Here is a 56,548-nt window from a genome sequence, read left to right as displayed (position 1 = left end):
ATCCACCAGCTTTTGAGTGCAGGTACCAGCGGCTGGATTTCATGGGCTTCGCGCACCACGGTGTACCAGAGCAAAAAGCCGACTGCGGCGCTGACCACCAGCATCACGAAGGCGCCGAGCGCGCGGGTGTTGTACTGCGACTCAAAGTAGAGGTAGAACGCCGCCGTCATCCAGCAAAACAGCACGAAAACCTCGTACAAATTGCTGACGGGGATGTGGCCGACGTCGGCGCCAATCAGGTAGCTTTCGTACCAGCGCACCAGCGTGCCGATCAGTGCCATGCCAACGGCGACCCAGGCGATCTTGGACCCCAGCGACTCCAGCGTGTCGCTCTGGGCCTTGGAAAACATGCCCAGCCAGTAAAAAATCGTGCTCATGAAGAAGAGCACGCTCATCCACAAAATGGCCGACTGGCTGGAGAGGAAATACTTGAGCCAGAACACCTGTTCAGCGCGCGCCAGGTTGCCTGCACCGTCGGCCTGGTAAGAAGCAATGGCCAGCAGCGCGAAGGCACTCACCGCCACCATCAACACACGCAGCGGACGCCAGAACCAGCCCATGGCAATGGCCGATGGAATGGCCGCAAGCAGGATGCCTTTTTCGTAGACGTCCATAAAGGCACCGTAACGGAAGAAGGCATACAAAAAGCCTCCCGCCACCAACGCGGCAAAAACCCAGTCCAGCCTGTTGCGCCGTGCGAAGTAACCTTCATTGAGGCTGAGCGTGGTATCGCTGCCGGCCTTCAGCGTGGTGGTGTGGACCGCCGTGGTGTTGATCGTGGAGGTATTCATAAGGGCGCCTGCAGCAGTTTCGTTTTCAACATCTCGAACTCCTTGTCACCGTCCATGGTTTTTCGGTTGGCGGACAAGGCCATGGTGGCCTGGCTATGTTGGCCAGAATTCTCAGCAGATTCTGTCACTGAAAGCCCTTCGGCGGGAGACCCCTCACCCGAGGCATTGCGCGGGGCCACCCAGACCCAGACACGGCGTTCCCGCACGTACAGCATGGCGAACACACCCAGGATCAGGAAAGCGCAGCCCAGGTACACAATGGTCTTGCCGGGAGCGCGTGCCACCTGAAACACGCTGGCCTGCACCTGCGTGAAATCTTTCAATTCAAATGCCATGGGCGCCGGATAAAAATGCGCATCCGACAGGCTCAGCACCATTTGTGACATGAAACCCAGCGTCTTGTCGTCCTGCTCCAGCGGCTTGAGCCCGGCCTGCTGGCGGGTCATCTGGGCCAGCTCGAACAAGGCGCCATTGAGGATACGCACCAGGACTTCACCGGCGCGGCTACGCTCTGCTTCGGGCACGTTGGCTTCCATAAAGTCGGAAATGGCCTGCAGGCCCGCAACGGGTTTTCCATTGCCTCCCGGCGCCGCCTCGGCACCGCCACCAGCGAACAAAGCCAGCGCCCGCGATGCCGAGGCGGCGAGTTGCTGCGCCAGCTCCGGCCGGTCGCGCCCGATGGCCAGATCGGCATAACGCTTGACCGCCATTTCACGCTGCGCCGGATTGGCCAGCGCGGCGCGCAGACGCAAGAACGTTTCCATGCCACCCTCCGGATCCACCGGAATACGCAGGTACTGGAAGGGCGCGGCCGGTGTTTCACGCACGCCCAGCAGGTAGACGGCCGGGCTGTTCTCACCAGGGTCGGTTTTGACGGGGAGCATGTAGTTATGGAATTCGCGGGCCTGCCCGGCGGCATCGCGCAGTTTGTAGCTCACGCTGGGCCCGACATTGCGCAATTCTTTTTGCGTCACCGTCTTGTTCGCCGCCCCCAGCCGCGTATCGATGGCCTGGTGCAGGTCGACCTTGCGCACGTCAGCACCGGAGCCCATGCTGCCGCCCGAGGCGAAGTTCTCGACATTGATGACACGCAGCGCGGTGTATTCGAGCGTCAACTTTTCGGCGCCCTCACCCCGCCCATTGGTCAGGCTGCTGGTGCCGCCAATCGTGCCCTGGATTTCAAAGGGCTTGCTGGCCGCGGCCATGGGAATGGCCTTGAGGGTGACGCTGGAGCCGCCATCGTCAAAGCTGGACTGGTAAATTTCGACCCCTCTGTGGCGGGCCGGGTGGTTCACTTCCACACGCGCGGGGATTTTCTCGCCGGTTTCCTTGTCATGGATGATGATGTCGCTCGCAAAGAGCTTGGGCATGCCGGTGGAGTAGTACTCGACGATGAATTTCTTCAGCTCGATGGAAAACGGCAGTTCCTGCAACAGCACGCCCCCGGGCTGGTTCAGGATGGCGGTGCTCGATTGCGTGCCCTCGGCCACCAGCAAGTTGGCGCGAAATGTCGGGTTGCTGTCGCTCAGGCGGTATTGCGCGGGCACATCGGCAATCAGGCCACCGCCCGTGTAGATCGACTTTCCGTTCAGCCACATTTGCGCGCGCACGACCATGTCGCCGTCAAGCAGGCCGCCGACGCAGACCAGCACGATCGCGCTGTGCGCCGCGATGTAACCCAGCTTGTTGGCCGCACCTTTTTTGGCTGCCACCATCCAGCCGTCGCCGGAGCGCTGCTGCAGTTTGACCTTCCAGCCGCTTTGCACCAGCGTCTGGCCGATGCGGCGTGCAGCCACTTCGGGTACTTCGGGCAGCGCGGCTTCGGCGCGATGGCCGAAGGCCTTGAGGCTTTGTTCCCGGACGTTTTCCTTGAGCTGGTTCAGGTCCGCAAAAATCTTCGGGGTGTTGCGCGCAATGCACAGCGACGTAGAGACGACCAGAAAAGCCAGGATCAGCAAAAACCACCAGGCGCTGTACACGGTATTGAGGCTGAGCAGGCTGAACACCTGCGCCCAGAACGGACCGAACTGGTTCACGTAGTTGCCCAGCGGCTCCGCCTGCTTGAGCACCGTGCCAATGATGGACGCGATGCAGATCACAGTCAGCAGCGAAATGGAAAACCGCATGGACGAGAGCAGTTCCACCGACGCCCGCAAGCTGCGGGAGCCCCATGTGACCTTCATACCTTCAGTGGAAACTGTCATGCTTGAATTGAAACCTGCGGTTTGCTCAGGAAAGCCTGCGGAGAAAAAGAAGAGGAAGAGGAAAGAAAAGGAGAGAAAAAGAAAAAAGGCGGGCTTTCATCAGAAAGACCCGCCTTGGTGTGATTGGTTTTGGAGGCTTGGGTTCAATACTGCAGGCAGCCTGCGGGTACTTTCAGCAAAAAATTACCTGCCCAGCACTCCCTTGCTCAACGCAAGCCGGCAATGTAGTCAGCCAGCGCGCGGATTTCGCGGTCATTCAGCTTGGCAGCGACCTGGCTCATGGGCAGGCTGTTGGTGCGGCCGCCGTCACGGAAAGCCGTCAACTGCGCCGCCGTGTAGTCAGCGTGCTGACCGCTCAAGCGGGGGTATTGGGAAGGAATGCCGGCGCCGGTCGGGCTGTGGCAGCCTGCGCAGGCTGCGATCTGGCGGTCCTGCACGCCGCCGCGGTAGATCCGCTCGCCGAGTGCAACCAGTTCCTTGTCTTTGGCGAAGCCCGTCTTGGCTTTCTTGGACGTCGCCCAGTAGGCAATGTTCTTCATGTCGGCATCAGACAGTGCCGCAGCAAAACCCTGCATGACAGGGTTCTTGCGCTTGCCGGCCTTGAATTCCTGCAATTGCTTGACCAGGTATTCGGGATGCTGCTGTGCCAGCTTGGGATTGACAGGCGTGCCGGAATTTCCATCGGCGCCGTGGCAGCTGGCGCAAACTGCCGTGAAACTGGCCTCGCCCTTGACCAGGTCAGGCTTGGCAACCTTGGCCGGAGCCGCGGCTGCGGGGGCCGAGGCGGCGCCCTGTGCAGGTGTGGCCTCGCCAGCGGCAAAAGACGACACGGCGGGCACGGCCAGCAAGGCGGCCAGGAGAGAAGTAACGAACAGCTTCATATCGGGGGTTTTAATTGGTTGGCGCACAAAACTTATAACTTTCTGATTTTACAATGGCTTCAGGGCACCCCCGATTATTCGGGTCTTGCCGCGGCAACGGCCCAACAGCTCCGCACCGCCTCAGCGCTTCCCGGGTTCCGTCCCCCGAAGCCATTGCTCCCTTCAACGCATGCCGGTAGCGTGCACCGACTTCCAGGGACCGCCCGACCATGACCTCATCCACCCCGACCAGACAGCCTTCAGCCCCAACCGGCGCACCCGATCCCAAAATCGCCATGGGCTGGCTGCACACCGCCAAATTCCTGACCACGGCGCCTGAGCTCAAGCACCTGCCCCGTGTCGATGTCCCTGAAATCGCCTTTGTCGGCCGCTCCAATGCCGGCAAATCGACCTGCATCAACACACTGACACAACAGCACCGGCTGGCGTTCGCCTCCAAGACCCCAGGCCGCACGCAAAGCATCAACCTCTTCAGCCTGGGCAAACAGGGCGTGACGGATGCCGTGCTGGCCGACTTGCCGGGCTACGGTTATGCCGCCGTGCCCAAGGAAGCCAAATACCGCTGGCAACAGGTCATGGGCAACTATCTGCAGACGCGCGACAACCTCAAGGCCGTGGTGCTGCTGTGCGATCCGCGGCTGGGCCTCACGGAGCTTGACGAAATCCTGCTGGACGTGATCCGCCCTCGCGTGGAAGACGGCCTGAAGTTCCTGGTGCTGCTGACCAAGTCCGACAAGCTCAACAAGACGGAAGCGGCCAAGGCGCTGTCCATTGTGCGACTGCAGGCCGGCGGCGGAGACGTCAAACTCTTTTCTTCCCTCAAACGCCGCGGTGTCGAGGAAGTCGCCCAGCATTTGTGGGACTGGGCTCACCCGGCAGAGAAACCGGTAAAACCCGCCAAACCGGCGCCTGAAGAGTTGCCTGAGGTCAATGACTGAAGCGGTTTTCCGCCGACATGATCGCCGCAGCGCTGATTTTTAAGTAAAAAGCGGCTTTACCCCAGCAAGAATGGGCGCAAGTAGCTATAAAAAACATAGCAGATGATCGCTACCAGCTTGCACACCTTGCCGCACGGCATCAGCTTGTCCTGCCGGACTGCAGGTGAAAAAGGCCGCCCCGTCCTGATGTTCCTGCACGGCTTCCCGGAAGCTGCTTTTGTGTGGGACGGCTTGCTGGAACACTTTGCGCGACCCGAAAACGGCGGTTTTCGCTGCGTAGCGCCCAACCTGCGCGGCTTTGAACATTCCAGCGCGCCGCTGGATGTAGCCGCCTACCGCCCCAAACACCTTGTACAGGACATCTCCGCGCTGATTGCGCTGGAGGGTGGCAAATTGGAATGCCTGGTGGCCCATGACTGGGGCGGCGCGGTGGCCTGGAACCTGGCGGCTGGCCACCCAGCGTTGATGGAAAAGCTGGCCATCATCAACTCGCCCCATCCCGGCACCTTTTTGCGCGAACTGCAGCATTCGCCCGCGCAGCAAGCCGCCAGTGCCTATATGAATTTCCTGATCCGCCCGGATGCCGAAGCGTTGCTGGCCGAAAACGATTTTCGACGGCTCTGGGATTTTTTCACCAACATGGGGGCGGCTGGCGGGCCGCACGCCTGGCTGACCGAAACCGTCAAGGACCAGTACCGCGCCATCTGGCGCCGGGGCCTGACGGGCCCCTGCAACTACTACCGCGCCTCGCCCTTGCGTCCGCCCCGGCCCGGGCCGCCGCACAACGACCCGGCGGCCGCCGCAGTGAGCATTCCGCGTGACATGCTGGAAGTCCACCTGCCGACGCTGGTGCTCTGGGCCATGGACGACACGGCCTTGCCGCCCGCCCTGCTGGAGGGCCTGAACGACTATGTGCCGCAGATGGATTTACGCCGCATCGAGGGCGCAACGCACTGGATCGTGCACGAGCAGCCGGCCCTGGTGGCGGCACACCTGCAAAATTTTCTGCGGTAGGTAGCTATTGATTTAATAGCTAACCACGCCCATTCTGCTTGGCCAAAAGGCCTATTTCTCTTGAATTTCGGCACTGCCTGTTCACGTCAATACAGAGTTGGCTCGCCTTCAGGCCGGGTCTTGAAGCGCTTGTGCACCCAGTAGTACTGGGCGGGCATGGTGTTGATGTAGTCCTGCAGCTGCGCATTCATGCGCGCAGTGTCGGCCACCGGGTCGTCGCTGGGGAAATCCGCCCAGGCCGGCAGCACCGTCACCTCATAGCCCGTCGGGGTGATGCGAGGCAACAGAGGCAGCACCTTGGCGCGGCCCAGGCGGGCAAACCGCGACAGGGACGGCACCGTGGCAGTCGGTATGCCGTAAAAAGGCACAAACACCGATTCAGAGGGGCCAAAGTCCATGTCAGGCAACAGGTAAAGCGGCTGCCCTTGCCGTAGCGCCGCCACAATCGGCTTGACGCCATCGACCCGTCCAAAGAGCCGCAAGTTGCCAAAACGCCGCCGGCCCCGAAGTATCCAGCGGTCCACCAGCTTGTTCGACTGGTCGGTGTAAATGGTGGTTGAGGGCCTCGGCATCTGCAGCGCCACACCGGCCCATGCCGCATCCAGGCCAACGAAATGCGGCAGGAATATCACGGTGGGCTCAGTGCCTTCAAGCTCCTGCACGGCACCCGTTACCCGAACACGCCGCTGCACCCAGGCTTTGGGCGCATGCCACAGCCAGGCGCGGTCCAGCCAGGCCTGAGCAAAAAAGACAAACGTCAGGACCGTCAACCGGCGCCGCTCCGCAGCCGGGTAACCGGGGAAACACAGTGCGAAATTGGTGGCCACCACACGCCTGCGCGAAACCACCACGACGTACAAAATCCAGCCGAGCAGCACGCCCAGGCCGCGGGTCCAGGACAGCGGCAGCAGCGCCAGCACCCGCATGAAAAAAATGCCGCCGCGGGTCACTATCCGGCTGGCGATCTGGCGAGGCGTCTTCAATGGGAGGTTTCCTTGCGCGGTGTCTTGTAGCGGGCGTAGCCCCACAAATACTGGCCCGGCTGGCTCAGCACAATGGCTTCGATCGCCCGGTTGATCTGCGTCACGCCGTGCAGCAGGTCGGCACGCGCACCCGAATCAGAAGCGTCCATCCCCTGCACCGGAGGCCAGATCTTGAGGAAATAGCCCTTGCCGCGCGCCAGGCGCTCGCAACTGACAGGCAGCAGCACTGCGCCGCTTTGCAGCGCCAGCCGGGCGGCCAGGGTCATCGTGTAGGCCGGCTTGCCAAAAAAGGGGGCCCAAAGGCCCAGGCCTTCCGGCGGCACCTGGTCTGTCAGCAGGGCCACCGCCTGGTTGGCCTTGAGGGTTTTATGCATAAGGCGGACGCCGCTCAACGAAGCGGGCACGACGGTGAGGTTGGCCCGGTCGCGCGCCAAGTGCTCCAGCCGGGCCAGCCAGGCCTTGCGCGCGGGCCGGTAAATCGCGGTGATGGGCCCGTACAGCTCGGCGAGCGCTTGCGGGCCTAGCTCAAAACTGCCGCAGTGGGGGCCAAAAAAAATCACGCCGCGGCCGCCAGCAAAAGCCTGCTCCGCATGCGCCTGGCCTTCGACACGGACATTGCCCAGGCAGGACTCGGAAGCCGGCCGCATCCACAGCTTCGGCAGTTCGGCAATAAAACGCCCCGCCTCGGCAATCGCCGGGCGAGCGACTGCGAACGGCAATCCGGCTTGCGCTACATGCGCCCGAAACTGCGCGCGGTAGCGCGGACTCAAGCCCCATACCAGCCAGCCCAGTACGCCGCCCAGCGCATGCAGGGCCGCCAGCGGCCAGAGGGAAAAGAAGCGGAACAACCAGGGCATGAATCAGGTGAAAGGGGTATCGAAAGGTTACTTCGGCCAAAAATCAGCCGTCATATAATGTGGGCTGTCGCCGAGTTACTGAACTACTTGCAGGGCGACATTAAACCAAACTGCTAAAGCGTTCGCCGAGGCATTCCAGCCGGCAACGCGCCGACAAACTTCATGGAGTGTACGCAATGGCGAACGATTTTCTCTTTACATCCGAATCCGTCTCCGAAGGCCATCCCGACAAGGTCGCCGACCAGATCTCCGATGCGATTCTCGACGCGATCTTCAAGCAGGACCCGCGCAGCCGCGTTGCCGCTGAGACCCTGACCAACACCGGCCTTGTCGTGCTGGCTGGTGAGATCACCACCAACGCACATGTCGACTACATCCAGGTCGCACGCGACACCATCAAGCGAATCGGCTACGACAACACCGAATACGGCATCGACTACAAGGGTTGCGCCGTCATGGTCTGCTATGACAAGCAGTCCAACGACATCGCCCAGGGTGTGGACCACGCCTCCGACGACCACCTGAACATCGGCGCCGGCGACCAGGGATTGATGTTTGGCTACGCCTGCGACGAGACGCCGGACCTGATGCCCGCGCCTATTTACTACGCGCACCGCCTCGTCGAACGCCAGGCCCAGCTGCGCAAGGACGGCCGTTTGCCCTTCCTGCGTCCCGATGCGAAAAGCCAGGTGACCATGCGCTACGTGGACGGCAAACCCCACAGCATCGACACCGTGGTGCTGTCGACCCAGCACAGCCCCGACCAGAGCGAGACCGCCCACAAGATGAAGGCCTCGTTCACTGAAGCCATCATTGAAGAGATCATCAAGCCCGTGCTGCCCAAAGAGTGGCTCAAGGACACAAAGTACCTGATCAACCCGACTGGCCGCTTTGTCATCGGCGGTCCGCAGGGCGATTGCGGCCTGACCGGACGCAAGATCATCGTTGACACCTATGGCGGCGCCTGCCCGCACGGCGGCGGCGCCTTCAGCGGCAAAGACCCTTCCAAGGTGGACCGCTCCGCGGCCTACGCCGCCCGCTACGTCGCCAAGAACATCGTCGCCGCAGGCCTGGCACGCCAGTGCCAGATCCAGGTGGCTTACGCCATCGGTGTGGCCCGCCCCATGAATGTGACTGTGTACACCGAAGGCACGGGCGTGATCTCTGATGAGAAGCTTTCGGCCTTGGTCAACGAACACTTCGACCTGCGCCCCAAGGGCATCATCCAGATGCTGGACCTGCTGCGTCCCATCTACGAGAAGACCGCCGCCTACGGCCACTTCGGCCGCGACGAACCGGAATTTACCTGGGAGCGTACCGATAAAGCTGCAGCCCTCAAGGCTGCCGCCGGCCTGTAAGGCCGCCGCGCATCGCGCGGTATCGGTATGCGGGCGAAGTTCATATTCGCATCGCGAATGTGAACGTAGACCAAAAGACAGACAAAGCTGCTGCGCTTCGCGCCGCTGCGGGCCTGTAAGGCCATCTTCCGAGGCGCAGCGTCCTACGCCGCAGTCAGCCTCATACCTGCAACACAAAGCCACCTTTGGGTGGCTTTTTCGTGGGCGTTTTCAGAGGCGGGAACTACAATTTTGGGCAGGTGTCCACCACCGGCGGTGGTGCCGTTTCGTCAATTTCCACGAAAGCCCCCATGCGACGCCTTCCCCAAAAAATGACCATCAATGTGGTTTGCGCGTTAATCGCCTTGCTCACACTGATCGGCATCAGCGAACTGTCATATGACGAGTCTGTGGACGCGATGGATGATGTGGCACAGGCTCATGTAGCGCGCAGCCACGTCCAGCGTTTGCTGCGCGACGTGCTGGACGCGGAAAGCGGCCAGCGAGGCTATCTGCTGACGGACAACACTGCCTACCTGGAGCCTTACAAAGCGGCGATCGCGGATATCGGCCAGACGCAAGACCAGTTGCGAGAGCTCTATGCCATCCGGGACGATCAGATCAACACACTGGTGCGGCTGGGGCGCACGGTGCAACGCAAACTGGCGGAAATCGACTTGTCCATCCGCATGAAGAACGACGGCAAGGAGGATGCCTGGCGCTTTGTACTGAACACCGAAGTGGGCAAAGAGCAGATGGACGCTATACGCACCAGCGCCAGCCAGCTTATTGATGAAAACAACCAGCAGACTGCCAACGGATACGCAAAAGTCCGCCACTCCCTGTTGCTGTCTCGCATCGGCATCACACTGGTGGCAGCCATCGCCTTCGCGGCTTTCTGGCTGTACTTGCGCCAGACAGCCGCCCTGGAACAGGCAGGTCAACGCCAGCAACACGCCCTGCAAGCCGAGCGCGACCTGCTGGATGGCCAGGTCAGGGAGCGCACGGCCCGCCTGACCGAGCTGGCCACTCACTTGCAGCAAATCCGGGAAGAGGAGCGTGCCCGCCTCGCGCGCGAGCTGCATGATGAGCTGGGCGCGCTGCTCACCGCGGCCAAACTGGATGTTGCCCGTATCAAAGCCCAGCTGTCAGGCGACGCAGGCGAACTGCCTTCCCGTATCGAACACCTGGTGAACACATTGAACAGCGGCATTGCGCTGAAGCGCCGCATTATTGAGGATCTTCGGCCCTCATCCCTCTCCAACCTTGGGTTGATACCCACCCTCGAAATCCTGACGCGGGAATTTGGCCAGCGTTCGGGCCTGGACATCATGACCAACCTGGAGCCTGTCGAGCTGGACGAAGCCATCCAGCTGACAATCTACCGGCTGATCCAGGAGGCCTTGACCAACATTGCCAGGTACGCCGAAGCGCAGCATGTAGAGATCAACCTGCTGGGCTACAAGGACCACATCACGGTATCGGTTCGCGATGACGGCAAGGGCTTCGATCCGAAAGCGATACAGCTGTCGGCACACGGTTTGCAGGGTATACGCCACCGGGTGGAAGCAGCCGGTGGCCGACTGGACATCGACACAGCCAGCGGGACGACCATTACAGCCACATTGCCCTTGGCCATACGCAGGCCAACGCCCCAAACCTGACCGGGGCCCTCCGCTGTTTAATTTATCGACCTGCTGGCCGATGCTTCAGCCGCGCGTATAAGGGGTTTTTCCGACATGCGGGGTATTGCCCAGTTCTTCGGAAGGCGCATTGTCGGCCTTAGGCTGGGGAATCGTCCTGTTCGTCCCTTCCCTGCCGTATTCGGGCGTAGGTGCCGCATCAGGCTTTCCAGTTGACCTTTGTTTGCGGCCGTTACGATCGCTTTTCGGGTCCACAGTGGTTTTGGAATTCATCTTTGGCTTTCTGGCGCCACCACGGATTGCCAATGCATCACGTAACAAAGCTGCTGGTATCTGGGGCGGAAAACGCAAATGCAGACACCGGGGACCTACCCGCCAGGGAAGCCTGTGAAGCGGGCTGGATACTAAACCCCTTGTCGGCCACGATAAAAGGCCAGGTGCTACGGGACTTTCCCGTTTCCGGAGCGGTAGGCTCGCGCACTGACCTCGATGGCCGGATGTCTTGCTCGTGCGAAGGAAAACTGTCTAAAAACATGGCGGCGCCGGTAAAGGCTCTGAGTGGCTGGGTTTTTTACTTTAGGGTGCCGCATGCCCGCCCTGCGTCAGCCGGGTAGGAAACATGTGTAGGACAAGCCCGAGTCAGATCATCGTTTCCGGGGATTTCCCTTTATTTCCCCTGCCGGCTTGGTGCCTTCCTGGCCGTCCTCAGGCAGAAAGGCACGACATCAGGCCGTCGTAATCCACCGGCTTGACCAGGTGGTGGTTAAATCCCGCCTGACTGGCGAGGGCTTTGTCCACCGTCTGGCCCCAGCCCGTCAGCGCGATGAGGACTATTTTTTCACTGTCCGGCTCCTGACGGATCAGGCGGGCCGCGTCGTACCCACTCATCCCTGGCATTCCAATATCCATGACAACAACATCCGGCCTGTGAGCCCGGGCTGCAGCTACGGCAGCAAGACCGTCGTAAACCGTTGTCACAACAAACCCGTCCATGTCCAGCAAGGCCCCCAGCGTATCGGCCGCATCCACGTTGTCATCCACGATCAGGATTTTTTTAGCGCTCCTGGTCAAACTGGTGGCCGCCGCCTGCACCGGCGAGGCGAACTGGACTCCTTCCAGAACAACCGGCAACGCCAGCACGAATTCACTTCCGCGGCCCGGCCCCTCGCTGCTGGCGCAAAGCGTGCCGCCGTGCATTTCGGCAAACTGCCTGGCCAGGCTAAGGCCGATTCCCAAGCCGGTTGGCGCTTCGCCCGCCACAGGCGTCTGTGCAAACAGCTCGAATATCTTCGCCAGCGAAGACGGTTCCAGGCCGATGCCGTTATCGGCAACGCGAAAAGTCACCACGGGACCCTCTACTTCCGTGCGCAGCGTGATATGCCCGCCCGGGGGCGTGAACTTTGCGGCATTGACCAGGAGATTGGCAACGCTTTGAACCAGGCGAGCATGATCGGCATTCAGCAGATAGGGCGTGCCGGGTTGCTGCACGTCCAGCCGGTGTTGCTTGCCCTCCATCGCGGAGGCAGAAATCTCCACAGCATGGTTGACCACCGACTCCAGCGTGATCCGTTCCTTTTTTAAGGTGACCTTGCCGCTGGTGATGCGGGCCACATCCAGCAGGTCATCCACCAATCGGGTCAGGTGCGTTACCTGGCGGTCCACCACATTGCGCAGCTGTGTAATCTGGCCCGAATCCGGGTAAAGGTGCTTGAGGATGCCCATGGAAGTGCGAATCGGCGCCAAGGGGTTTCGCAGCTCATGGGCCAGCGTGGCGAGGAACTCATCCTTGCGTTTGTCGGCATCGCGAACCTGGTATTGCCTTTCGCGCGCCCGCACAGCCGAACGCGTGGCGGTGATCAGCGCGATGGTCCGCACCGGCCGCTCCACCAGCGTCACGTTACCCAGATACTCCACAGCCCGCTGCACGTCCAGCGAGTCCGCCCCGCTGCGCGTCAGGAGGAGGATAGGAATGTCGGACCAGGTAGGCTGGGTTGCGACGTATTCCGCCAACGGCCGCATGGCTGCACCACTGACGACCTCCTCTACCAGCAGGAGGGCGCCGGCACCCAGCGGCAACTGCTTCATGAGTTCGTCGGTGTTCGCACACACAATGCTGTGAATACCCACGGACTGGAGCACTTTGGCGGTCAGCGCCGCATCCCGCCCGGTAGGCGCGCAGATGACAATCCGCCGCTCCACTTATTTCGCTCCGCGGGAGGCATCCGGTTCAGGGTCATTGCCGATATAGACCGGCACCCCCGTCAGGATGCCGCGGAAACCGCGCAGGGGCAGGCCAACGTGGATGCCGTTGCGGGACATGGAGAACTCGCGGATGGTGCGCTCGTGCATGCTGCCGCGCTTCTTGAACACCGACACAGCCTGCTTGACCTCACCGTCATGTTCGAAGTAACGTAACATGAGGATGTTGTCGGCCAGGTAACTGGCATCCACCGCGGTGGACATCTGGCCACCCAGCATGCCTTGCTGGACGCCCACCAGAATGGTCACTACGCCGCGCTGGCCGAGATACGTCAGCAATTCGTGCAGATGTGTGCTGAGAAAACGCTCATCCGGCATGGCATTGAGATAGCCGTTAATACTGTCGATGACGACGACTTTGCATCCACGGTCGGCGGCCTGGCATACCACGGACGCGAATTCTCCAGGAGACAGCTCGGCCGGATCAATTTGCTGAATGCTCAACGCACCACTTTCATAAGGCTCGCGGATTTTCATGCCCAGGCCATCCGCCCGGTTCAGCAAATTGTTGGCGGCCTCTTCAAATAGAAACATGGCGCTCGTCTGCCCACGTGCAGCGGCAGCGGTGACGAACTGGGCCGCCAGCGACGACTTCCCAGTGCCGGGAGGCCCGGCGATGAGCGTGCTCGTGCCCTCCTCCAGGCCACCGCCCAGAAGCGTATCAAGCTCCACCAGGCCGCTTCGGAGCTGCACCCGTTTCCCGATCACGCGCGACTCGGCCGCGACGAGCCGCGGGTACACGCAAAGGCCGCCGTGCTGGATGTCGTAGTCATGCATGCCGCCGCGAAAGGCAACGCCGCGGTATTTCACGACGCGGATGCGGCGGCGCTCCGCGCCGTACTCCTTGACAGATTGATCGAGCGTGATCACACCATGGGCAATGCTGCGCACCTGCAGGTCAATGCCTGCGGCCGTCCGGTCGTCCAGGAGCATCACCGTGCAGGAGCGGCTGGCAAAAAACTGCTTGAGTGCCAGTACCTGCCGGCGATAGCGCAAAGGGGTGTCTGCCAGCAACTGGAGCTCGGAGAGAGAGTCAATCACGACGCGTGTGGGCCTGAGCTTTTCGATCACCGAAAGAATCATCTGGGTGGTGGTACCCATTTCCACCTCGGAGGGATGGAACATCGTGTACTCGGCTTCGGGCGTTAGCAGGTTTTCCGGCGGCAAAACCTCATGGATATGGATACCGCCCAACTCCCAGCCATGGGACTGCGCCACGCCCTCGAGTTCGGCGGCAGTTTCAGCCAGCGTGATGTAGACCACCGATTCCCCTTTCTGGGCCCCGGCCACCAGGAATTGCAAGCCGGTGGTGGTCTTTCCTGTTCCGGGCTCACCTTCAATCAGGTAGATGCGGTCTTTGAGCAGCCCGCCACCCAGAATATTGTCAAGCCCGGGAATACCTGTGGAGAGGAAGCTGAGTTCGGCACGTGTTTTTTGAAGGGTCATGGCAGCAACTGATGTGGGAATCGCCAGCGTTGGAAAAATGGAACCGCAACACGTAATAAGGCAGCGCGGCTTGTAACATTCAATAATTATTTCGCGAGCAATGCTGCCTGCCCCTGTTTTCGGGCTGAGCTATGTGTAGGCCAACAGGCCATTTGCTTGTAATCCGCGTTTAGCCCTCGCACGACGCAATGGGGTGCGGACGGTTGCCCGATTCAACCAGGATGCCGCAGCACCTGTCGGCGCGGGGTGAGCCTTGTGCAGAACAATTGGCAGGCCATCAAACCGGCCTGGCCGGCGGCTGGTCCCGCAATGAACTTGGCGCATTGACGCTGGCGCCTTCGTCCACGCCAACGCCCAGCCGGGCGACCAGTTCGCCGCCAAGCCATGCAGTCACCAAGGCCAGTGCCACTCCGCCGAAGGACCACGCCATTTCGCCCAGTTGAGGCGAGTATTCGCGGTCGCGCAGGAAAAAACTGACCGCGAACAGCAACAGCACAAGGACGTTGCCGGCCCCGTGCATGGCACCTATCCGCTTTGCCCGGGTTCCACTGGGAATAGCCAGCCAGTCAATAAAGCCAAAAGGCGCGGCCAGCGCGCCGCCTGCGAGCCCCGCGGCCATCATCCAGTACGCGGCGACGGCCAGGAAGTTGTCTTCCGTGGCGAGATACACGCCGTCAAACACCACGGCAGTTCCCAGCAGGCCCAGCGGAAAAACGATGAGCATCTGATGGATGGGATGGCCGAGAAAACGGGCTTTGGCGCGCATGGTTGGCCTCACTGGTTGGGGAGTTCGCCATTGCACTCCGGCCAGCCGTCAGCAAGCGGACGTATACGTCTGAAATTGGCGTCAGTGCGTTCCTACTGCCTTGGCTTCATCATTGCCGCCGGGCTTCTCCCTGCGAAGCGACAACCAAGCTGTAGCGCCGCCGGACAGCCTCCATGCTCGCAAGAGGCATCCCCGCAATCCGTCGCCTCCGCAGCTAGGCCTCAAGGCGCACGACAACTTTGCCGGAGTGCCGGCCCTGCAGCAAATCTGACAGCGCGGCGGGCGCGTTCAGCAGGCCATGGACGACGTGCTCCACCGCTTTGACCTTCCCATGGTTGACCCATTCGCCCATTTCGCGGCGGAACTCATCAAACCGCTCGCCATAGTAGTCAAGGATGATGAAGCCCTGTACCCGCACCCGCTTCTGCAGAATGGCGGCCAGGAACTGCGGCAGCTGGTTGGCGCCTGGCGACGAGGCTGCCGAGTCGTTGTAATGCGCGACAAAGCCGCACAGGGGCATACGCGCGCCAGAATTGAGCAGGGGAAGAACTGCCGACAATACGTCGCCGCCGACGTTCTCGAAGTACACGTCAACGCCCGCAGGGCATGCAGCAGCAAGCTGCTCCCCAAATAATGGTGCATGCCTGTCAACACAGGCATCGAAGCCCAGGTCGTCGACGGCTTGCCGGCACTTGTAGTCACCGCCAGCAATGCCGACGACGCGAGCGCCCTTGAGCTTCGCGATCTGGCCGACCATGGCACCCACTGCACCGGTGGCCGCCGCGACAACCACGGTTTCACCGGCCTTTGGCTGGCCAATGTCCAGCAGGCCGACGTGCGCCGTGAAGCCCGGCATGCCGAGCGCCCCCAGCGCCAGGGAGGGTCGCGCCATGTCAGCGACGGCCAGCAGGTCGTTCCCGTCGCTGACGGAATAGTCCTGCCAGCCGGCGTTGGCGATCACGAGATCACCGGGGCGATAGTTGGGATGCCTGGAGTCCACGACCCGGCTGACGGTGCCGCCAGGCATGGTGCCACCCAGCGGAACGGGAGGCGCGTATCCGGGCCCGATCCTGTCCATCAGGTTGCGCATGTACGGATCCAGCGAAAGGAAATGCGTTCGCAGGAGCACCTGGCCTTCGCCCGGACGCGGCACTGGCTCTGTCACGAGATGGAAGTCAGACGCAACAGGCAGGCCGTTCGGGTGCGCCGCCAGCGTAATGCGCCGATTGACGTCCGGACCTGGTTTCAGATTTGTCATCATGATGGCCTCCGTGGTTCAGCTGCGGCCAGATCCCGGGCCGCGCTGCCATGCCAGCAGGCCGCCCAGGACCACAGCCACCATGGCCAATGCGGGGGCACCGAGCGCTCCGGTCCAGTCAACCATAAGCCCGCCCGCAATGGCGCCTGTGGCAATGGCGATCTGGAACGCGGCCACCAGCAGGCCACCCGCGGCCTCCGCCTGGTCGGGGGCAGCCCGCACGATCCAGGTCTGGAAGCCGACCGGGAATGCGCCAAACGCGAAACCCCACAGCGTGACAGCCACGGCGGTGACCACGGTGGAGCTGCCGCCGATGAGCAGTGCAGCCGCAAGCAGGGCGATCATGCCGCTGCCGGCGACGATCGCAAGGCGTTCGCTACGCCCCGCGATCCAGCCCCCCGCAAAGTTCCCGAAGAAGCCGCCTATGCCGTAGCCCAGAAGCACAGCTGAGACCGCAGCCGCAGACAGCTTCGTCACGTCTTCAAGCACAGGCCGGATGTAGGTGAAGCCCGCAAAGTGTCCGGAGATCACGAGCAACACTGCCAGCAGCGCAATGCGTACCGGGGTCCGTGTGAGCAGATCGCGCAGGCCCTTCAAGCTGGCTTGGTCGCGCGGCGGCAGTGCCGGCAACGCCACCAGCTGTACAAGGAAAGCGAGCAAGCCGACGGCGCCCGCCGCGACAAAAGCGCTGCGCCATCCCCACACGTTGCCCATCCAGGCACCGACCGGTGCCGCGCAGACGGTGGCAATGGACACGCCGGTCAACACCAGCGACATGGCGCGCGGGAAAAGCCGTTCCGGCACCAGGCGCATGGCCAGTGCCGCCGCCATGGACCAGAATCCGCCAAGCGCGATGCCGAGCACCACACGCGCGAACAACAGTACCGCGAGCGAGCCAGCCGTCGCCGCCAGCACGTTGGACACGAGCAGCAGGGCGGTGAGCGTCAGCAGCACCCGCTTGCGGTCGAAGCGCGCCGTCAGCAGGGGAATGGTCGGCGCAGCCACCGCACCGACGAGCGCGGTGGCCGTGACGGCCTGACCTGCGGCGCCCGCCGTGACGTGGAGATCGGCCGCCATGGCGGTCAACAAGCTGGCCGGCAGGAATTCCGCCGTGACCAGGCCGAAAACGCCGAGGGAAAGTGAAGCGACCGCCGCCCAGAGAGCGGCAGCCTCGCCGGGTGAATCGTTGGGGGAGGTGGCGCCAGCGGCCAGCGGATCGAGGCACGCAGAAGAGGAATTTGATGACATGGGATGTGAAGCCTTGTTGGGAAGCCTTGTTGGGGACAAGGTGACCAGCTTAGGCCTAGCATCCACACATTTCCATGGCGAAAGAGCCGAAATGCTTGACGATTCCTCCAGAACTTTCACGCCCGTCATCCAACCTCCACATGAAGGCGCAGGCCTTCCCGCTGCCGGGCCCGACCCCCTCACCAAAATCCTGCTGGGCCTGCGCCTGGACGGCGTGGAGTACGGCCGCTGCGTGATGCATGCGCCGTGGGCGATTTCCTTTGCCGCGCAAGCCACCGCGCGTTTCCATTTCGTCGCCAGCGGAGATTGCTGGTTGCACACGCAGCCGTCCGGATGGATGGAACTGAAGGCAGGCGACGCGGTGCTGCTGCCGCGCGGCACGGCCCACACCGTGGCCAGCTCACCTGAGGTTCCGCCAGTGGCCCTCGCGGCCTTTGATCGCGAGCGGGTCGCGGACGATATCTACCTGCTGCGGGACGGAGCGCCCGCGGCGCAGGCCCCGTCGCACGTCATGTTCTGCGGCACCATGAAGTTCAACCTCGACCCGCTGCATCCCTTGCTGGCCATGATGCCGGAGGTGATCCGCGCCGGCGACCTGGCACAGCGCGACCCGGGCGTGCCCATGCTGCTCGATGCGATGGAGCGGGAGGCCTCGCTCAACCGCATGGGCGCCTGCGGCATCCTGGCCCGCATGGCCGATGTGCTCGCCGCGACCATCATCCGCGCCTGGGTGGAATGCGCCTGCAGCAATTCGACAGGCTGGATCGCGGCGCTGCGCTCGCCCGGCGTGGGCAAGGTGCTGGCCGCCATTCACGCGACACCGGAGCAGGACTGGAGCGTGCCTGAGCTGGCGAACATCATGGGCGCATCAAGATCACGCTTTGCCCAGGCATTCAAGGAATCGGTGGGCGAGAGTCCGGCCAGGTACGTGGCCCGTATCCGCATGTTCCAGGCACGCAGCTGGATCGCGCAAGACGGAATGCGTGTCACCACGGCCGCCGACCGGCTGGGTTACGACTCCGAGGCTTCCTTCAGCCGCGCGTTCAAGCGTGTCATCGGCCATGCGCCGAGCAAGGCGCGCAGTGCCTTTTGACTCACCCATTTGGTCGGAAATCTCTTTGAGATCAACAGCTTATGTCGAGACCCGTACCAAAGCCCAACGAACTGGTAAACAGGCCTTCAACAGTGCGGTGAGAGAAAGATCACTGGCTGCCACCAGCGGAGGCGGCCACCGACAGATTTACCGCCCGGCCTTGAAAACCACCCCAAATGCCTCTATGATTAGCACTCGCTGGTATTGAGTGCTAACAAGCCTTCACTCCACAAAGTTAACGAGCACCCACTTCTAACTGGGTGTTTTTGCTTTCCCAAAACCATTGTTCTCAAACAAGGAGCTCTCATGAAACTTCGTCCTTTGCACGACCGCGTGATCGTCAAACGCGTGGAAAACGAAACCAAAACCGCTTCCGGCATCGTCATTCCTGACAGCGCCGCAGAAAAGCCTGATCAAGGCGAAGTACTGGCCGTTGGCCCAGGCAAGAAAAACGACAAGGGCGAGTTGAGCCCCGTGGGCGTGAAAGTCGGCGATCGCGTGCTGTTCGGCAAATACAGCGGCCAGACCGTGAAGGTCGACGGCGACGAGCTGCTCGTCATGAAAGAAGAAGACCTGTTTGCAGTGGTCGAGAAGTAATTTCTCATCTGCTATTTATTTGATAGCTGCTAGCGCATGTTTTACCTGAGCTAGCAGGCGATTTCATCCATAAACTTTAAGGAATCTGCATCATGGCAGCAAAAGACGTAATTTTCGGCGGCGAAGCCCGCGCACGCATGGTCGAGGGTGTGAACATCCTGGCCAACGCCGTCAAGGTAACCCTGGGCCCCAAAGGCCGTAACGTGGTTCTGGAGCGCTCGTTCGGCGCCCCCACGGTGACCAAGGACGGTGTGTCCGTCGCCAAGGAAATCGAACTGAAGGACAAGCTGCAGAACATGGGCGCGCAGATGGTCAAGGAAGTTGCTTCCAAGACCTCCGACAACGCCGGTGACGGCACCACCACCGCCACCGTTCTGGCTCAAGCCATCGTTCGTGAAGGCATGAAGTACGTGGCCGCCGGCATGAACCCGATGGACCTGAAGCGCGGTATCGACAAGGCCGTGCTGGCCCTGACCGAAGAGCTGAAGAAGGCTTCCAAGCCCACCACCACCTCCAAGGAAATCGCCCAGGTCGGATCGATCTCCGCCAACTCCGACGAATCCATCGGCAAGATCATTGCCGACGCGATGGACAAGGTTGGTAAGGAAGGCGTGATCACCGTGGAAGACGGCAAGTCCCTGCAAAACGAACTCGACGTCGTCGAAGGCATGCAGTTCGACCGCGGCTACCTCTCCCCTTACTTCATCAACAATCCTGAAAAGCAGTCCGCACTGCTGGACAACCCCTTTGTTCTGCTCTACGACAAGAAGATCAGCAACATCCGTGACCTGCTGCCTACCCTGGAGCAAGTTGCCAAGGCCGGCCGTCCGCTGCTGATCATTGCCGAAGAAGTCGAGGGCGAAGCCCTGGCAACGCTGGTGGTGAACACCCTGCGCGGCATCCTGAAGGTTGTGGCTGTGAAGGCCCCTGGCTTCGGCGACCGCCGCAAGGCCATGCTGGAAGACATCGCCTGCCTGACCGGCGGCAAGGTCATCGCTGAAGAAGTCGGCATGTCGCTCGAAAAAGTGACGCTGGCTGACCTCGGCCAAGCCAAGCGCATCGAAGTGGGCAAAGAGAACACCATCATCATCGACGGTTCCGGCGAAGCCAAGGACATCGAAGCCCGCGTCAAGCAGGTCCGCGTCCAGATCGAAGAAGCGACCAGCGACTACGACCGCGAAAAACTGCAAGAGCGCGTGGCCAAGCTGGCCGGCGGTGTTGCCGTGATCAAGGTTGGCGCTGCCACCGAAGTCGAAATGAAGGAAAAGAAGGCCCGCGTGGAAGACGCGCTGCACGCTACCCGCGCTGCCGTGGAAGAAGGCATTGTGGCCGGCGGCGGCGTGGCCCTGCTGCGCGCCAAGCAAGCTGCAGGCAAGATCGCCGGTGACAATCCTGACCAGGACGCCGGTATCAAGCTGGTGCTGCGCGCCATTGAAGCTCCCCTGCGCGAAATCGTTTACAACGCAGGCGGCGAAGCCTCCGTCGTCGTGAACGCCGTGCTGGCCGGCAAGGGTAACTACGGCTTCAATGCCGCCAACGACACCTACGGCGACATGATCGAAATGGGTATCCTGGATCCCACGAAGGTCACCCGCACCGCACTGCAGAACGCAGCCTCCGTCGCATCCCTGATGCTGACGACCGAAGCCATGATTGCTGAAGCTCCGAAGGAAGAAGCAGCTGGCGGCGGCGGCATGCCTGGCGGCATGGGTGGAATGGGCGGAATGGGCGACATGGGCATGTAAATACGCCCTTGGCGCAGCCCGGAACTCCGGGCTCCCAACAAAAAACCCCGCAAGGCGCAAGCCCTGCGGGGTTTTCTTATGGTCGCTAAAACTTCAGTCGCTTCAGACGCTCAAGCAGCGGCAGGCTCTTTGTCGTGCTGGTTGCTGCCTTCATCCGAAGGCTGCACAAACCAATAGATCAGCAACAGAATACCGATCACGGTGAACGAAATGAGCTGCCACCAGCCGCTTTTACCAATGTCGTGAAGGCGGCGGGCACCAACGGCCAACGCCGGCAGCAACAACGCCAGGCTGACCAGTGAGCTGATCGTGCCACCCAGAAAAGACGCCACGATTGAAACAAGCAACTGGAACAGAAAAAACCACCAAAACTCGGAACGGGTTGCACGGCCTGAAAAGTCGACATATTTCCCCAGGCAAACGGAAATGGATTGAGCAAAGTTCATGTTATTTATCCTCCTCGCAAGATTGAAACAGGGTGGATTCCCCGCCACATGATAATGCGCCCGGCAGAGCCACCCTCCGGCGTCCTCCCACTTCAGGAGCTGCAAGAGCTGCAGGACCTTGTCTTCGTTCCGCCCGGCATCTGCACCCCGCGTGCCGCGGCGTCAGCACACAAACAGGGAACCACGCACCCAATCTGTGCGCAAGGCGTGGAATCCACAACGGCTTCGGCAACAACACCACAGCCTGATCCTAAAACCCTTGCTGGAGACACCGGGTGCTTGCGCTTGCCGCTACCATGACTTTCATGATCCGCCGGATGCTTCCATCGCCATTCCCTGCCGCAGATGTCGTCATGACCCCACGCCGGCGCGACGGCAATCCGATCACTTTCAGGTGCTCATCCATGACCCATTCCCTGAAGCTCTTCATTGCAGCGACCTTGGTAACCTGCTCCGCACACAGTTTTGCACAACCAGCAGGAACCTGGTCCGTGTCGGCCGGCATCACGCGCATCACGCCCTCCGTGGACAGCGGCAGCCTGTCGTTGCCTTCCGGAGCAGGTGTTATTCCTGATGCGAGAGTGGACGTCAGCAGTGATTCCAGGTTAACGGCCGCGGTGAACTACATGGCCACCGATCACATCAGCCTGCACCTGCCGCTGGGTTTGGGCTTCAGGCATGACGTCAGCGGTGCCGGCGTACTCGCCGGTGTCGGCAAGGTGGCCGAAACCCGTGCCTTGCCCATCACGCTGGTCGCCCAATACCGCTTCCTTGATGCCAACGCCACGTTTCGCCCCTACCTGGGCGCGGGTCTGTCCTACGTGAGGTTTTACAGGGAACGCGGCACAGCCTTGCTGACATCACTGACCAACCCGGGAGGACCTCCCACCGGCGTTTCTTTCAAATCGAAATGGGCTCCCACCGTGCAGCTGGGCGGCATGTTTAACCTTGACGCAAAATGGTTTGTGGAAGCCAGCTACGCCAAAACTTTTCTGAAAACCCGAGGCACGCTGAGCACCAACCAGACCATTGATGTGGGCCTTGACCCCGACTGCTTTACCTTGCAACTGGGGTACAGGTTCTGATTCCGCGATTGCCACCCAAAGGCAAGATCGCACATTGTGAGCACACTCTCGCCGGGATGCCCGGCTGCAAGCCTGCTGCCGTTAGCAGCAGGCCCGGCGAAATCGCCATATCAAACAACTGACGCAACGTCAGGTACCAGACCCAAACCTTGCGTACCGCGACCTCCGGGAGCAGAAAGGAAATGGGGGCGAATCGGAAATCAGGTCGGCCGGCCGAAACGGCCGTCGGCCTGGCGCCTGAACTCGGTGGGCGTCATGCCCTTTATCTCCAGGAAACGCCGGTTGAAGTTTGCGACATTGTTGAAGCCGACCTGGTAGCAGATGTCGGTGATGTTGTGGTCGGTCTGCATCAGCAGGTGGCAGGCGCTGTTGATGCGCACGCGGTTGACGAAGTCGGTGAAACTGTTGCCGGTGGAGCGCTGGAAGAAGCGGCTGAAGCGGCTCTCGCTCATACCGAGTTCGGCTGCCACGACCGACATCGAGATCGGCTCCGCCATGTTGGCGGTGATGCGGTTAACAATGCCGTTGATCTGGTCGACCTGCGCGTCACCATCGGCTCCTTGCGTGCCTTGCATCTGCACGCTCGACAGCAGCCGGTAGTCTGTCCATTGCGCCAGGTCGGCCATGAACTCAAAAAAGTGGCCGAGGCGGCGCACGCCGCGCGCGGCCTTGATGTTGTCCCAGTGCATCTGCGCCTGCTGCGACATGCCGAAAAATTCAATGCCGTGGCGCGCCCGTTCGAGCAATTGCATCACCTCGCGCAATTCAGGAATCCCGGTTGCCGCGCGCTCGATGGGTTCATGATGGAACTGGATCACCCGGTCGCGTCCCGCGGCGCCGCCTTCGGGCACGTCCAGCGAAATCCAGTTGTGCGGCAGGCGCGGGCCGCACAACACCAGATGACCGGGCTGGAACGGTCCGATCCAGTCGCCGACAAACGCCTTGCCCGAGGTCTCCGTGATCAGGTGCAGTTCATACTCTTCATGAAAATGCCAGCGTACCAGCGGGCTCGGGAAGCCGTGTGCAAGGCAGCGCACAAGGCCGGTTTCAGGGGCCTCGTAGCCCAGCAGGGGCGAGCGCGCAATGTCCCGCTCCAGCTCGGGCTGGCGCTGACGGGGTATCGAGCGCTTGGATGTGGACGTTGTCATGGCGGCATGGATCAGGACCGGGCAGCAAGGGCCTCATTGTCCTCCTGCACGAGCGCGGCGTGAACGGCCTCCAGCGTGGGTGGATCGGCACCTTCGCGGGTGCAGTTCAGTGCAGCGGCCGTGGCAGCGAAGCGCATCACTTCGCGCCAGGCGCCTTCGCCCAGTTCACCGAGCTGGGCCGGGTGTTCAACGCCATGCGCGAGCAGTGAAACAGAGAGCCCGGCCGTAAAAGTGTCACCCGCACCGATGGTGTCGACCACCTTGACACGCGGCGCGGCCACGGTCAACGGCCCATGCCCGGCACGCCAGAGCATGGCACCTTCAGCACCGCGCGTGACGATCACCGCGCGCGCACCGGCTTGCAGGCAATCCGCGGCCAGTGCACCGGCAGGCCTGCCGGGCGCCAGCAGCTCGGCGTCTTCGTCGCTGAGTTTGACCAGGTCGGCCATTGAAAACCAGTTCATGGCCCGTGCTCGGTAGGCCGCCATATCGGATATCAGGCTGGGTCGTACGTTGGGATCGAACACGATCACGCAGCGCCCGGCATTTGCTACGACCAACTCGGTGATGCGCGTGGCAGCGGGTTCCTGCAGGAGCGCGATCGAGCCGAAATGCAGAAAGCGGCATTCCGCCGGCAACTGCGGCAGCGGCTCAGGCGCCCAGGTCGCGTCGGCGCTGCCGCGCGTATAAAAGGCATAGCGATTGGTTTGTGGCGTGCGCTCGACGAAGGCCAGGGTCGACGGCGCATGGCTGCGCAGGATGAAACGGGTGTCTATGCCGTTGCGTTCGAGAAAACGCATCAGGCGCTCGCCGAACAGGTCGGTCGACAGCTGCGTGAGGAAGCCGGTGGGCTGCCCGAGGCGCGCGCAGGCGACAGCCGTGTTGAGCGGCGAGCCGCCCTCGTGGCCCAGGAACGCCAGCGAGCCTGCCTCGCCGGCAGTGAAATCGATCAGGGCCTCGCCTGTGAGTGCAATGCGCATGGTGGAATTCCCGGTCAAGGCAAGGTGCTGGCGTCGGCCAGGAATCCGCGCTCGGCGGCCAGCGTGGCGGGATGGTCAAGCAATTCGGCAAAGAGGCGCGGTGGAATCGTGATGGCGCCCACACCCAACCCCAGCAAGGAAAGGTACGCCTCGCGGGAGCGGATGCTCGCCACCAGCAGGCGGGTGCCCGACGAAGGCCGCTGTACGACCAACGCCTGCATTTGCGCGATCAGTGCCAGCCCGTCGACACCAGAATCCTCGAGCCGGCCCAGGTAGGGTGCCGCATAAGACGCACCCAGTTGGGCAGCAAAGTGCGCCTGTTCAGGCGCGTAGACGGCCGTCCACGTGACCGGTACACCTTGCGCAATAAGCCGCGCGCCAGCATCGAAGCCTTGGCGCGTGGCGGGAATTTTCACGACCAGCTGGCCCCGATCGAAGTGCGGCAGAAGATCCTGCGCGTCTTCAAGCATGCAGTCGACTTCGCTCGAATACACCTGCGCCTGCACCTGCCGCGCACCCAGTTCGATACAGCGTGCCAAGAGGCCGGGCACCGCGGTGCGCCCGACGCCCGCTCGCTGCAGCAACGCGGGATTGGTGGTCACGCCATGCACCACCGGATGCGGCAGGCACGCCTGCAACTCGGCCAGGTCGGCGCTGTCGAGGTACAGATGGAAGCCGCCATTCATTGCGCTCAATCCCGGAAAATCAGCTCATGACGCTGCCACCATCGACGTTCAGAGTCTGCGCCGTGATGTAGCGCGCTTCGTCGCTGGCAAGAAATAGCACCGCTCCCGCGATGTCGGCCGGTACACCCATGCGGCCGAGTGGCACTTCAAGGCCCACACGGCGTTTCTTTTCTCCGGGCGGCAGCCCTTCAGCCTTGGCGAACAGGCTGTCGACATGGTCCCACATCGGCGTGTCGACCACACCGGGGGCAATGCCATTGACACGGATGCCATGCGGCGCCATAGCCAGCGCGGCGCTCTGGGTGTAGCTGATGACCGCGGCCTTGGTGGCGCAATAGTGCGATACCAGCGCCTCGCCGCGCCGCCCGGCTTGTGAGGCCATGTTGATGACCGACGCACCCTGCGTGCCGGCTTCGACCATGTGGCGAAGCACGGCCTGCATGACAAAAAACATGCCCTTCACATTGACGGCAAAGAGCCTGTCGAAAGAGTCCTCGTCGCTGTCGAGCAAAGGCGCGAGGTCGAACACGGCCGCGTTGTTGAACAAGGTATGCACCGGGCCAAAAGCGGCCAGCGCCTCTTCCAGCAGGCGCGCAATCGCCTGTGCCTGGGCGACGTCCGCCGTAATGTAGGCCAGGCGGCCGGGATGGCGCTGCTGCAGCGCGCCTACCGCCTCGGGCGCCGTTGCCGCACGGTCCACCACGCTGCAGCGCGCACCTTCGGCAATGCAGGCTTCGGTCACCGCCAGGCCTATGCCGCCACCGGCGCCGGTCAACAGCACGTGGCGGTTTTTCAGACGTTCGCTCATCTCGCTGCTCCCGAATTCACAAAATTTCCCACGCGCCCGCTCGCGCTACGCACGGCGTCGATCAGCCTTGCATCACCCGCGACGGCCCCCCAGAGCGCTGCATCCGAACACAGCGCGAGTACGGGATCGGCGGCGTCACAGATCGCGTGTGCCACGGCCTCGTCCATGCCCTGATCCTGGTAGGTATAAGGCAGTGTCCCGCGATGCCAGCGCTGCAGGAAGGCGAGAAACAGCGCGGGCAGCATCGCTACGCTGTCGATCGGTTGCCCCATGGCGAGCCGTTCGCGCACCGTGGGCGCGATGAAGCCGGGGATCTTCGAAAAACCGTCTGCCGCCACGCGCTGGTTGGTGTCGCGGATCGAGGGGTTTCCGAAACGGTCAATCACCACGTCCCGGTAGGCCGCGAGGTCGATCGGGCTCGGGACCTCAGGCGAACTCAAGCAAGGGATCACGTCGTCGGTCACGTAGTCCCAGGCTATTTTCCGGATCGCCGCATGGCGCGTGCCTTCATGGATGAAATCCAGCCCCAGTAACGTACCCGCCCAGGCAATGCAACTGTGCGTGGCATTGAGGATGCGGATCTTGGCCTCCTCGTAGGGCTGCACCAACTCGACCAGTTCCACGCCCACGCTGCCCCAGTCGGGGCGCCCGGCCGCGAAGTTGTCTTCGATCACCCATTGAATGAAACTCTCGGCGGTGACGGCCGCTGCATCATCACGCCCTGTGGCGGCCTTCACGCGAGCAGGCAATTCGGGCGGCGGGCGAGGCGTGATGCGATCGACCATCGCGTTCGGGCAGCAGGTGTTTGCGTTGGTCCACGAAAGCAGATCGGCATCGCCCGTGTGCGCCATGAATTCGAGCAGCCCGTCACGAAAGCGGTCGCCGTTGTGGCGCAGGTTGTCGCAGTTGAGCAGGGTCACCGGGCCGGCCTGCGCCGCCTTGCGCGCACGCAGTATCGCGCAGACGGCGCCATAAATGGTCACGCCCTCCCCTCCTGCCTCGCCACGGCGTGCACGCTCAAGGTCTGCCGCGAGGTCATTGAAAGACAAGTCCAGCTTGCCTTTCGTGTCGAGGTAGTAGCCTGCCTCGGTCACGGTGAATGAAACGATGCGCGTGGACGGCGCCGCACCGCGAGAGATCACCGCAGCCAGCGAGTCTTCCCAGCGGAGCACTTCGCGGATGGCCTCAATCTGTTCGTAACGGTACTTGCCGGCCGGCGATACGGTTTCCAGCGTGTAACGCCCGCCCTGTGCCTGCAAGGCCGCGACAACTTCGGCCATGTCGGGCCGGATATTGGCGCCCACGATGGACCAACGGATGTCGCCCGCATCGATCAGCCGCTGAAGATAGACGGCCTGGTGGGCCCGATGAAACGAACCCAGTCCAAGGTGAAGCACCGTGAATTCCGAAGGCGCCAGTGGCGTTTGCACAAGAAGCGCTGTTGCGAGAGTCAAGGGAATGTCCGAAAGAAAAAAGGAAGAAATCAGGCCGAGACCGCACGGCCTTCACGGTTGAACAGATGAAGCACCGAGGAATCGAGCTCGACCGCCACGTCGTCCCCGGCATGCAGCGGTGTCCGTTCGTTCTGGCGCGCTATCAACGGTACGCCGCCGACATCGACATGAATCAGGGTGTCGGCACCGAGTGCCTCAATCAGCTCCACGCGACCTCGCACCCCCAAAGCAACAGCCTGCTTCGGGTGCACGCGCAAACCTTCCGGCCGGACGCCCAGGAAGCCATCGTTCGGCAGGCGCCCGCCGGTGGCCGCCGAGAAGCTCGGAATCGAGTTCGCCGCCACCATGTTCATCGACGGCATGCCGATGAACTGCGCGACAAACCGGTTCGCCGGGTGGTCGTAGAGTTCGAGCGGCGTGCCGACCTGCTCGATCAGTCCATCCCTGAGTACCACCACGCGGTCGGCCAGCGTCATGGCCTCGACCTGGTCGTGCGTGACATAAATGGTCGTCGCGCCGAGCGCGCGATGCAGCTTGTGGATTTCGACGCGCGTGTTGCCGCGCAGCGCGGCATCAAGGTTGGACAAGGGCTCGTCAAACAGGAACACCTTGGGCGCACGCACAATGGCACGGCCAATCGCCACGCGCTGCCGCTGCCCACCCGACAGGTCTTTCGGCGTGCGGTCAAGGTACTGGGTGAGGTTGAGCGTTTTGGCTGCGTACTCGACCTTGGTCTGGATCTCGCCCTTCGGCACGCCCGCAAGCTTGAGCGCAAAGGACATGTTGTCGTACACACTCATGTGCGGATAGAGCGCGTAGCTCTGGAACACCATCGCCAGGTCACGCTTGCCCGAAGGCGTCCAGGTGATGTCCTTGCCGTCCAGCAGCAAGTTGCCTTTGGTGATGGGCTCCAGCCCCGCGATGAGGCGCAGCAGTGTCGATTTGCCGCAACCCGAAGGTCCGACGAAGACGATGAACTCGCCCTTGTTGATTTCAAGATCAACACCGCGGATGATTTGGGTTTCCCCGAAACTTTTCTCGATGTTCTTGAGTTCCAGATAAGCCATGGGTCAATTCCTTTCACTTCACTGCACCGAATGTCAGGCCCTGCACCAGCTGTTTCTGGCTGAACCAGCCGAACACGACGATGGGTGCTATCGCCATCAGCGAGGCGGCTGACAATTTGGCCCAGAACAGGCCTTCAGGGCTGGAATACGAGGCGATCAATGTCGCCAGCGTGCCGGCCTTGGCCGAACTGAGGTTGAGCGCCCAGAAGGCTTCGTTCCAGCTCAACACCAGGCACAGCAGGCCGGTCGAAGCAAGGCCGCCCACCGACAACGGCAGCACAACATGGCGAAATTCGGTCCAAAGACTCGCACCGTCCATGCGTGCAGCTTCCAGGATCTCGTTTGGAATATCCTTGTAGGCGCTGTAGAGCATCCACACCATGATCGGCAGGTTCGCCAGGGTGAACACAATGGTCAACGCGGTGAGCGAATCCAGCAGGCCCGCGGTCTGCGCAAGAACGTAGATCGGCACCAACGCACCCACCGCCGGCATCATCTTGGTGGAAAGCATCCACATCAGGATGTCGCGCGTTCTCTTCGTACGGAAGAAGGCCATCGAGTATGCGGCAGGCGCCGCGATCAACAAGCCAATGATGGTTGAACCCAGGCTGGTGATGAGCGAATTGCGCGCATACAGCAAGTAATCGCTACGGCGCTGCACTTCACTGAAGTTGTCGAGCGTGGGCTCGAAGATAAAGAGTGGCGGCACGTGAATCGCCTGCAGCTCGGTCTTGAAGGCGGTAAGAAACAGCCAGCCGAGCGGAAAGAACAGCAGCAGCGCCACAGCCCACGCACCCACAGTGCGCAGCAGTTGCGGAAGGAAGTTGCTTGGTTGCATGGTCGTTCCTTCAGTCGAGATTCTTGCCGACGATCCGGATGAGGAACACCGCCACAATGTTGGCCACTACCACCGCGAACAACGCACCGGCCGAAGCCACGCCCACGTCAAAATTCATCAGCGACTGCTTGAAGATCATGTAGGTGAGATTGGTGCTCTCGTTGCCAGGGCCCCCATTGGTGGTGATGGCGATCTCGGCGAACACACTGAGCAAAAAGATCATTTCGATCATGATCACCACCGCCATCGGCCGGCCGAGATGCGGAATGATGAGATAGAAGAACCGCTGGAACGAACTTGCACCATCCATACGCGCCGCTTCCATCTGCTCGCGGTCCAGCGACTGCAGCGAGGTAATGAAGATCAGGCAAGCGAAGGGCAACCACTGCCAGGCCACCATGATGATGACCGACAGCAGCGGCACATCGGTGAGCCAATCGACCGGTTGCGCACCAAAAAATCGCCACAGGTCGGCCAGCACGCCGTAGATCGGGTTCATCATCATGTGCTTCCACAACAGCGCGTTCACTGCGGGCATGACAAAGAACGGTGAAATAAGCAGCACACGCACGATGCCTCGCCCCGGGAAGGGCTCGTTCACCAGCAACGCGAGCAGCACGCCGAACACCACCGTGATGGCGATCACGCTGCCGATGAGCAGCAGCGTGTTCCAGGTCGCAGGCCAAAAGTCCGGATCGGTGATGAAGTACTGGAAATTCTCGATACCCACGAATGGATGGTCGCCGGGCTGCATGAGGTTGTAGCTCACGAACGAGAAGTACAGGGTCATCACGAGCGGCACGATCATCCAGAGGAAGAGCGTGAGCACTGCAGGTGCCATGAGCGCGCGAGGCAAGAGGCGGTTCATGTTGTGGGTCCCGGGGCGAAGTGTGCGCAGCCCTAAGGTTTACTTGTAATACCCGGCCTTCTTCATCTCGCGCTCGGCGGCGGTCTGTGATGTCTTCAGGGCCTGGTCCACCGTGACCTTGCCGGACAGCGCTGCGCTCATCTGCTGCCCCACCGCCACGCCGATGGCCTGGAACTCGGGAATGGCCGCGTACTGCACGCCGACGTAGGGCGACTTGGGCAGCGTGCTGTCGCCGAGGTTGGCGCTGTCGATGGCTTTCTTCTCGGCTGCGGCGAACTTGGCAACCTTCTGGAACTCGGGGTTTGCGTAGGTCGACTTGCGCGTGCCGGTGGGTACCGTCCCCCAACCATGTTCTTTGGCGACCAGATTGATGTACTCCCTGGAGGTAGCCCACTTCACGAAGGTCTGGGCAGCCGCGCCCTTGGTCGAGCTGGCCGGAATGGCCAAGTTCCAGGTCCACAGCCAGTTGGCGCCCTTGGGCGTGACGGCAACAGGGGCCTGGGCAAAGGCCACCTTGTCGGCCACCTTCGACTGCTTCGGGTCGCTGATGAATGAGGCGGCGATGGTTGCGTCCACCCACATGCCGCACTTGCCTTCGTTGAAGAGTGCAAGGTTCTCGTTGAAGCTGTTGGCCGAGGCGCCGGGCGGGCCGTAGGCTTTCATCAGGTCCACGTAGAAGCCGATCGCGTCCTTCCAGGGCTTGGTGTCGATCTGCGGCTTCCACTGCATGTCGAACCACTGGCCGCCGTGGGTATTGACCAGTGTGGTCAGGAAAGCCATGTTGTCGCCCCAGCCCGGCTTGCCGCGCAGGCACATGCCGTACACACCGGCTTTCGGGTCATGGATCTTGCCAGCCAGCTCCTTCACCTGTGCCCAGGTGGGCTGCTCGGGCATCTTGAAGCCGACTTTGTCGGCGAGGTCCTTGCGGTACATGAGCATAGAGCTCTCGCCATAGAACGGCGCGGCGTAGAGCTTGCCTTCGTGCGACAGGCCGGTGCGGATGGCGGGCAACAGGTCGTCGACGTCATAGGCGGTATCGGTAGCAATGGGCTGCAGCCAGCCTTTCTTCGACCAGATCGGCGCTTCGTAGAGGCCGATGGTCATCACGTCGAACTGCCCGCCCTTGGTAGCGATGTCGGTGGTAACGCGCTGGCGCAGGGTGCCTTCTTCGAGCGTGACCCACTTGAGTTTGATGTCGGGATGGGCCTTCTCGAAAACCGGCGTGAGCTTCTGCATTTCGATCATATGGCCGTTGTTGACTGTCGCCACCACGAGTTCGGTTACGGCATGGGCCATGCCAACGCCCGAGAGTGCAAGCACCAGGCCTGCCCGGATAAAACGTTTCATAGGTGTCTCCTTCGTTATGTCAGTCGAAACGGCCGCTTTGCCGCTGACTGCATTTTGAAGAAGGGCCCTTGCGGGTTTGATACCGGATCAGGGCATCTCAATACTTTGTTGCATTGAAGGAGTGGTAATTTCCCTAAATGCCGCATTATTAGATGCAACAAATTGTCAAAGCCGATGTGATGCGCTCTACTGATCCAGGCCATCAGCCTGCGTCGTTTTCACCACCAGACAGAGAAATCAGATCGGGCGACGTAGACACGCCGACCGGTCACGGCGCTATTTGCGCGCGACAGCCGAAGCCGGCACCAGCTTAAGTGGCCCGTAGAAGGCCTGCAACTGGCCCTCGTTCTTTTCGCCTTCGGTAAAGACCGCGAAGCTAAGCAAGGCGCCGGGATCTTCGCCAAAAGCCTGGCGGTAGTCGGCACGGATATCGCGCTCATAGCTGCGCCATTCGTTGTAGCCGTGGTCGCCTGAATCAACGACGATCTTGCGGATGCGGTCGGTTCGGTCGTTGACGACGACTTCGCCGGGCCGGTTGATCCGCGACCACGAATAAACCAGCGTGGCGAACGGCATCTCCTCGCCGGTGAGCAGCCGGCTCAGCTCCGACAACAGGGAATTTTTCATCGACAGCCGGGAGCGGTCGCCCTCGAACGCGAGCACCACCCGCACCGGCACGTCATCGAGTTGCGGCAGTGTGAGGTTGGCACCCGTTCGGGCGTTGGGCACGTTCCAGGAAAAGCGCACGAGGCCGATTTCTTCGGGCTCGATGCGGTAACGGTGGCGCAGGATGCTGCCGGACGCCTCGACCTTGGCGAGCACCGCGTCCCGCCCTTCATGGCGCACATAGCTGTAGCTAGCCGGCTGCTTGCCTGGCACGCGGAAAATTTCCCACTTGAGGTCGTCTGGCTTGAGCTCGCCAGCCTTGGGCGGGGCCGACATCTCGGCCCACGCTGTGCCAGTCACCCCTTCCGCCGGCCCCAGGGTGCCGCCGCGGCTGACCGGCTCATCGACATCGCCGTCCTCGTCAGGCATTGGCCGTGTCGCACAGCCGGCAGCCAGCGCCAGCGTGAGCAGCGCTGCAGCGACTATCCGGAAACGGGGGGAAACACGACAGAGCGGACGGGTAAAAAACATGATGCGAAGCGATCGAAAAATCGGGGGAACGGCAAGTTGACCACGGAAGCGCGCGGGCCCGCAATGGAAAAACGCACAGTTTTCGGGAAATCAGCCAGCAATCTTGCGTAACAGGCCGGCCGTCGAGCCGTCCAGGCCAGACAGATCCCCGCTGCGCAGGCGTGGCTCGATGTCTTTGGCCAGCACCTTGCCGAGCTCGACCCCCCACTGGTCAAAACTGTTGATACCCCAAATCGCCCCGCTGACGAACACACGGTGCTCCTGCAGGGCGATCAGCGCGCCCAGGCTGGCAGGTGTGAGCCGCTCGAGCAGCAAAAAGGTGCTGGGCCGGTTGCCGGGGAAGTGTTTGTGGCCGCCCCCGTCTTCCTTGCCCTGCATGAGGGCCTGCGCCTGGGCCAGGGCGTTGGCCAGCAACTTGGTGTGATGCCCGGGCAGGTCATGCGGTGCGTGCGCGGCTGTTTTGACGGCCACAAACTCGACCGGCACCACCGAAGTACCCTGATGCAGCATCTGGAAATAGGCGTGCTGGCCGTTGGTGCCGGGTTCGCCCCACAGAACGGGCGACGTTTCAAACGGCAAGGCCTTGCCATCCGCATCCACACGCTTGCCATTGCTTTCCATCTCCAGCTGTTGCAGGTAAGCCGGCAGCCGGCGCAGGGCGCTGCTGTAAGGCGCGATGCTGCGGCTGGCAAAGCCGTGAAAGTTGCGGTACCAGACATCGAGCAGGCCCAGGCGCACCGGCAGGTTACGCTCCAGGGGTGCGGTGCGAAAGTGTTCATCCATGGCATGTGCACCGGCCAGCAACTGGCGAAAGCCGGCTGCGCCAATGGCGATGGCCAGCGGCAAGCCGATGGCGGACCACAACGAATAACGCCCACCCACCCAATCCCAGAAACCAAAGGTGGTGCTGATTCCAAATTCGTTGGCTGCCGCGACGTTGGTCGTCAGCGCGGCGAAATGCCGGCCAACGTCACGTCCGCCCTGCGCCTCAAACCAGCGCCGGGCCGAATGCGCGTTGGTCATGGTCTCGGTGGTGGTGAAGGTCTTGGAAGCGATCAGGAACAGCGTGCTTTGTGGCTTGAGGCCCTTGAGCACGGTGGCCAGTTCGTCCCCATCCACATTGGAGACAAAGTGAATGCGTTTGCCCGTGGTAGCGAATTCGCCGAGCGCCAGCACCGCCATTTGAGGCCCCAGGTCAGAGCCGCCTATCCCGATGTTGACGATGTCCGTGATGGCTGTGTCCGCGCGCACCTGCTCGGCATAAGCCAGCATGGCGTCCAGTGTGGCGTGAACCTGGGTCAACTCGGTTGCTATCTTTTTAATAGCACTCGATTCATCATCGTCCTGGGCTACAGGCGGATTTCGCAGTAGAAAATGCATCACGGCGCGTTTTTCGGTGCCGTTGACCGATTCGCCGGAGAACATGGCGTCGCGATGCTGCTCCAGCCTGCATTCGCGGGCAAGCTCAAACAGCAAGGTCTGGCTGCCGGCATCGACCAGGTTTTTGGAAAGGTCCGCAAAAACATGCGGCGCGCCCTGGCTGAAGGTGGCGAAGCGATCCGGATCGGCAGCGAATGCCGCCTTCAAGTCGAAGTTTTTACCGGAAGCGGCATACAGGGCCTGAAGCGCAGGCCATGCGGAAGTCTGATCGCAACGCAGTCGGGTCATGACGTGTCCTGTCTGAAAGGTTATGCAGCCAGCATCAGTTGCTCAAGCTTCACGGCATCAGCCGCAAAAGCGCGTATCCCTTCAGCCAGCTTCTCGGTCGCCATGGCGTCTTCGTTAAGCGCATAGCGGAATCCCGCTTCGTCATAGTTCACCGCAGGCAAGTCCAGCGCCGCTGCGGCTTTGGCATCCAGGGCGCGCGGCAGCGCTGCATCGGTAGCGGCGAGCTGGGCCAGCAATTCCGGGCTGATGGTCAGGAGATCACAGCCGGCGAGCGCGGTGATCTGCCCCACGTTTCGAAAGCTCGCCCCCATCACCTCGGTGGCAATGCCGAAGTGCTTGTAGTGGTTGTAAATTTCGCGCACGGACTTCACGCCGGGGTCGTTGGCGCCGGCCATGGCGGCTTCGTCCCAGGCGGCGCCGGCAGATTTTTTGTACCAGTCGTAGATGCGGCCGACGAATGGCGAAATCAGCTGCACTTTGGCCTGCCCGCAGGCGACTGCCTGGGCGAACGAAAACAGCAGGGTAAGGTTGGTGTGAATGCCGCGCAACTCAAGCTTTTCGGCCGCCTGAATGCCTTCCCACGTGGCAGCGACCTTGATCAACACGCGGTCGATGTGGATGCCTTCGGCCTGGTAGAGCTCGACGATGCGTTCGCCGCGTGTATAGGTGGCGTTGGCGTCAAAGCTCAGCCGGGCATCGACTTCGGTTGAAACGCGGCCAGGGATGATGGACAGGATTTCGCAGCCGAAACGCACCAGCAAGCGGTCCATGACCTCGTCCAGGGGCCGGCCTTTGAAGCGGCCTACGATGTCTTTCAACAGGGGTTGATAGTCGGGTTTTTGCACCGCCTTGAGGATGAGCGACGGGTTGGTGGTGGCGTCCTGCGGCTTGAACTGCCCTAGTTGCTTGAAGTCGCCAGTGTCGGCAACCACGGTGGTGAGCTGTTTCAGGGCGTCAAGTTGGGTCATGGCTGGTTCAAAAAAAAGGGGGAGTTGTCTGGATGAAACACCTTGAGGGCGCCTGGATGCCTGCATCTCCCGGGCCTGGGGTCGAGTTACCATTATGCCCATAGAATATGAAACTTAATTACCAAGACACTTTTTTACCATGAGTTTTGACCTCATCCTCTTTGGCGGCACCGGCGACCTGGTGTGGCGCAAAATCATGCCGGCCCTGTTCCAGGCCTTTCGCCACGGCTCATTGCCGGAGGGAGGACGCATCGTCGGCGTGGCACGCGACGATTTGTCGGACGACCAATACCGCGCACTCATCAAATCCCGCTTTGACAATGTCGAGCTGGCCAAGCGCCCGAGCGAGGAAGAGTTCTCGCGCTTCGCCGCTCTGCTCGGCTACCTGCGCATGGACCTGTCCAACCCGGCCGACTACGCCGCGCTGGCCGCCAAACTGCAGCAACGGCCCGCCGACGTGGTGGTGATGTATGTGGCGACAGCGCCCAGCCTGTTCACCACGGTATGCGAACAGATCGCCGCAGCCGGCCTCAACGGCCCGCAAACGCGCGTGGTGCTGGAAAAACCGCTGGGCCATGACCTGGCCTCCAACCGCGCGATCAACAAGACAGTGCGTAGCGTTTTGAGCGAGCAGCAGATTTTTCGCATTGACCACTACCTGGGCAAGCCCTCGGTGCAGAACCTCTTTGCGCTGCGCTTCGGCAATTCCCTGTTTGAACCTCTGTGGCGCCGCGAAACGATCGCCAACATCCAGATCACCATCGCCGAAGACCTGGGCGTGGAAAAACGCGGCGCTTTCTACGACAGCACGGGCGCACTGCGCGACATGGTGCAGAACCACGCGCTGCAACTGCTGTGTGCCATCGGCATGGAGCCGCCCATCAACTCGCACGCCGATGCCATCCGCGACGAAAAGCTCAAGGTATTACGGTCGCTGAAGGCCTGGACGCCTGAAACACTGAGCCAGCACGTGGTGCGCGGCCAGTACGCGGCCGGCAGCATCGACGGCGAGGCCGTGCCCGGTTACCGCGACGAAAAAGGTGTGCCGCCCGACAGCAGGACCGAAACCTTTGTGGCTCTGCGCACAGAAATCGCCAACTGGCGCTGGGCCGGTGTGCCGTTCTACATCCGTACCGGCAAACGCCTGGCTGGCCGCGACGCGCACATCGAGGTCAACTTCCGGCCGGCACCGCATGCGATTTTCAAGTCAACGCTGGCAGGCTCCAATGTGGCGAACCGGCTGGTGATCAACCTGCAGCCCAAGGATGGCCTTGAGCTGCACCTGCTGGCACAGGGCGCCGACCAGCGCTCAGGCACCAGCCAGGGGCGGGGCACGCCGTCGTTGGCGCCAGTGCAACTGGACCTGGACTTCGACAAACGCTTTGGCTCCGAACGTGTGGGCGCTTATGAACGCCTGCTGCTGGATGTCATTGACGGACGGCTGAATCTTTTTGTGCGCAGCGATGAACAGGAGGAAGCCTGGCGCTGGGTAGAGCCCATCCTGGACAGCTGGAGCACCCAGGCCAACGCGCCGCGGGCTTATGCCGCCGGCACGTGGGGACCGAGTGCTGCCAGCGCAATGATCGCCCGCGACGGCTATTGCTGGAGTGAGGAATGTTAAGTATGTGGCCCCCACGGTCGTTCACTTCGTGTAACTCCCTGCCCCCCGGGGGGGCCGCTGCGCCTGCGGTCTGGCAAAGCCAGTCCCGCGGCCCCTGCTGGCTTGGGGAAACACTTCGCGCCACTGGAGACATGCCTCGTGCTTGATCGAATCAAGGCTTCGCTGCCATCGCTAGCGCCTGCCGAGCAACGCGTCGGCCGGCTCGTGCTGGGCGATCCGCGGGCGTTTGCCAATCTGCCGATCACCGAGCTGGCGAGCCGATCCCATGTGAGCAAACCCACCGTGGTGCGCTTTTGCCGCAGCATGGGCTACGACGGGCTGTCGGACTTCAAGCTCAAGCTGGCAGGCAGCGTGAGTGAGGGCGTGCCGTTCATCCATCGCAGCGTGGACGCGGACGACAAGACCGGTGACGTGATGGTCAAGGTCATCGACAACACGGTGGCGGCATTCCTGAAGTACCGCAATGACGCGAGTTCGGTAGCGGTTGAAAGGGCTGCCGACGCGTTGCTGGCCACCTATAACAGCGGTAAACGCATCGAGTTTTTCGGTGTCGGCAACTCTGGCATCGTGGCGCAGGATGCGCAGCACAAATTCTTCCGCCTGGGCATCACCAGCATCGCCTACAGCGACGGCCATATGCAGGTTATGAGCGCGTCGCTGCTCGGGCCGGGGGACTGCGTGGTGGTGATTTCCAATTCCGGCCGCACGCGCGACCTGATGGATGCCTGCGACATCGCCCGAAAAAACGGCGCCACCACGATCGTGATCACCGTCACCGGTTCACCGCTGGCCGCAGCCGGCAACATCCACCTCACGGCCGACCATCCGGAAGGCTATGACCGCTACAGCCCTATGGTGTCGCGCCTGATGCACCTGATGATCATCGACATCCTGGCAACCTGCGTGGCGCTGCGCATTGGAAGCAAGCTGCAGCCGCTGCTCAAGGAGATGAAAAACAACCTGCGCAACAAGCGCTATGCCTGAGGCATGCGCGGATGCCAGGGCGCGCATCGGACGTCGGTTTTTGTTGCTTTTCAGATTTTGAGAGAAAAAGGCCCCGAGTCCAATAAAGATGGGCGCAAACAGCTATCTTATTGATAGCACTTGATTCAGTAAGGGCCCTCAGGCCAGTGGCAGCGAACGCTCCACAATCCCTGCAAACAGCGCCGAACCCAGGGGCAGCACGCTGTCATTGAAGTCATAGCAGCTGTTGTGCAGAAAACGGCTGCCCACGCCGCCGACGGTGCCTCCCTTGCCATCGGGCAACTGCTCACCCTGGCCCAAGCGGAGGTAAGCGCCGGGCTTGACCCTGAGCATGAAGGAAAAATCCTCCGAGCCCATGCTGGGTTCCAGATTGCGCACAACGTTCTCCACGCCCACGAGTTGCTCGGCAACGCCAGTGGCCAGTGCGTATTCAGCCGGTGAGTTGATGGTCGCCGGATAGATGCGTTCGTACTTGACGGTGGCGGTGGCGCCAAAGCCTTGCGCTACCGCGGCGCACAATTCCTTGAGCCTCCGCTCGACCAGGTCTTGCACTTCTGGTTTAAAGGTACGCACAGTGCCCACCAACGTGGCGCCCTCGGGCACCACGCTCATGGCACCCAGGTCACCCGCCCGGACGGCGCAAATGCTGATCACGGCGTTGTCCATGGCCTTTACGTTGCGCGACACAATCCCCTGCACCGCCGTAATGATGTGAGCGGCCACCAGCACCGGATCCACGGTGAGATAGGCATGCGCGCCGTGGCCGCCTTTGCCGGTGACTTCGATGGTGATACGGTCGGCTGCAGCCATCATGGGGCCGGGATTGATGCCGATGGTGCCCGGCTGCATGGCGGGCCAATTGTGCATGGCGTAAATCGCCTGCACGGGAAACCGCTCGAACAAACCGTCCTTGATCATCGCATCGGCCCCGCCGCGTCCCTCTTCTGCGGGCTGGAACACCAGCACGGCATCGCCGGCAAAATTGCGCGTCTCAGCCAGGTAACGGGCGGCGCCTACCAGCATGGTGGTGTGCCCATCATGGCCGCAGCCGTGCATCAACCCCGCCTTGGAAGATTTCCAGCCAAATTCGTTGTGCTCGGTCATGGGCAACGCATCCATGTCGGCGCGCAAACCAACCATTGGCCTCGCTCCGGATTTCCCGGAGGCCTTGGTCATTTGTTGACCCTTGATAACAGCCACCACACCTGTTTTGCCGACACCGGTGTGCACCTCGTCAACGCCGCACAGCTTGAGCGCGTGGACTACCCTGCTGGAGGTGTAAACCTCTTCAAAGCCAAGTTCAGGATGGGCATGCAGGTCACGCCGAAAGGCAGTCAGCTCGGGATGGTATTGCACGATCTGTGCAAAAGCACGGCCAGTGGCACGCAAGAGTGCCGGCCGACCAGTATTTGCGTTGTCTGCCACCCCGGCAGGTTGAATGGATGAAGCACCTGGAAGTGTGGCCGGAGCACGCATATCAGTGAGGTCTCGAGTTCAGCAGGTTTAAATACTAGTCTTGAAGGGACACCGGTGCAAATTCAGGGGTTTGCGAAACAATCAAGGGCACAGCGGCCATTGAGGGGCTTGCAGGTTTTCCCATTAAAGTGACAGGGCCGTACCATGCCTTGGTTTTTTGCCGGGTGTTGTCGCTGTCGGTCATGATGGCAACACCAACCAGCGCACCGGGCGCTTCGCCGAAAGCCTTTTCATAGTCGGCGCGAATATCGCGCTCATAGTCGAGCCAGCGGCCAAGCCGGCCAGAGCCAGACTCAATGACCAGCTTGCGGATGCGGTCGGTTCGGGTATTGATGATCACGCTTTCAGGTGTGCTGTGCGTGCCCCACACATACATCAGCGTCGCATAAGGCAGGGGTTCTCCTGTCAATGCCAGCGCAAGCTCCGACAACATGGCATTCTTCGCGGAAAACGTCGAACGGTCGCCGTCAAAAGCCAGCACGATGCGGACTGGAGAATCGTCGGCATGACGCTGCGTCAGGTCGGCTCCTTCAATCAGTGCGGGCACTTTCCAGGAAAAGCGCAGCTTGGACAGTGCCCCCGGCTCTACGCGCAGCGTTCTGCGCAACATGCTGGCTGCGCCACGTGAATCGCCCTGAACAACATGGCGCCCGTCCTGCCAGCCTGCGCGGTATTGTGTTTCCTGCTTGCCTGGAAATGTGCGGTGCTGCCATGTTGCGGAACGCGCGTCTGTCGACGATGAAGAAACCGCATTCCATTCGATACCCCGGCTCACCTTCGCCATCTCGCCCTCGTCTGGCGCTATGGCAATCTGGCTACAGGCACCTAATACGCTGACACCCATGGTCACTAACAAACGCCGCAGTATCAATGAACAAAAACAGGACATCTTCAAACCATGGTTGTATTTTTTCCGCCGCACAAGCGTGGATGGTCAGCTGGAAGCGCATGACACTGCGTTAGCACCCTCATGCCCTGAAACTTCATTGACTCTTGAATGTAAAAAAGCCGTTCCGGGGCAACCCGAAACGGCTTTTACATTCCTATCCAAAGCTGGCGTAAGCCAGCTTCAAATTAGAACGAGTGCTTGACGCCAGCAACCAGAGCGCTGGTCTTGTACACACCAGCCACGGCAGCGCCGTTGTTCTTGGTGTTGTTGTAAGCAGTGTACAGACGGGTACGCTTGGACAGGTCGTAAGTACCCATCAAGCTGTAGCCGCTAGCCGTGCTAGACGTAGCAGCAACTGTCGTCTTGGCGCGGGTGTAGCCGCCGTACACGGTGAAAGCACCGAACGGAGCGCTCAGGCCCAGTTGGTATTCCTTGTCCTTGATCGTGTTGTCTTTGGCGCGGTTATAGGCACCGACCAACTTGACAACGCCGAAGTCATACGAACCGGCGAACAGGTGGTACTTGTTCGAATTGGCACCGCCAACAGCCTTTTCTTGCTGGTATGCATAGCCAGCCAGGATAGGACCGTTTGCGTACATCAGGTTCAAGCTGGTGTTACGGCTTGCGGAAGCTGCAGCCGTCTTGTCTTCACCGAGACCGAGAACCACTGCACCGCTGAAGCCGCCAAAGCTTGGCGAGGTGTAAGCAATAGAGTTGTTCGTACGGCCAGCGTAATCAGCCAGGCCCGTGCCCCAGACCGTGCCGGTCGTGGCGAAGGATGAATCGTTGGTGTTGTTGGTTGCGCCGCGCAGTGCGTCATAAGCGGTGTACTGACGACCCATGGTCACAGAACCGAAACCGCCGGACAGACCGACAAATGCCTGACGACCAAACATGGTAGCGCCGTTGGCAACGTTGCCGTTGTCAATGGTGAAACCGCTTTCCAGTTGGAAAATGGCTTTCAGGCCGCCGCCGAGGTCTTCAGCGCCCTTCAGGCCCCAACGGCTGCCATTGTGGCCGCCGCTATCGATAACAGTTTGGCTCAGCTTGGTGCCAACGCCAGCCACGTTGGTGGTGGTGCTCTTTTGGCCGAAGTGAGCGTCAGCAACACCGTACAGGGTCACGGTCGATTGAGCGTGAGCTGCACCGGCCATCGCGCCGAGTGCTGCCAAAGCGATAAGGGTCTTTTTCATTGAGAATTTCTCCAAGGTTAAACATAGGGCTCCGGCACGGGGACCACTTCGGACTTGCGTCTTTGCGGTTCCACCAGAGACCCGGGCCAACCCCCTTTCGGGAAGTTGGGTCTATTGCACCAGACCCGGCAGCGTTTCGCAAAGAAATCCTCCTAAAAACACCCTGTTCGTTGCACGTTCACCACAATCCCCGATGGCAGTGGAAAAGAAACAACGCCGGCAAAAACCGAGAGCTGCTTGGCAAAAGTTCCATTGCTGCGCTCGATTTCGGCCATCCCAAATGAAAAAGCCGCTTCTACGAAGCGGCTTTCGAATCCGCCCAAGCGGGGCAGGTCAGGCAAAACCTGAATTAAAACGTATGGCGAATGCCAACGCCATAGGTGGTGGTCTTGCGTTCAGCCGCGCCGCCAGTTTCTTTGGCGCTCTGAGTTCCAGCGTACAGACTCGAACGCTTGGACAGCGCATAGAGCGCTGCCACCCCGTAGCCGGTACGCTTCAGGCTGGCGGCGCCGGCCGGCAGGGTACTCTTGGAGCGGGCAAAACCGCCAGACAACGTCAGCGCGCTGCTGACAGGGAAGTCCAGACCGATCTGGTATTCCTTCGTCTTGCTCGCTGCCACGCCGGTCAGAGGCGTGACGCCATCCTTCACATTACCGTAAGCGCCGAGCAGCTTGACCACGCCGAAGTCATAAGAACCGTTCAACTGGGTGTACTTGATCGCGGTGGCGGCGGCAGTGGCTTTTTCACTTTGATAGGCCAAAGACGCACCGATGGGACCGTTCGCGTAAGCAACGTTCATGCTGGCGATTTTGCCGGCACCGACAGCGGCGGTTTTATTCTCGCCAAAGCTGTAGCTCGCGGCAGCGGTGAAACCGCCGAAGCTTGGGGTTTCATAGTAGACCGAGTTGCCAGGACGATCCTGATAGCTGTTGCTGGCCCACACGCTCGTGGCAGGCGCAAACAGGAGCGAGTCGAAGCCGGCAGCCCCGGAACCCTTGACCATGTCGAACGGGGTCCACATTTTGCCGAACTTCACTTCACCAAAGCCACCTGAAAAACCTACCCAGGATTGGCGGCCAAAGATCGCGTTGGAGGTCGCGCCGGTGAACGGGTTGGTGTAGTTATTGGCCGTACCAGTGCTGGGGTCAAAGCCGGCTTCCAGCAGGAAGTTGGCTTTCAGGCCGCCACCGAGATCCTCAGAACCCTTCAGACCCCAACGGCTGGTTTGCAGACCGCCGCCATTGCCGGAAGCAGGATGTGTGACGTTCACACCGGACTGGCTGAGGTTGTTGTCCTTCACGGTACCGACCCAAACGTCCACGATCCCATAGAGCGTCACGGTGGACTGCGCAGAGGCAATGCCGGAAACGGCCAACACGGCCAGCGCAACTAGACTTTTCTTCATTGCTAAAAATCTCCAAAAAAGGTGAGTAACAGAACTGTGAAAAACATTTTTAAAGGACTGCCTTTCTGCTCCAGGTCGATTGAATAAACCCGCGCAGGCCAGAAGACCCTTGAGGCTCCTTCAGCAACTTTCGTACCCGACCCATTTTTCCGCAGGACTTGTTTATTGCTGCGTCTTGGGCAGGCATGCCCTTGAACACTACCCTCGCTCCCTCGGCAACGCCCTCGGCGCCTCACTTTGGTTCTTGAGTGCACCAAAACAGCGCCAGTGAGCCGAAACGCATCATGAGCGGATGGGCCGATATCACCGGCGCTCAACCAATACCCCTGAAACGCATCTGTGTGCAGTGCGTGATAGGGGTCACGCCCGTGGGGAAGAGGAAGATGTGGCTCGCTTACCACGCGCACATGAAAATAGAGCTCAAGCCCTAAGTGCACGCGATCATTTCCACCCTACCGATAACCCCCCTGCTAACGAGTTGCCGGATAGCAGTGCGTCAGAGGGGGACGAAGGAAAAGAGGCATCAGCGACGTGCTTTTTGGCGTTTTGTGCGAGCAGCAAAAACCTCGGGTTTTCCCCTGTCGCAAAAGTGATACCCCCCGCATTCACACTCTTTACGGGTCTCTCCATCGCCATTAATCTTCCCTTTACAGAGATGGCCTGCAGGGTAAAGACAGGCATCAAGATGTCCTGTTTGCCTATCGCTTCGTTTTAATTACAACTCCTGGAGACTCCATGAAAAAACTGACCCTCGTTGCAACTGCGATCATGGGACTGCTGTCCACTTCGGCCGTCATGGCGCAAAGCACTGTGACTGTCTATGGCATTGTTGATGCTGGCTACAACCGCGTCTCCGGCCTGCGCAACGGCACAGCCAACCATATCGCCAGCGGCATCATGGAAGGTTCGCGCTTCGGCCTTCGCGGCACCGAAGACATCGGCGGCGGCTACAAAGCCATCTTCACCCTCGAAAACCGTTTTGAAGTTGACACAGGTTCCCTGTCCAACACACCGGCTTCCGGCACACAGCTGCCTGACCGCATGTCAACCGCCGCGGGACTTGGTTTGGCGCTCCCGATCCCGGCAGCGACTACGGCTGCGCTGATCAACGGTGTGAATGCCTCCATCGGAGGCACGCTGGGTGTCAATCTGCCTGGCGCCGGAACCAGCCGGCTGTTTGATCGACAGGCTTTCGTCGGCCTGATCACTCCGGTTGGCGCTATTACCCTGGGCCGTCAGTACACGCCTGGCTACCTGGTTGGCGCCACTTTTGATGCGTCCCAAACCCAGTCCAGCCTGGCAGCAGGCCAGATTGCCAGCTTCCCTCCAGCATTTGACATTCGCCTGAGCAATACCGTGCAGTACGGCATCAAGGTCGACGGCCTGACCGCCGCCGTGATGTACGGCGCCGGCGAAGTCGCCAGCACAGTTGGCAACTCCGCAGGCCGCTTCTTCGGTGGCATGGCGATCTACAAGGGCAATTCGTTCTCGGTGGGTTTTGGTCACAACCAGCGCAACAACGAGCTGGGCCAGAAATCCCTGGAAAACAACGTCCTCGGCGCAACCGTTGATATTGGTCCCGGCACTCTGTATGGCCAGTACGCGACGATCAAGGATGAAAATCCATCAGGCCTCTCAACCATTGGCACAACCGTTACCGGACTTAGCGGCAGTGCGGTTGTAGGCGCAGCCTTTCAAACTGCCTACAACAACGCGTTCAAACAGGATGCCACGCTGGCACACATTGGCTACCGCCTGACCAGCGGCGCTCACACCTGGGTTGTGGCCTACAACCGCCTTGATGACAAGCGTGCAGCCGACGCCGATACCAGCTCCTACGGAGCGACTTACACCTATGCACTGTCCAAGCGCACCAATCTGAACGCCGTGCTGACACGTTTCAACAACAGGGGCTCAGGCCAGGCAGCTCCTGGCGGTAACGGTTTCCTCGGTGGCGTCACATCGGCGGCAGGCCGGGATTCGACCAATATCGCGTTCGGCATCCGCCATACCTTCTGATCGACCACAGCCTTGGCGGTGATCGCCATCTTTTCCAAAAGCCCCGCAAGGGGCTTTTTTTATGCCTGTCCGGACCTGCGCAGTAGCCCCACTATGATGGCAAAAACCGCACCAACGGAGAACGCCATGACGACAGCACTCGATACCGCACTGAACGCCGCTGACGGCGCGCTGCGCACACTTTTCGCCGCCCCGCGAGCCAGCCGTACCTGCCCCACTGTGGCGGGAGAGAAAACAGAACTTGCTGTACAGGACAAGGCGCTCTCAGGCGCGCTGATGCGCGTCAACCACGTGGGCGAGGTCTGTGCACAGGCCCTGTACGCCGCGCAAGCTCTCGGCACCCGCGACCCGGCCCTGCGGGAACACTTCCTGCAAGCCAGCCGCGAAGAGGGGGATCATCTCGCCTGGACAAAGAACCGCCTTGACGAACTTGGCGCCCGGCCATCCCTGCTCAATCCGCTCTGGTACGCCGGCGCTTTCGGCTTGGGCCTGGTGGCCAGCCGGCTGGGCGATCGCCTGAGTCTCGGCTTTGTTGTGGAGACGGAGCGCCAGGTTGAAGCGCACCTGGCAAGCCACCTGGAGCGCCTGCCCGCGGGGGACCACGAATCCCGCGCCATCGTGGCACAGATGAAGGACGACGAAGCCCTGCATGCAAGCGAAGCCGAGCAAGCCGGCGCCCTGCAGTTGCCCGCTCCGGTGAAAACATTGATGCGCTCTGCTGCGCGAGTCATGACAACGACCGCGCACTATATCTAGAACAGCTAAAGCGCGTCTTCAACTACAGCGGATCAGTGCAGGTCAATTGCTATAAGTTTAATAGCATACTACGCCCGGTAATACTGGGCCAGTGACCGAATAACCTCAGGCCTCGACGACTTCAAAACTGGTCGTGATTTCCGCCGTCCTGGCCAGCATGATGGTGGCCGAGCAATATTTGTCGTGACTCATGGCGACGGCACGCTCCACCGCGCTGGTGGCCAGACCGCGCCCCGTGACGACAAAATGCATATGGATTTTGGTAAACACCTTGGGATCTACGGGCGCCCTTTCAGCCCTCAGCTTGACCGAGCAGCCCCGCACATCCTGACGGCCACGCTTGAGAATCAGCACCACGTCATAGGCCGTGCAGCCCCCGGTTCCAGCCAGCAGGGTTTCCATGGGCCGCGGAGCCAGGTTTGCGCCGCCGTTTTCCGGCTTGTCTGCATCCGGCGCACCGTCCATCACCAGCGTGTGGCCGCTGCCGGTCTCGGCCAGAAAGCTCATGCCGGAGCGTGATCCCGTGACCGCTGCCGGGCCAGTCCAACTCACCGTGCATTCCATGAATCTCTCCTTATGCTTTAAATTTATGATTAAAACCGTGAAAAATGTCGAATTTTCGCCACAAGATATTGTGCAGCGCAACATCAGCCCGCTATACTGAAATCATCGCATCAAGATCAGTTGTCCGGCAACTCAAGATCTTTTTGCACCGGTTGTCTCCTCCACCTCCTCTAAGGGTGGATTTACAGGCCCAGACTGCAAAGTCTGGGCCTTTTTTCTTGCCCACTATGATGTCAGGCTGCGAGAAAAACATGCCAACCCACACCAAACAAGCCACCCGCCCCGTCGCCAAACCCGTCAAAGCCCCGGGTAAATCTTCCGGCAAAACGTCGAAGCCCACGCTCACACCCGCTGACTACCTGAAAAAAATCCTGACGGCACGGGTCTATGACGTGGCGGTGGAATCAAATCTGGAGCCCGCCAAAAGCCTGAGCTTGCGCCTGAAAAACACCGTGCTGCTCAAGCGCGAAGATCAGCAGCCAGTGTTCAGCTTCAAGCTCCGGGGCGCCTACAACAAGATGGCCCACCTGAGCCCTGAGCAGCTTAGGAAAGGCGTGATTTGCGCCTCGGCCGGCAACCATGCTCAAGGCGTCGCGCTGAGTGCGCAGAAGCTCGGCACGCGCGCCGTGATTGTTATGCCCACCACCACACCGCAACTCAAGGTGGATGCGGTGAAGGCCTGGGGTGGCAATGTCGTGCTGCACGGAGAAAGTTACTCCGACGCTTATGCACACGCCGTGGTGCTCGAGAAAAAGCAGGGCCTGACCTTTGTGCACCCGTTTGACGATCCGGACGTCATCGCCGGGCAAGGCACCATCGCGATGGAAATCCTCATGCAGCTGCAGAGCCTTGGCTCCAGCCGGCTCGATGCCGTGTTTGTGGCGATCGGCGGTGGCGGGTTGATCTCCGGCGTGGCCAACTACATCAAGGCCGTGCGACCCGAGATCAAGGTGATCGGCGTGCAGATGAATGACTCCGACGCCATGATGCAGTCCGTGACAGCCAAAAAGCGCGTCACCCTGAGCGACGTCGGCCTGTTCGCTGACGGCACCGCCGTCAAGCTGGTGGGCGAGGAAACCTTCCGCATCAGCCGCGAGCTGGTCGATGAATTCGTCACCGTCGATACCGACGCCGTCTGCGCCGCCATCAAGGATGTTTTTGTCGACACACGCAGCATCGTCGAACCCTCCGGCGCAATGGCTGTCGCCGCCGTCAAACAATACGCCGCCACCCACAAGACCAAAGGCGAAACCTACGCCGCGATTTTGTGCGGCGCCAACATGAACTTCGACCGCCTGCGTTTCGTCGCCGAGCGCGCCGAGGTCGGTGAAGAGCGTGAAGCCCTGTTCGCCGTGACGATTCCCGAGGAGCGCGGCAGCTTCAGGCGCTTTTGCGAAGTGATCGGCGAACTGCCGGGCGGGCCGCGCAGCGTGACCGAGTTCAACTACCGCATCAACGATGGCGCAAGAGCCCATGTCTTCGTGGGCTTGACCACCTCGGCCAAAGGCGAGAGCAGCAAGATCGCCGCCAACTTTTCGCGCCATGGCTTCAAGGCCCTGGACCTCACGCACGACGAACTCGCCAAGGAGCACATTCGCCACATGGTGGGCGGGCACAGTGCGCTCTCCAAGGACGAGCGCCTGCTGCGCTTTATCTTCCCTGAGCGTCCCGGCGCGCTGATGAAGTTCCTCTCCAGCATGCGGCCCGGATGGAACATCAGCCTCTTTCACTACCGCAACCAGGGCGCCGACTACGGCCGCATCCTGGTGGGTCTGCAGGTGCCCAAGGCAGACAACAAAGCCTTCAAGGATTTTCTGGACACGCTGGGCTACCCCCACGTCGAAGAAACCGGCAACCCGGTTTACCGGCTTTTCCTGCAGAGTTAACTCGAAAGCTAACTGCAGCGCTGAACCGCCACACACATGAGCCCACAAGCCGCAGCCCCGACCACATCCGCTCCAGCCAACACCTCGGTGTGCCCTCGCTGCGGCGCCGGATTTCATTGCGGCATGATGCGCAGCGAAGGGCCGCCCCGAGCAAGCAATGCCCCCACGGGGGGCAGCGCATTACACGAAGTGAAAAGCGTGGGGGCCGACACAGCTCCGGGCGATGCAGAGTGCTGGTGCGTGCAACTGCCGCACATCATGCCCGTGCCCTCCGAACGATCCGTCCAACCTGAAGGCAGCGCACTGTCATGCTTCTGCCCCGCCTGCCTCAAGCAAATTACCGATGAACGCTCCCGACCTTCCTCCCCTGCACCTTCCAGCGATTAAGCCCACCGCCAATGCCCCGCTGGAGGCGAAGCTGCGGCACAAGATCGACCACAAGACCAAACCCCAGGGCGCACTCGGCCGCCTGGAAGGCCTGGCGCTGCAACTGGGCCTGATCCAGCAGACGGACACCATCACGCTGCGCGAGCCGCAGATGGTGGTGTTCGCGGCCGATCACGGCATCGCCGCGGAAGGCGTATCAGCCTACCCCCAGGCTGTCACGGTACAGATGGTAGGCAACATGCTGGCCGGCGGCGCCGCCATCAATGTGTTCGCGCGCCAGCACGGCTTTGCGCTGCAGGTGGTGGATGCCGGTGTGGCCGCTGACTTGCACGCCCATCCGCAGCTGCTGCAGCGCAAGATCGCGCACGGCACCCGCAACATCCGCAACGAACCAGCCATGACGCCCACACAAGCGCAGGCCGCATTGCAGACTGGCATGGACATCGTGCAAAGCCTGCCCGGCAACGTGGTGGCCTTCGGCGAAATGGGAATTGCCAACACCTCGGCCGCGGCCCTCCTGTTTGCACGCCTGGCGGGTGTCGACGTCGCCGACGCCACCGGCCGCGGCACAGGCCTGGACGACGGCCAGCTCGCGCACAAGCGCGAAGTGCTGGCAGCCGCACTGGACCGCCACGCCGACGCAACGCAGCCTCTGGACGCACTGGCCGCGCTGGGCGGCTTTGAAATCGCCATGATGGCCGGCGCCATGCTGCAAGCCGCGAGTGAGCGCCGCGTGGTGCTGGTCGACGGCTTTATCGCCGGCGCCGCCGCGCTGGTGGCGCGGGCTCTGGCGCCTGCCGTACAGGACTACATGGTGTTTTGCCACCAGGGCGACGAGCACGGCCACCGCATTCTGTTGGCGCATCTCAAGGCCCAGCCGCTGCTGGAGCTGGGACTGCGAGTCGGTGAAGGCACGGGCGCGCTGCTGGCGTGGCCACTGGTGCAGTCGGCTGCCGGCTTCCTGCATGAAATGGCCAGCTTTGAGTCGGCCGGCGTGAGCAGCAGGGAAAGCGTGTAAACCGCCGTGGCCTTCACATGACATCCATCACCCTGTTTGTCCGCGAATTCCTGCTCGCCGTGCAGTTCTTCACGCGCATCCCCATCACGGGGCGGCTGGCCGCCTGGGTGGGCTACAGCCCCCAGTTGCTGCGCGCCAGTGCCGGCCACTTCCCCGGCGTTGGCATTCTGGTGGGCCTGTTTGCCGCCGCTGTGTATGCGCTGTTTCATGCGGTCTTGCCGGACACCACGTTCGCGCCGCTGGTGGTTGCCGCCTTTTCCACCGCTGCCACTGTGTTGCTCACCGGCGGCTTCCACGAAGACGGCCTGGCCGATGTGGCCGATGGCCTGGGCGGAAGCTACGACAGGGACCGTGCCCTCGAAATCATGAAAGACTCGCGCGTAGGCGCCTTCGGCGCCATGGCGCTGGTGCTGGCCATCCTGTGCAAGGTCTCGCTGCTGGCCATTCTCGGCTCGGTCGAAGGCGTCCCCACCGGCTGGGGCGACTGGCAAGAAGCGCCCTTTGGCAGCTGGTATGTCTGCGTGGCCCTGTGCACGGGCCACATCGTGTCACGCGGTCTGCCCCTGCTGCTCATCTACCTGTTGCCGCATGCAGGCGACACCGCCACCTCCAAATCAAAGCCGCTTGCCGACCAGATCTCTCCCGGCAGCTTGCTGGTGGGCTTTACCTGGTGTGCCGCCTCCCTGGCACTGGCCACCTTCGTGCTGGACATCATGAATCTCACCGTTGCATGCAGCTTCGCCGTCCTCGCGTTGCTGTGGATGGGACGCCTCTTCAAACGCAGGCTGCAGGGGTTCACCGGCGACTGCCTGGGCGCCACCCAGCAGGTTTGCGAGATCGCTTTTTACCTGGGCCTGGCCATCAGTTTATGAAACGAGCCCCCACGCTTGTCACTTCGTGTACTGCGCTGCCCCCCGAGGGGGCCGCTGCGCCTGCGGCCCGGCTAAGCCGGTTCCGCGGCCCCGGCTGGTATTTGCGGCGCAGCCCCAAGCCGGTCTTCGAATGAAACTCTGGCTTGTCCGCCACGCAACACCTCTGGTTGAACCCGGCATTTGTTATGGCCGCCAAGACGTGCCAGCCGATACAGAGGCAACCGCCCAATGCGCGCAATTACTGGCCAAACTGCTCCCTCTCGCTATCCGCGTCGTCAGCTCTCCGCTACAAAGATGTGAGCAGCTTGCACAGTCCCTGCAAGGGCGGCGGCCCGATTTGACTTATAAAACCGATCCGCGGCTGCAGGAAATGGACTTCGGCAACTGGGAAGGCTGCGCGTGGCAGGACATTGGCCAAGCCGAACTGCAGGCCTGGACCGATGGCTTTGCGCACCATCGCGTCGGCGGCAGCGGTGAAAGCACCATGCAGGTGATGGCGCGCGTGGCTACGGCCTTTGACGAATTGCAAGGCCCGGCCGACATGCTGTGGATCACGCATGCCGGCGTGATCCGCGCGGCGGAACTCATCGCACGCGGCCAGCGTCATATAGCCAGCGCAGACCAGTGGCCAATCAGTGCCCCAGCCTACGGACAATGGTGCACACTGGAACTGGCATGAACACTCCCGTTGCTTATTCAAAACCTACCTGACAACACCAAGGCATCAAAAAATGGCAGCAACTCTGGATGGTCAGCTCGTGGTGGCGATCTCGTCACGTGCGTTGTTTGACTTTGAAGAAGAAAACCAGGTCTTTGAAACCGGCATGACGGCCGAGCCCGTGCCCGGCGCCAAAAAAGACGCAGCCTACATGAAGCTGCAACTCGAACGCCTGGACGTGCCGGCCAAGCCTGGCGTGGCGTTCTCGCTGGTCAAGAAACTGCTGGCCTTCAACGAAGCACCCGAGAGCGCCGGTGAGGCGGCTAGTCCCACGGCACCGGCCCAGCGCGTCGAAGTTGTCATCCTTTCACGCAACGACCCCGTTTCCGGCATGCGGGTCTTTCGCTCGGCCCAGCATTACGGCCTCAAGATAGAGCGCGGCACCTTTAACCGCGGCGAGGCGCCCTGGCGCTACCTCAAGCCCTTGCACGCCAACCTGTTTTTGTCGGCGCACCTGAGCGACGTGCGCGACGCCCTGCTGGCCGGTGTGCCGGCGGCACAGGTCTACCCACATTCGGTACGCGCCAGCGATGCCCACCCCAACGAAGTGCGCATTGCCTTCGACGGTGACGCGGTGCTGTTTTCCGACGAGGCTGAACGCGTCTTCCAGGCACAGGGCCTCTCGGCATTTCAGCAGCATGAACGCGACAAGGCCACGCAACCGCTGCTGGCCGGCCCGTTCAAACCCCTGCTCGAAGCGCTGCACCGCCTGCAACAGGTCGGCACCTCACACATGCGCATACGCACAGCCCTGGTCACCGCACGGAGCGCGCCCGCCCATGAGCGCGCGATCCGCACGTTGATGGAATGGAACATCGAGGTTGACGAAGCCATGTTCCTGGGGGGTCTCGCCAAGGGCGAATTCCTGCGTGAGTTTGAACCCGATTTCTTCTTTGACGACCAGACCGGTCACGTGCACTCCGCCGCACAGCATGTGCCTTCGGGCCATGTGGCCAGCGGCGTTTCCAACCAGTTGTCCTGACTTTAAAAACAAAAAGCCACCATGAAGACACTTCCTCCCGGCCTGTCCGGCAAATTTCGTGCTTTCAAACAGTTCAGTGCCAGGGTCTGGGCGCTTTCGGCACCTTACTTCCAGTCCGAAGAAAAATGGAAGGCACGCGGCCTCCTGGCGGCCATCGTGGTATTGAACCTGGGTGCGGTGTACATGGCCGTGCAGTTCAATGACTGGTTTCGCGTGTTTTACGATGCGCTCCAGAACAAGGACCAGACGGTGTTCTGGCAACAGCTGGGACGCTTTACCTATCTGGCCTTCGGTGCCATCATCATTGCGGTTTACAAGTTCTACCTGACGCAGCTGCTTGAAATGCGCTGGCGCTCCTGGATGACGCGCGATTACTTGGGGCGCTGGCTCTCCAACCGGGCTTTCTACAAAATGGAGCTGGCTCGCTATGCCTCCACCGGCAAAGACAAGTCCGCAATCAATACCAGCCCGGACAACCCCGACCAGCGTATTCAGGAAGACCTGAATCTGTATACGCACTACACCATCACCCTCAGCATGGGCTTGCTCAATGCCGTGGTCACGCTGGTAAGTTTCATCGGCATCCTCTGGGTGCTCTCCGGCTCCTTTTCATTCACGCTGGCCGGCAACAGCTACTCCATCCCCGGTTTTATGGTCTGGGCCGCCCTTGCTTATTGCACAGTGGGCAGCATTCTGACCCACTACATCGGCAGACCCCAGATCGGGCTCAGCTTCTTGCAGCAACGTTATGAAGCCAACTTCCGCCATCACATGGTGCGTGTACGCGAATACAGTGAAGCCATTGCGCTCGACCGCGGCGAGTCCGTGGAGCGCAGCCAGCTTGAAGGCCGGTTTTCAACTGTCCTCAGCAACTATCTGACCCTGATTCGCGCGCAAAAAAGATTGATCTGGTTTACCAGTTTTTTTGGACAGGCGGCCGTCATCTTCCCCTTCTTTGTCGCAGCACCGCGTTTTTTCAGCGGCGCCATCCAGCTAGGGCAACTCATACAGATCTCATCGGCTTTCGGCAAGGTACAGGATTCTCTGAGCTGGTTTATCGACAACTACAGCAGCCCGCCAGGCGTTCCAGGTTTTGCGGGATGGATAGCCACGACTGACCGCTTGACCAGCTTTGAAGACAGCATAGCGGCGCAGACAAAAGCCAACGCCGCACTGCTGACCAGTCATTCGGAAACACTTGATTCGCAGGAGCTCAACCTTGCTTTGCCCACGGGCGCCGTCATTCTTGCCAACACTTCACTGCATGCCGGCGCCGGCGATCATGTTCTCTTGAAAGGCCCCTCGGGCAGCGGAAAATCCACGCTGTTTCGCGCCTTCGCAGGCATCTGGCCTTTCGCCAGCGGCGGCATTGCGCGGCCCGACGATGCCATGTTCATCCCGCAACACCCCTATTTTCCCAATGGTTCGCTCCGGGACGCCCTAGCCTACCCTGAACCTGCCGCGGTCTACAGTGATGAAGCCCTGAAACAAGCGCTTGACGACGCCTTGTTACCGCAGCTGGCAAGCCGTTTGGACGAAGAAGACGCCTGGAGCCAGAAGCTCTCGGGCGGCGAACAGCAACGCCTGGCGATTGCCCGCGTGCTGCTGAAAAAGCCCACCTGGATTTTTGCCGATGAGGCTACCAGCGCACTCGACGAAACGGCCGAGAAAGCGCTTTACGAAAAGCTTCTTGCTCACGTCAAATCAGTGAACGGCGGCATGGTGTCGATTGCGCACCGGCCTACCGTGGCCGCTTTTCATAACAAGCTGTGGGCATTCGAAAAACAACCAGAGGGCTCGCCGGCGCTGTACAGCCTTCGGCAAGGTCTCGTCCCGGAAACCTCCTGAATGCCTGAAGAAGCCAGCCCGCCCCCTCCCCGTCCCAGCGCCGCCGACCTCTCGGCCTGGGCGCCCATCAAGCGCCCCGTGTTCCGCATGCTGTGGAGCACCTGGCTGGTGGCCAACATCTGCATGTGGATGAATGATGTGGCTGCTGCGTGGATGATGACCTCCATGACCACCGCGCCCCTCTGGGTCGCACTGGTGCAGACAGCCTCCACGCTGCCGGTGTTTTTGCTGGGCCTGCCCAGCGGCGCGCTGGCCGATATCCTGGACCGGCGCCGCTACTTCATCATGACGCAGTTCTGGGTCGCGGTAGTGGCCACGCTGCTATGCATTGCGGTGATCGCTGATGTCATGACACCCGCTCTGCTGCTGGCCCTCACCTTTGCCAACGGCGTGGGCCTGGCGATGCGCTGGCCGGTCTTCGCGGCCATCGTGCCCGAGCTGGTGCCGCGTGTGCAGCTGCCGGCGGCACTGGCGCTCAACGGGGTCTCTATGAATGCGTCGCGCATTGTCGGCCCCCTGGTGGCCGGCGCGCTCATTGCCGGTGCCGGCACTGAATACGTGTTTGTGCTCAACGCCGTGCTGTCTGTCATTTCAGGCTTTGTCATCATGCGCTGGCGGCGTGACCATGCACCCAGCCCGCTAGGGCGTGAGCGCCTGGTCAGCGCGATGCGCGTCGGCCTGCAGTTTGTCAGCCAGTCGGCACGTCTGCGCTCGGTACTGCTGCGCATAGCCATCTTCTTTTTCCACTCCACCGCTTTGCTGGCTCTGTTGCCGCTGGTGGCTCGCGGCCTGCGCGGCGGCGACGCCGGCACCTTTACCCTGCTGCTGGCCTCCATGGGCGCGGGCGCCATCGTGGCAGCATTGAACCTGCCGCGGCTGCGCCAGATGATGCCGCGCGACGTACTCGTGATGCGCGCCACGCTGCTGCAGACGGCTTCCACGGCCACCATCGCATTCGCACCCAATGTATATGTAGCCGTGCCGGCCATGCTGCTCAATGGCATGGCCTGGATCACCTGCGCCAACTCGCTCAGCGTGTCAGCACAGCTGGCCCTGCCCGACTGGGTGCGCGCGCGCGGCATGTCGATGTACCAGATGGCCATCATGGGCGCCAGCGCGGCAGGTGCGGCGCTGTGGGGCCATGTGGCGGGCCTGACCAGTGTGTCCACCGGCCTGTTGATCGCAGCCGCCAGCGGTTCGGTCGTGATGATGGTGGCGCAGTACCTGGTGTCCGACCTCAGCATTGAGGAAGACCTGACGCCATCCCGCCAGTTCAAGGTCCCCGTGACCGAAGAACCGCCCGGGGTGGGCCGCGTGGTGGTGAGGATTCACTACCAGATAGACCCGCTTCGCGTCGACGATTTCCGTGCGCTTATGCAGGAAAGCCGCCGCAGCCGCCTGCGGCAGGGTGCACTGGAGTGGGAGCTGCTGCGCGACGTCAACAAGCCCGGCCATTACATCGAACAGATCATTGACGAGTCATGGACCGAACACCTGCGCCGCTTTGACCGCGTGACGGCCAGCGACGTAGCGCTGCGCGAACGCAAACTCGGGTTTCACCTGGGCGAGGAACCACCGCTGGTCACCCGCAGCGTGGTTGAGCCTCCCGGCCGCGGGCAATAGTCCTTTTTTTACCAACAGCCAGGAGTCGCTTTGTGATTGCCGCCACACCCCCAGCCCCTTACTACGCCGTCATCTTCACCTCACTCCGGACCGAAGGAGACAAGGGCTACGGCGACATGGCCGACCGCATGGTGGCGCTGGCCGCGCAACAACCAGGCTTCCTCGGGGTCGAGTCAGCCCGCGAAGGCCTGGGTATTACGGTGAGCTACTGGCAAGACCTGGCATCTATCAAGGCCTGGAAAATGAACGCCGAGCACCTGGTGGCACAGCAAACCGGTCGCAGCGACTGGTACACCCACTACAAAACCCGAATCGCGAAGGTCGAGCGAGACTACGGGATGTAGCCCCCACGCTTTTCACTTCGTGTAATGCGCTGCCCCCCGAGGGGGCCGCCCGCCTGTGGCCCGGCAAAGCCGGTTCCACGGCTCATGCTGGGTTGAAGAGGGAAACAGCCAGTGGGGGCCGCGGGACTGGCTTCGCCAGACCGCAGGCGCCGCCCCCTCGAGGGGGGAACAGGCTACACGGAGTGAGCCTGGACGGGGGTGGTTTTATAACCTGCGTACCCTCTGGCGCGCAGCTCGCAGGCCGGGCACGTCCCGCAGCCATAACCCCAGGCATGCCGGTGCACGCGGTCACCCAGGTAGCAGGTGTGGGTGTGCTCCACGATCAGGTTCACCAGCGCTTCGCCGCCTTGTGGTTTACCTGACTTCTCCCCGATGTCATGCGCCAGCCGCCAGGTGTCGGCCT

The 56,548-nt window shown here is 61.4% G+C and carries 52 protein-coding genes (2 of these 52 only partly in view); 21 read left to right on the top strand and 31 right to left on the bottom strand.

Annotation, left to right across the window (positions count from 1 at the left end; all coding sequences use genetic code 11):
- From ccsB to ACQ4MS_RS13495, 3 genes are all read right to left on the bottom strand, one after another.
- A protein-coding gene (ccsB, locus tag ACQ4MS_RS13505) for a c-type cytochrome biogenesis protein CcsB (protein ID WP_431095128.1) crosses the window boundary here: on the bottom strand, nucleotides 1-791 show its 5' portion. Its footprint begins 598 nt before the window's first position; 791 of the gene's 1,389 nt are visible here — the first part of the coding sequence; its start codon is at nucleotides 789-791; the stop codon falls past the left edge of the window.
- Complete coding sequence (locus ACQ4MS_RS13500; protein WP_431095127.1) at nucleotides 788-2,995, bottom strand: cytochrome c biogenesis protein ResB; 2,208 nt, start codon at nucleotides 2,993-2,995, stop codon at nucleotides 788-790. The genes ccsB and ACQ4MS_RS13500 overlap by 4 nt, the downstream gene beginning before the upstream one ends.
- A 206-nt stretch (nucleotides 2,996-3,201) precedes the next feature.
- Nucleotides 3,202-3,876: a c-type cytochrome gene (locus ACQ4MS_RS13495; protein ID WP_431095126.1), complete on the bottom strand. Its 675-nt coding sequence runs from the start codon at nucleotides 3,874-3,876 to the stop codon at nucleotides 3,202-3,204.
- Between the two features lie 209 nt (nucleotides 3,877-4,085).
- On the opposite strand from ACQ4MS_RS13495, the gene yihA reads away from it, so the two are divergent.
- Together yihA and ACQ4MS_RS13485 are read left to right on the top strand one after the other, a co-directional pair.
- Nucleotides 4,086-4,814, top strand: coding sequence for a ribosome biogenesis GTP-binding protein YihA/YsxC (gene yihA, locus ACQ4MS_RS13490; RefSeq protein WP_431095125.1), 729 nt, complete (start codon nucleotides 4,086-4,088; stop codon nucleotides 4,812-4,814).
- 102 nt (nucleotides 4,815-4,916) lie between these two features.
- Nucleotides 4,917-5,828 (top strand): alpha/beta fold hydrolase, encoded by a 912-nt coding sequence (locus ACQ4MS_RS13485; RefSeq protein ID WP_431095124.1) that lies wholly within the window; start codon nucleotides 4,917-4,919, stop codon nucleotides 5,826-5,828.
- Between the two features lie 86 nt (nucleotides 5,829-5,914).
- Here ACQ4MS_RS13485 and ACQ4MS_RS13480 read toward each other — a convergent pair whose 3' ends face one another.
- On the bottom strand, nucleotides 5,915-6,811 hold the full coding sequence (locus ACQ4MS_RS13480) for a lysophospholipid acyltransferase family protein (protein ID WP_431095123.1): 897 nt from the start codon (nucleotides 6,809-6,811) through the stop codon (nucleotides 5,915-5,917).
- Entirely contained in the window at nucleotides 6,808-7,668 is an 861-nt protein-coding gene (locus tag ACQ4MS_RS13475) for a lysophospholipid acyltransferase family protein (protein WP_431095122.1), read from the bottom strand. The genes ACQ4MS_RS13480 and ACQ4MS_RS13475 overlap by 4 nt, the downstream gene beginning before the upstream one ends.
- Nucleotides 7,669-7,844: 176 nt before the next feature.
- On the opposite strand from ACQ4MS_RS13475, the gene metK reads away from it, so the two are divergent.
- Both metK and ACQ4MS_RS13465 read left to right on the top strand, forming a co-directional pair.
- Nucleotides 7,845-9,026: a methionine adenosyltransferase gene (gene metK / locus ACQ4MS_RS13470; protein WP_431095121.1), complete on the top strand. Its 1,182-nt coding sequence runs from the start codon at nucleotides 7,845-7,847 to the stop codon at nucleotides 9,024-9,026.
- Nucleotides 9,027-9,316: 290 nt separating this feature from the next.
- Complete coding sequence (locus ACQ4MS_RS13465; protein ID WP_431095120.1) at nucleotides 9,317-10,669, top strand: CHASE3 domain-containing protein; 1,353 nt, start codon at nucleotides 9,317-9,319, stop codon at nucleotides 10,667-10,669.
- Nucleotides 10,670-10,714: 45 nt separating this feature from the next.
- On the opposite strand, the gene ACQ4MS_RS13460 is transcribed toward ACQ4MS_RS13465, so the two are convergent.
- From ACQ4MS_RS13460 to ACQ4MS_RS13435, 6 genes are all read right to left on the bottom strand, one after another.
- Entirely contained in the window at nucleotides 10,715-10,921 is a 207-nt protein-coding gene (locus ACQ4MS_RS13460; protein ID WP_431095119.1) for a hypothetical protein, read from the bottom strand.
- Nucleotides 10,922-11,353: 432 nt separating this feature from the next.
- A complete protein-coding gene (locus ACQ4MS_RS13455; RefSeq protein ID WP_431095118.1) occupies nucleotides 11,354-12,847 on the bottom strand; it encodes a hybrid sensor histidine kinase/response regulator in 1,494 nt (497 codons plus the stop codon).
- Nucleotides 12,848-14,353, bottom strand: a complete 1,506-nt coding sequence (locus ACQ4MS_RS13450) for an ATPase domain-containing protein (protein ID WP_431095117.1) — start codon at nucleotides 14,351-14,353, stop codon at nucleotides 12,848-12,850. It abuts the gene before it with no gap.
- Between the two features lie 277 nt (nucleotides 14,354-14,630).
- On the bottom strand, nucleotides 14,631-15,119 hold the full coding sequence (locus tag ACQ4MS_RS13445) for a DUF2231 domain-containing protein (protein WP_431095116.1): 489 nt from the start codon (nucleotides 15,117-15,119) through the stop codon (nucleotides 14,631-14,633).
- 214 nt (nucleotides 15,120-15,333) lie between these two features.
- A complete protein-coding gene (locus ACQ4MS_RS13440) occupies nucleotides 15,334-16,380 on the bottom strand; it encodes an NADP-dependent oxidoreductase (RefSeq protein WP_431095115.1) in 1,047 nt (348 codons plus the stop codon).
- A 15-nt stretch (nucleotides 16,381-16,395) separates the two neighbouring features.
- Nucleotides 16,396-17,625 (bottom strand): MFS transporter, encoded by a 1,230-nt coding sequence (locus ACQ4MS_RS13435; RefSeq protein ID WP_431095114.1) that lies wholly within the window; start codon nucleotides 17,623-17,625, stop codon nucleotides 16,396-16,398.
- Between the two features lie 91 nt (nucleotides 17,626-17,716).
- Here ACQ4MS_RS13435 and ACQ4MS_RS13430 point away from each other — a divergent pair, with 91 nt between their 5' ends.
- From ACQ4MS_RS13430 to groL, 3 genes are all read left to right on the top strand, one after another.
- Entirely contained in the window at nucleotides 17,717-18,718 is a 1,002-nt protein-coding gene (locus ACQ4MS_RS13430; RefSeq protein ID WP_431095113.1) for an AraC family transcriptional regulator, read from the top strand.
- A 306-nt stretch (nucleotides 18,719-19,024) separates the two neighbouring features.
- Nucleotides 19,025-19,315 carry a co-chaperone GroES gene (locus tag ACQ4MS_RS13425; RefSeq protein ID WP_007872916.1) on the top strand — a complete coding sequence of 97 codons (291 nt, stop codon included), beginning with the start codon at nucleotides 19,025-19,027 and terminating at the stop codon, nucleotides 19,313-19,315.
- Between the two features lie 92 nt (nucleotides 19,316-19,407).
- A complete protein-coding gene (gene groL / locus ACQ4MS_RS13420; RefSeq protein WP_431095111.1) occupies nucleotides 19,408-21,060 on the top strand; it encodes a chaperonin GroEL in 1,653 nt (550 codons plus the stop codon).
- A gap of 110 nt (nucleotides 21,061-21,170) precedes the next feature.
- On the opposite strand, the gene ACQ4MS_RS13415 is transcribed toward groL, so the two are convergent.
- Entirely contained in the window at nucleotides 21,171-21,506 is a 336-nt protein-coding gene (locus ACQ4MS_RS13415; RefSeq protein ID WP_431095110.1) for a DUF805 domain-containing protein, read from the bottom strand.
- Nucleotides 21,507-21,910: 404 nt separating this feature from the next.
- On the opposite strand from ACQ4MS_RS13415, the gene ACQ4MS_RS13410 reads away from it, so the two are divergent.
- Nucleotides 21,911-22,591 (top strand): OmpW/AlkL family protein, encoded by a 681-nt coding sequence (locus ACQ4MS_RS13410; RefSeq protein WP_431095109.1) that lies wholly within the window; start codon nucleotides 21,911-21,913, stop codon nucleotides 22,589-22,591.
- A 200-nt stretch (nucleotides 22,592-22,791) separates the two neighbouring features.
- Here ACQ4MS_RS13410 and ACQ4MS_RS13405 read toward each other — a convergent pair whose 3' ends face one another.
- The 12 genes from ACQ4MS_RS13405 to tal all read right to left on the bottom strand — a co-directional run bounded on the left by ACQ4MS_RS13405 (nucleotide 22,792) and on the right by tal (nucleotide 35,560).
- Nucleotides 22,792-23,739: an AraC family transcriptional regulator gene (locus ACQ4MS_RS13405; RefSeq protein ID WP_431095108.1), complete on the bottom strand. Its 948-nt coding sequence runs from the start codon at nucleotides 23,737-23,739 to the stop codon at nucleotides 22,792-22,794.
- An 11-nt stretch (nucleotides 23,740-23,750) separates the two neighbouring features.
- Nucleotides 23,751-24,719, bottom strand: coding sequence for a carbohydrate kinase family protein (locus ACQ4MS_RS13400; RefSeq protein ID WP_431095107.1), 969 nt, complete (start codon nucleotides 24,717-24,719; stop codon nucleotides 23,751-23,753).
- Nucleotides 24,720-24,733: 14 nt separating this feature from the next.
- Nucleotides 24,734-25,405, bottom strand: coding sequence for a transaldolase family protein (locus ACQ4MS_RS13395; RefSeq protein ID WP_431095106.1), 672 nt, complete (start codon nucleotides 25,403-25,405; stop codon nucleotides 24,734-24,736).
- 19 nt (nucleotides 25,406-25,424) lie between these two features.
- Complete coding sequence (locus ACQ4MS_RS13390; RefSeq protein ID WP_431095105.1) at nucleotides 25,425-26,213, bottom strand: L-iditol 2-dehydrogenase; 789 nt, start codon at nucleotides 26,211-26,213, stop codon at nucleotides 25,425-25,427.
- The gene (dalD, locus tag ACQ4MS_RS13385) at nucleotides 26,210-27,610 is read right to left on the bottom strand and encodes a D-arabinitol 4-dehydrogenase (RefSeq protein ID WP_431099590.1); all 1,401 of its coding nucleotides are present in this window, start codon (nucleotides 27,608-27,610) and stop codon (nucleotides 26,210-26,212) included. The genes ACQ4MS_RS13390 and dalD overlap by 4 nt, the downstream gene beginning before the upstream one ends.
- Before the next feature lie 86 nt (nucleotides 27,611-27,696).
- Nucleotides 27,697-28,734: an ABC transporter ATP-binding protein gene (locus ACQ4MS_RS13380; protein ID WP_431095104.1), complete on the bottom strand. Its 1,038-nt coding sequence runs from the start codon at nucleotides 28,732-28,734 to the stop codon at nucleotides 27,697-27,699.
- Nucleotides 28,735-28,747: 13 nt separating this feature from the next.
- Complete coding sequence (locus ACQ4MS_RS13375; RefSeq protein ID WP_431095103.1) at nucleotides 28,748-29,572, bottom strand: carbohydrate ABC transporter permease; 825 nt, start codon at nucleotides 29,570-29,572, stop codon at nucleotides 28,748-28,750.
- Between the two features lie 10 nt (nucleotides 29,573-29,582).
- Nucleotides 29,583-30,440, bottom strand: coding sequence for a carbohydrate ABC transporter permease (locus ACQ4MS_RS13370; RefSeq protein ID WP_431095102.1), 858 nt, complete (start codon nucleotides 30,438-30,440; stop codon nucleotides 29,583-29,585).
- Between the two features lie 39 nt (nucleotides 30,441-30,479).
- Nucleotides 30,480-31,787, bottom strand: a complete 1,308-nt coding sequence (locus tag ACQ4MS_RS13365) for an ABC transporter substrate-binding protein (protein WP_431095101.1) — start codon at nucleotides 31,785-31,787, stop codon at nucleotides 30,480-30,482.
- 276 nt (nucleotides 31,788-32,063) lie between these two features.
- A complete protein-coding gene (locus tag ACQ4MS_RS13360) occupies nucleotides 32,064-32,924 on the bottom strand; it encodes a DUF3047 domain-containing protein (protein WP_431095100.1) in 861 nt (286 codons plus the stop codon).
- Between the two features lie 90 nt (nucleotides 32,925-33,014).
- A complete protein-coding gene (gene pgi / locus ACQ4MS_RS13355) occupies nucleotides 33,015-34,592 on the bottom strand; it encodes a glucose-6-phosphate isomerase (RefSeq protein WP_431095099.1) in 1,578 nt (525 codons plus the stop codon).
- Between the two features lie 20 nt (nucleotides 34,593-34,612).
- A complete protein-coding gene (gene tal, locus ACQ4MS_RS13350) occupies nucleotides 34,613-35,560 on the bottom strand; it encodes a transaldolase (RefSeq protein ID WP_431095098.1) in 948 nt (315 codons plus the stop codon).
- Nucleotides 35,561-35,699: 139 nt separating this feature from the next.
- Between tal and zwf the strand changes: the two genes are divergently transcribed.
- On the top strand, nucleotides 35,700-37,181 hold the full coding sequence (gene zwf, locus ACQ4MS_RS13345; RefSeq protein ID WP_431095097.1) for a glucose-6-phosphate dehydrogenase: 1,482 nt from the start codon (nucleotides 35,700-35,702) through the stop codon (nucleotides 37,179-37,181).
- A 138-nt stretch (nucleotides 37,182-37,319) separates the two neighbouring features.
- The gene (locus ACQ4MS_RS13340; RefSeq protein ID WP_431095095.1) at nucleotides 37,320-38,165 is read left to right on the top strand and encodes a MurR/RpiR family transcriptional regulator; all 846 of its coding nucleotides are present in this window, start codon (nucleotides 37,320-37,322) and stop codon (nucleotides 38,163-38,165) included.
- Nucleotides 38,166-38,303: 138 nt separating this feature from the next.
- On the opposite strand, the gene ACQ4MS_RS13335 is transcribed toward ACQ4MS_RS13340, so the two are convergent.
- The 5 genes from ACQ4MS_RS13335 to ACQ4MS_RS13315 all read right to left on the bottom strand — a co-directional run bounded on the left by ACQ4MS_RS13335 (nucleotide 38,304) and on the right by ACQ4MS_RS13315 (nucleotide 43,128).
- Nucleotides 38,304-39,641 carry a M20 aminoacylase family protein gene (locus ACQ4MS_RS13335; protein ID WP_431095094.1) on the bottom strand — a complete coding sequence of 446 codons (1,338 nt, stop codon included), beginning with the start codon at nucleotides 39,639-39,641 and terminating at the stop codon, nucleotides 38,304-38,306.
- Between the two features lie 34 nt (nucleotides 39,642-39,675).
- Nucleotides 39,676-40,563 (bottom strand): DUF3047 domain-containing protein, encoded by an 888-nt coding sequence (locus ACQ4MS_RS13330; protein WP_431095093.1) that lies wholly within the window; start codon nucleotides 40,561-40,563, stop codon nucleotides 39,676-39,678.
- Between the two features lie 152 nt (nucleotides 40,564-40,715).
- Nucleotides 40,716-41,723, bottom strand: a complete 1,008-nt coding sequence (locus tag ACQ4MS_RS13325; protein ID WP_431095092.1) for a porin — start codon at nucleotides 41,721-41,723, stop codon at nucleotides 40,716-40,718.
- Between the two features lie 152 nt (nucleotides 41,724-41,875).
- On the bottom strand, nucleotides 41,876-42,064 hold the full coding sequence (locus ACQ4MS_RS13320) for a hypothetical protein (protein ID WP_431095091.1): 189 nt from the start codon (nucleotides 42,062-42,064) through the stop codon (nucleotides 41,876-41,878).
- Nucleotides 42,065-42,072: 8 nt separating this feature from the next.
- Entirely contained in the window at nucleotides 42,073-43,128 is a 1,056-nt protein-coding gene (locus tag ACQ4MS_RS13315; protein WP_431095090.1) for a porin, read from the bottom strand.
- A 735-nt stretch (nucleotides 43,129-43,863) separates the two neighbouring features.
- Between ACQ4MS_RS13315 and ACQ4MS_RS13310 the strand changes: the two genes are divergently transcribed.
- Together ACQ4MS_RS13310 and coq7 are read left to right on the top strand one after the other, a co-directional pair.
- Nucleotides 43,864-45,147: a porin gene (locus ACQ4MS_RS13310; RefSeq protein WP_431095089.1), complete on the top strand. Its 1,284-nt coding sequence runs from the start codon at nucleotides 43,864-43,866 to the stop codon at nucleotides 45,145-45,147.
- 126 nt (nucleotides 45,148-45,273) lie between these two features.
- Nucleotides 45,274-45,903: a 2-polyprenyl-3-methyl-6-methoxy-1,4-benzoquinone monooxygenase gene (coq7, locus tag ACQ4MS_RS13305; protein WP_431095088.1), complete on the top strand. Its 630-nt coding sequence runs from the start codon at nucleotides 45,274-45,276 to the stop codon at nucleotides 45,901-45,903.
- A 105-nt stretch (nucleotides 45,904-46,008) separates the two neighbouring features.
- Here the strand turns inward: coq7 and ACQ4MS_RS13300 are convergent, their stop codons facing one another.
- Nucleotides 46,009-46,467: an OsmC family protein gene (locus tag ACQ4MS_RS13300; RefSeq protein ID WP_431095087.1), complete on the bottom strand. Its 459-nt coding sequence runs from the start codon at nucleotides 46,465-46,467 to the stop codon at nucleotides 46,009-46,011.
- A 251-nt stretch (nucleotides 46,468-46,718) separates the two neighbouring features.
- On the opposite strand from ACQ4MS_RS13300, the gene ilvA reads away from it, so the two are divergent.
- The 9 genes from ilvA to ACQ4MS_RS13255 all read left to right on the top strand — a co-directional run bounded on the left by ilvA (nucleotide 46,719) and on the right by ACQ4MS_RS13255 (nucleotide 56,145).
- Nucleotides 46,719-48,353 (top strand): threonine ammonia-lyase, biosynthetic, encoded by a 1,635-nt coding sequence (gene ilvA / locus ACQ4MS_RS13295; RefSeq protein ID WP_431095086.1) that lies wholly within the window; start codon nucleotides 46,719-46,721, stop codon nucleotides 48,351-48,353.
- Between the two features lie 36 nt (nucleotides 48,354-48,389).
- Nucleotides 48,390-48,740 carry a cysteine-rich CWC family protein gene (locus tag ACQ4MS_RS13290; RefSeq protein ID WP_431095085.1) on the top strand — a complete coding sequence of 117 codons (351 nt, stop codon included), beginning with the start codon at nucleotides 48,390-48,392 and terminating at the stop codon, nucleotides 48,738-48,740.
- Nucleotides 48,697-49,758: a nicotinate-nucleotide--dimethylbenzimidazole phosphoribosyltransferase gene (cobT, locus tag ACQ4MS_RS13285; RefSeq protein ID WP_431095084.1), complete on the top strand. Its 1,062-nt coding sequence runs from the start codon at nucleotides 48,697-48,699 to the stop codon at nucleotides 49,756-49,758. The genes ACQ4MS_RS13290 and cobT overlap by 44 nt, the downstream gene beginning before the upstream one ends.
- A 17-nt stretch (nucleotides 49,759-49,775) precedes the next feature.
- Nucleotides 49,776-50,630 carry an adenosylcobinamide-GDP ribazoletransferase gene (locus tag ACQ4MS_RS13280; protein WP_431095083.1) on the top strand — a complete coding sequence of 285 codons (855 nt, stop codon included), beginning with the start codon at nucleotides 49,776-49,778 and terminating at the stop codon, nucleotides 50,628-50,630.
- Nucleotides 50,631-50,760: 130 nt separating this feature from the next.
- Entirely contained in the window at nucleotides 50,761-51,309 is a 549-nt protein-coding gene (locus tag ACQ4MS_RS13275) for a histidine phosphatase family protein (protein WP_431095082.1), read from the top strand.
- A gap of 52 nt (nucleotides 51,310-51,361) precedes the next feature.
- Nucleotides 51,362-52,330: a 5'-nucleotidase gene (locus ACQ4MS_RS13270; protein WP_431095081.1), complete on the top strand. Its 969-nt coding sequence runs from the start codon at nucleotides 51,362-51,364 to the stop codon at nucleotides 52,328-52,330.
- Nucleotides 52,331-52,351: 21 nt separating this feature from the next.
- Nucleotides 52,352-54,178, top strand: coding sequence for an ABC transporter ATP-binding protein/permease (locus tag ACQ4MS_RS13265; RefSeq protein ID WP_431095080.1), 1,827 nt, complete (start codon nucleotides 52,352-52,354; stop codon nucleotides 54,176-54,178).
- Nucleotides 54,179-55,801: an MFS transporter gene (locus ACQ4MS_RS13260; protein WP_431095079.1), complete on the top strand. Its 1,623-nt coding sequence runs from the start codon at nucleotides 54,179-54,181 to the stop codon at nucleotides 55,799-55,801.
- Nucleotides 55,802-55,833: 32 nt separating this feature from the next.
- On the top strand, nucleotides 55,834-56,145 hold the full coding sequence (locus tag ACQ4MS_RS13255) for an antibiotic biosynthesis monooxygenase family protein (RefSeq protein ID WP_431095078.1): 312 nt from the start codon (nucleotides 55,834-55,836) through the stop codon (nucleotides 56,143-56,145).
- Nucleotides 56,146-56,318: 173 nt separating this feature from the next.
- Here the strand turns inward: ACQ4MS_RS13255 and queC are convergent, their stop codons facing one another.
- A protein-coding gene (queC, locus tag ACQ4MS_RS13250) for a 7-cyano-7-deazaguanine synthase QueC (protein ID WP_431095077.1) crosses the window boundary here: on the bottom strand, nucleotides 56,319-56,548 show its final stretch. Its footprint extends 511 nt past the window's final position; only the last 230 of its 741 coding nucleotides appear in the window; its start codon lies beyond the right edge, outside the window — the gene reads right to left on this strand; its stop codon occupies nucleotides 56,319-56,321.

Source organism: Polaromonas aquatica, assembly GCF_050626995.1.
Classification (GTDB): Bacteria; Pseudomonadota; Gammaproteobacteria; order Burkholderiales; family Burkholderiaceae_C; genus Polaromonas; species Polaromonas aquatica_A.
Note: the sequence above shows the minus strand (reverse complement) of the source record. Positions and strands in the feature narration are given on the sequence as shown.

Bases quoted from the DNA above. Each gene is read 5' to 3' on its own strand.
- ACQ4MS_RS13450 (WP_431095117.1), bottom strand. From the start codon at position 14,353: ATGACCCTTCAAAAAACACGTGCCGAACTCAGCTTCCTCTCCACAGGT.
- metK (WP_431095121.1), top strand. From the start codon at position 7,845: ATGGCGAACGATTTTCTCTTTACATCCGAATCCGTCTCCGAAGGCCAT.
- ACQ4MS_RS13410 (WP_431095109.1), top strand. From the start codon at position 21,911: ATGACCCATTCCCTGAAGCTCTTCATTGCAGCGACCTTGGTAACCTGC.
- ACQ4MS_RS13360 (WP_431095100.1), bottom strand. From the start codon at position 32,924: ATGTTTTTTACCCGTCCGCTCTGTCGTGTTTCCCCCCGTTTCCGGATA.
- ACQ4MS_RS13465 (WP_431095120.1), top strand. From the start codon at position 9,317: ATGCGACGCCTTCCCCAAAAAATGACCATCAATGTGGTTTGCGCGTTA.
- ACQ4MS_RS13395 (WP_431095106.1), bottom strand. From the start codon at position 25,405: ATGAATGGCGGCTTCCATCTGTACCTCGACAGCGCCGACCTGGCCGAG.
- ACQ4MS_RS13380 (WP_431095104.1), bottom strand. From the start codon at position 28,734: ATGGCTTATCTGGAACTCAAGAACATCGAGAAAAGTTTCGGGGAAACC.
- ACQ4MS_RS13260 (WP_431095079.1), top strand. From the start codon at position 54,179: ATGCCTGAAGAAGCCAGCCCGCCCCCTCCCCGTCCCAGCGCCGCCGAC.
- ilvA (WP_431095086.1), top strand. From the start codon at position 46,719: ATGCCAACCCACACCAAACAAGCCACCCGCCCCGTCGCCAAACCCGTC.
- ACQ4MS_RS13475 (WP_431095122.1), bottom strand. From the start codon at position 7,668: ATGCCCTGGTTGTTCCGCTTCTTTTCCCTCTGGCCGCTGGCGGCCCTG.
- ACQ4MS_RS13440 (WP_431095115.1), bottom strand. From the start codon at position 16,380: ATGATGACAAATCTGAAACCAGGTCCGGACGTCAATCGGCGCATTACG.
- yihA (WP_431095125.1), top strand. From the start codon at position 4,086: ATGACCTCATCCACCCCGACCAGACAGCCTTCAGCCCCAACCGGCGCA.
- ACQ4MS_RS13365 (WP_431095101.1), bottom strand. From the start codon at position 31,787: ATGAAACGTTTTATCCGGGCAGGCCTGGTGCTTGCACTCTCGGGCGTT.
- ACQ4MS_RS13325 (WP_431095092.1), bottom strand. From the start codon at position 41,723: ATGAAAAAGACCCTTATCGCTTTGGCAGCACTCGGCGCGATGGCCGGT.
- cobT (WP_431095084.1), top strand. From the start codon at position 48,697: ATGAACGCTCCCGACCTTCCTCCCCTGCACCTTCCAGCGATTAAGCCC.
- tal (WP_431095098.1), bottom strand. From the start codon at position 35,560: ATGACCCAACTTGACGCCCTGAAACAGCTCACCACCGTGGTTGCCGAC.
- ACQ4MS_RS13445 (WP_431095116.1), bottom strand. From the start codon at position 15,119: ATGCGCGCCAAAGCCCGTTTTCTCGGCCATCCCATCCATCAGATGCTC.
- ACQ4MS_RS13375 (WP_431095103.1), bottom strand. From the start codon at position 29,572: ATGCAACCAAGCAACTTCCTTCCGCAACTGCTGCGCACTGTGGGTGCG.
- ACQ4MS_RS13370 (WP_431095102.1), bottom strand. From the start codon at position 30,440: ATGAACCGCCTCTTGCCTCGCGCGCTCATGGCACCTGCAGTGCTCACG.
- ACQ4MS_RS13270 (WP_431095081.1), top strand. From the start codon at position 51,362: ATGGCAGCAACTCTGGATGGTCAGCTCGTGGTGGCGATCTCGTCACGT.
- ACQ4MS_RS13275 (WP_431095082.1), top strand. From the start codon at position 50,761: ATGAAACTCTGGCTTGTCCGCCACGCAACACCTCTGGTTGAACCCGGC.
- coq7 (WP_431095088.1), top strand. From the start codon at position 45,274: ATGACGACAGCACTCGATACCGCACTGAACGCCGCTGACGGCGCGCTG.
- ACQ4MS_RS13400 (WP_431095107.1), bottom strand. From the start codon at position 24,719: ATGCGCATTGCACTCACAGGCGAGGCCCTGATCGATTTCACTGCCGGC.
- ACQ4MS_RS13290 (WP_431095085.1), top strand. From the start codon at position 48,390: ATGAGCCCACAAGCCGCAGCCCCGACCACATCCGCTCCAGCCAACACC.
- ACQ4MS_RS13500 (WP_431095127.1), bottom strand. From the start codon at position 2,995: ATGACAGTTTCCACTGAAGGTATGAAGGTCACATGGGGCTCCCGCAGC.
- ACQ4MS_RS13425 (WP_007872916.1), top strand. From the start codon at position 19,025: ATGAAACTTCGTCCTTTGCACGACCGCGTGATCGTCAAACGCGTGGAA.
- ACQ4MS_RS13460 (WP_431095119.1), bottom strand. From the start codon at position 10,921: ATGAATTCCAAAACCACTGTGGACCCGAAAAGCGATCGTAACGGCCGC.
- ACQ4MS_RS13300 (WP_431095087.1), bottom strand. From the start codon at position 46,467: ATGGAATGCACGGTGAGTTGGACTGGCCCGGCAGCGGTCACGGGATCA.
- zwf (WP_431095097.1), top strand. From the start codon at position 35,700: ATGAGTTTTGACCTCATCCTCTTTGGCGGCACCGGCGACCTGGTGTGG.
- ACQ4MS_RS13430 (WP_431095113.1), top strand. From the start codon at position 17,717: ATGCTTGACGATTCCTCCAGAACTTTCACGCCCGTCATCCAACCTCCA.
- ACQ4MS_RS13335 (WP_431095094.1), bottom strand. From the start codon at position 39,641: ATGCGTGCTCCGGCCACACTTCCAGGTGCTTCATCCATTCAACCTGCC.
- ACQ4MS_RS13280 (WP_431095083.1), top strand. From the start codon at position 49,776: ATGACATCCATCACCCTGTTTGTCCGCGAATTCCTGCTCGCCGTGCAG.
- ACQ4MS_RS13310 (WP_431095089.1), top strand. From the start codon at position 43,864: ATGAAAAAACTGACCCTCGTTGCAACTGCGATCATGGGACTGCTGTCC.
- ACQ4MS_RS13390 (WP_431095105.1), bottom strand. From the start codon at position 26,213: ATGAGCGAACGTCTGAAAAACCGCCACGTGCTGTTGACCGGCGCCGGT.
- ACQ4MS_RS13435 (WP_431095114.1), bottom strand. From the start codon at position 17,625: ATGTCATCAAATTCCTCTTCTGCGTGCCTCGATCCGCTGGCCGCTGGC.
- ACQ4MS_RS13415 (WP_431095110.1), bottom strand. From the start codon at position 21,506: ATGAACTTTGCTCAATCCATTTCCGTTTGCCTGGGGAAATATGTCGAC.
- ACQ4MS_RS13495 (WP_431095126.1), bottom strand. From the start codon at position 3,876: ATGAAGCTGTTCGTTACTTCTCTCCTGGCCGCCTTGCTGGCCGTGCCC.
- groL (WP_431095111.1), top strand. From the start codon at position 19,408: ATGGCAGCAAAAGACGTAATTTTCGGCGGCGAAGCCCGCGCACGCATG.
- ACQ4MS_RS13485 (WP_431095124.1), top strand. From the start codon at position 4,917: ATGATCGCTACCAGCTTGCACACCTTGCCGCACGGCATCAGCTTGTCC.
- ACQ4MS_RS13265 (WP_431095080.1), top strand. From the start codon at position 52,352: ATGAAGACACTTCCTCCCGGCCTGTCCGGCAAATTTCGTGCTTTCAAA.
- ACQ4MS_RS13315 (WP_431095090.1), bottom strand. From the start codon at position 43,128: ATGAAGAAAAGTCTAGTTGCGCTGGCCGTGTTGGCCGTTTCCGGCATT.
- pgi (WP_431095099.1), bottom strand. From the start codon at position 34,592: ATGACCCGACTGCGTTGCGATCAGACTTCCGCATGGCCTGCGCTTCAG.
- ACQ4MS_RS13405 (WP_431095108.1), bottom strand. From the start codon at position 23,739: ATGACAACGTCCACATCCAAGCGCTCGATACCCCGTCAGCGCCAGCCC.